The 57467-nt window shown below is 60.0% G+C and carries 54 protein-coding genes and 3 tRNA genes (1 of these 57 running past the window's edge); 22 read left to right on the top strand and 35 right to left on the bottom strand.

Features of this window, described 5'->3' with window-relative positions:
• Both H559_RS0108045 and H559_RS0108050 read left to right on the top strand, forming a co-directional pair.
• Positions 1-204: LexA family protein (locus H559_RS0108045; RefSeq protein ID WP_028452282.1), on the top strand; the 204-nt coding region annotated here is incomplete at its 5' end.
• Positions 201-1478, top strand: a complete 1278-nt coding sequence (locus H559_RS0108050) for a Y-family DNA polymerase (protein ID WP_028452283.1) — start codon at positions 201-203, stop codon at positions 1476-1478. The genes H559_RS0108045 and H559_RS0108050, both read left to right, overlap by 4 nt.
• A 169-nt stretch (positions 1479-1647) precedes the next feature.
• Here H559_RS0108050 and H559_RS0108055 read toward each other — a convergent pair.
• The 28 genes from H559_RS0108055 to tpiA form a co-directional block, all read right to left on the bottom strand.
• Positions 1648-1724: transfer RNA gene (locus H559_RS0108055), tRNA-Pro, on the bottom strand.
• A 166-nt stretch (positions 1725-1890) separates the two neighbouring features.
• Positions 1891-2271, bottom strand: coding sequence for a MerR family transcriptional regulator (locus tag H559_RS0108060; protein ID WP_028452284.1), 381 nt, complete (start codon positions 2269-2271; stop codon positions 1891-1893).
• On the bottom strand, positions 2237-2575 hold the full coding sequence (locus H559_RS0108065; protein ID WP_028452285.1) for an integration host factor subunit alpha: 339 nt from the start codon (positions 2573-2575) through the stop codon (positions 2237-2239). The genes H559_RS0108060 and H559_RS0108065 overlap by 35 nt, the downstream gene beginning before the upstream one ends.
• Before the next feature lie 9 nt (positions 2576-2584).
• Positions 2585-4939 (bottom strand): phenylalanine--tRNA ligase subunit beta, encoded by a 2355-nt coding sequence (gene pheT, locus H559_RS0108070; RefSeq protein WP_028452286.1) that lies wholly within the window; start codon positions 4937-4939, stop codon positions 2585-2587.
• Positions 4940-4959: 20 nt separating this feature from the next.
• A complete protein-coding gene (gene pheS, locus H559_RS0108075) occupies positions 4960-5955 on the bottom strand; it encodes a phenylalanine--tRNA ligase subunit alpha (RefSeq protein WP_028452287.1) in 996 nt (331 codons plus the stop codon).
• A 194-nt stretch (positions 5956-6149) separates the two neighbouring features.
• Positions 6150-6509: a 50S ribosomal protein L20 gene (gene rplT / locus H559_RS0108080; protein WP_028452288.1), complete on the bottom strand. Its 360-nt coding sequence runs from the start codon at positions 6507-6509 to the stop codon at positions 6150-6152.
• A gap of 16 nt (positions 6510-6525) precedes the next feature.
• On the bottom strand, positions 6526-6723 hold the full coding sequence (rpmI, locus tag H559_RS0108085; RefSeq protein WP_028452289.1) for a 50S ribosomal protein L35: 198 nt from the start codon (positions 6721-6723) through the stop codon (positions 6526-6528).
• A 175-nt stretch (positions 6724-6898) separates the two neighbouring features.
• A complete protein-coding gene (gene infC, locus H559_RS0108090; protein WP_081412947.1) occupies positions 6899-7441 on the bottom strand; it encodes a translation initiation factor IF-3 in 543 nt (180 codons plus the stop codon).
• A 29-nt stretch (positions 7442-7470) separates the two neighbouring features.
• Positions 7471-9375: a threonine--tRNA ligase gene (gene thrS, locus H559_RS0108095; protein ID WP_028452291.1), complete on the bottom strand. Its 1905-nt coding sequence runs from the start codon at positions 9373-9375 to the stop codon at positions 7471-7473.
• A 166-nt stretch (positions 9376-9541) separates the two neighbouring features.
• Positions 9542-9618, bottom strand: a tRNA-Val gene (locus H559_RS0108100).
• Positions 9619-9673: 55 nt separating this feature from the next.
• A complete protein-coding gene (locus H559_RS0108105) occupies positions 9674-9973 on the bottom strand; it encodes a DUF2818 family protein (RefSeq protein WP_028452292.1) in 300 nt (99 codons plus the stop codon).
• Complete coding sequence (gene nuoN, locus H559_RS0108110; RefSeq protein WP_051279118.1) at positions 9973-11478, bottom strand: NADH-quinone oxidoreductase subunit NuoN; 1506 nt, start codon at positions 11476-11478, stop codon at positions 9973-9975. The genes H559_RS0108105 and nuoN overlap by 1 nt, the downstream gene beginning before the upstream one ends.
• Before the next feature lie 33 nt (positions 11479-11511).
• Positions 11512-13005 (bottom strand): NADH-quinone oxidoreductase subunit M, encoded by a 1494-nt coding sequence (locus H559_RS0108115; protein ID WP_028452294.1) that lies wholly within the window; start codon positions 13003-13005, stop codon positions 11512-11514.
• Between the two features lie 45 nt (positions 13006-13050).
• Positions 13051-15123 carry an NADH-quinone oxidoreductase subunit L gene (gene nuoL / locus H559_RS0108120; protein WP_028452295.1) on the bottom strand — a complete coding sequence of 691 codons (2073 nt, stop codon included), beginning with the start codon at positions 15121-15123 and terminating at the stop codon, positions 13051-13053.
• A 40-nt stretch (positions 15124-15163) separates the two neighbouring features.
• Positions 15164-15469 (bottom strand): NADH-quinone oxidoreductase subunit NuoK, encoded by a 306-nt coding sequence (nuoK, locus tag H559_RS0108125; protein WP_245579348.1) that lies wholly within the window; start codon positions 15467-15469, stop codon positions 15164-15166.
• A gap of 22 nt (positions 15470-15491) precedes the next feature.
• Positions 15492-16130, bottom strand: coding sequence for an NADH-quinone oxidoreductase subunit J (locus H559_RS0108130; protein WP_028452297.1), 639 nt, complete (start codon positions 16128-16130; stop codon positions 15492-15494).
• A 19-nt stretch (positions 16131-16149) separates the two neighbouring features.
• Positions 16150-16638, bottom strand: coding sequence for an NADH-quinone oxidoreductase subunit NuoI (gene nuoI / locus H559_RS0108135; RefSeq protein ID WP_028452298.1), 489 nt, complete (start codon positions 16636-16638; stop codon positions 16150-16152).
• 21 nt (positions 16639-16659) lie between these two features.
• Positions 16660-17715, bottom strand: a complete 1056-nt coding sequence (nuoH, locus tag H559_RS0108140) for an NADH-quinone oxidoreductase subunit NuoH (protein ID WP_034640378.1) — start codon at positions 17713-17715, stop codon at positions 16660-16662.
• A gap of 10 nt (positions 17716-17725) precedes the next feature.
• Positions 17726-20035 carry an NADH-quinone oxidoreductase subunit NuoG gene (gene nuoG / locus H559_RS0108145; protein ID WP_028452300.1) on the bottom strand — a complete coding sequence of 770 codons (2310 nt, stop codon included), beginning with the start codon at positions 20033-20035 and terminating at the stop codon, positions 17726-17728.
• A 41-nt stretch (positions 20036-20076) separates the two neighbouring features.
• On the bottom strand, positions 20077-21369 hold the full coding sequence (gene nuoF / locus H559_RS0108150; protein ID WP_028452301.1) for an NADH-quinone oxidoreductase subunit NuoF: 1293 nt from the start codon (positions 21367-21369) through the stop codon (positions 20077-20079).
• Position 21370: 1 nt separating this feature from the next.
• Positions 21371-21844: an NADH-quinone oxidoreductase subunit NuoE gene (nuoE, locus tag H559_RS0108155; RefSeq protein WP_028452302.1), complete on the bottom strand. Its 474-nt coding sequence runs from the start codon at positions 21842-21844 to the stop codon at positions 21371-21373.
• Positions 21844-23100 (bottom strand): NADH-quinone oxidoreductase subunit D, encoded by a 1257-nt coding sequence (locus H559_RS0108160; RefSeq protein WP_034640382.1) that lies wholly within the window; start codon positions 23098-23100, stop codon positions 21844-21846. The genes nuoE and H559_RS0108160 overlap by 1 nt, the downstream gene beginning before the upstream one ends.
• Positions 23090-23689 carry an NADH-quinone oxidoreductase subunit C gene (locus tag H559_RS0108165; RefSeq protein WP_028452304.1) on the bottom strand — a complete coding sequence of 200 codons (600 nt, stop codon included), beginning with the start codon at positions 23687-23689 and terminating at the stop codon, positions 23090-23092. Before H559_RS0108165 ends, H559_RS0108160 begins: the two co-directional genes overlap by 11 nt.
• 8 nt (positions 23690-23697) lie before the next feature.
• The gene (locus tag H559_RS0108170; protein WP_028452305.1) at positions 23698-24189 is read right to left on the bottom strand and encodes a NuoB/complex I 20 kDa subunit family protein; all 492 of its coding nucleotides are present in this window, start codon (positions 24187-24189) and stop codon (positions 23698-23700) included.
• A gap of 5 nt (positions 24190-24194) precedes the next feature.
• Positions 24195-24563 (bottom strand): NADH-quinone oxidoreductase subunit A, encoded by a 369-nt coding sequence (gene ndhC, locus H559_RS0108175; protein ID WP_028452306.1) that lies wholly within the window; start codon positions 24561-24563, stop codon positions 24195-24197.
• A 145-nt stretch (positions 24564-24708) separates the two neighbouring features.
• Positions 24709-24794 (bottom strand) — tRNA-Leu (locus H559_RS0108180).
• 27 nt (positions 24795-24821) lie between these two features.
• Positions 24822-25163 (bottom strand): preprotein translocase subunit SecG, encoded by a 342-nt coding sequence (secG, locus tag H559_RS0108185; protein WP_034640385.1) that lies wholly within the window; start codon positions 25161-25163, stop codon positions 24822-24824.
• A gap of 37 nt (positions 25164-25200) precedes the next feature.
• The gene (gene tpiA / locus H559_RS0108190; RefSeq protein ID WP_028452308.1) at positions 25201-25911 is read right to left on the bottom strand and encodes a triose-phosphate isomerase; all 711 of its coding nucleotides are present in this window, start codon (positions 25909-25911) and stop codon (positions 25201-25203) included.
• A gap of 194 nt (positions 25912-26105) precedes the next feature.
• On the opposite strand from tpiA, the gene pstS reads away from it, so the two are divergent.
• The 6 genes from pstS to H559_RS19505 all read left to right on the top strand — a co-directional run bounded on the left by pstS (position 26106) and on the right by H559_RS19505 (position 32604).
• Positions 26106-27143 (top strand): phosphate ABC transporter substrate-binding protein PstS, encoded by a 1038-nt coding sequence (pstS, locus tag H559_RS0108195; RefSeq protein ID WP_028452309.1) that lies wholly within the window; start codon positions 26106-26108, stop codon positions 27141-27143.
• A 104-nt stretch (positions 27144-27247) separates the two neighbouring features.
• Entirely contained in the window at positions 27248-28204 is a 957-nt protein-coding gene (gene pstC, locus H559_RS0108200) for a phosphate ABC transporter permease subunit PstC (RefSeq protein WP_028452310.1), read from the top strand.
• Positions 28205-28223: 19 nt separating this feature from the next.
• Positions 28224-29063, top strand: a complete 840-nt coding sequence (gene pstA, locus H559_RS0108205; RefSeq protein ID WP_051279120.1) for a phosphate ABC transporter permease PstA — start codon at positions 28224-28226, stop codon at positions 29061-29063.
• Between the two features lie 30 nt (positions 29064-29093).
• Positions 29094-29861, top strand: a complete 768-nt coding sequence (pstB, locus tag H559_RS0108210; protein ID WP_028452312.1) for a phosphate ABC transporter ATP-binding protein PstB — start codon at positions 29094-29096, stop codon at positions 29859-29861.
• A gap of 138 nt (positions 29862-29999) precedes the next feature.
• On the top strand, positions 30000-31580 hold the full coding sequence (locus H559_RS0108215; RefSeq protein ID WP_028452313.1) for a methyl-accepting chemotaxis protein: 1581 nt from the start codon (positions 30000-30002) through the stop codon (positions 31578-31580).
• 184 nt (positions 31581-31764) lie between these two features.
• Positions 31765-32604: a Cof-type HAD-IIB family hydrolase gene (locus tag H559_RS19505; protein ID WP_034640389.1), complete on the top strand. Its 840-nt coding sequence runs from the start codon at positions 31765-31767 to the stop codon at positions 32602-32604.
• 119 nt (positions 32605-32723) lie between these two features.
• On the opposite strand, the gene H559_RS0108225 is transcribed toward H559_RS19505, so the two are convergent.
• Complete coding sequence (locus H559_RS0108225; protein ID WP_028452314.1) at positions 32724-33368, bottom strand: carbonic anhydrase; 645 nt, start codon at positions 33366-33368, stop codon at positions 32724-32726.
• Between the two features lie 270 nt (positions 33369-33638).
• On the opposite strand from H559_RS0108225, the gene H559_RS0108230 reads away from it, so the two are divergent.
• The 3 genes from H559_RS0108230 (at position 33639) to H559_RS0108240 (ending at position 35488) form a co-directional block, all read left to right on the top strand.
• Positions 33639-34187, top strand: a complete 549-nt coding sequence (locus H559_RS0108230) for a cytochrome b (protein ID WP_028452315.1) — start codon at positions 33639-33641, stop codon at positions 34185-34187.
• 84 nt (positions 34188-34271) lie between these two features.
• Positions 34272-34829 carry a YceI family protein gene (locus H559_RS0108235; protein ID WP_028452316.1) on the top strand — a complete coding sequence of 186 codons (558 nt, stop codon included), beginning with the start codon at positions 34272-34274 and terminating at the stop codon, positions 34827-34829.
• A gap of 89 nt (positions 34830-34918) precedes the next feature.
• Positions 34919-35488: a YceI family protein gene (locus tag H559_RS0108240; RefSeq protein WP_028452317.1), complete on the top strand. Its 570-nt coding sequence runs from the start codon at positions 34919-34921 to the stop codon at positions 35486-35488.
• 101 nt (positions 35489-35589) lie between these two features.
• Here the strand turns inward: H559_RS0108240 and H559_RS0108245 are convergent, their stop codons facing one another.
• A complete protein-coding gene (locus tag H559_RS0108245; protein WP_028452318.1) occupies positions 35590-36024 on the bottom strand; it encodes a hypothetical protein in 435 nt (144 codons plus the stop codon).
• Positions 36024-36932 (bottom strand): LysR substrate-binding domain-containing protein, encoded by a 909-nt coding sequence (locus tag H559_RS0108250; RefSeq protein WP_034640394.1) that lies wholly within the window; start codon positions 36930-36932, stop codon positions 36024-36026. Before H559_RS0108250 ends, H559_RS0108245 begins: the two co-directional genes overlap by 1 nt.
• 112 nt (positions 36933-37044) lie before the next feature.
• Between H559_RS0108250 and H559_RS0108255 the strand changes: the two genes are divergently transcribed.
• From H559_RS0108255 to H559_RS19510, 3 genes are all read left to right on the top strand, one after another.
• Positions 37045-37743, top strand: a complete 699-nt coding sequence (locus H559_RS0108255) for a pirin family protein (protein WP_028452320.1) — start codon at positions 37045-37047, stop codon at positions 37741-37743.
• 126 nt (positions 37744-37869) lie between these two features.
• Complete coding sequence (locus tag H559_RS0108260; protein WP_028452321.1) at positions 37870-38403, top strand: hypothetical protein; 534 nt, start codon at positions 37870-37872, stop codon at positions 38401-38403.
• Between the two features lie 179 nt (positions 38404-38582).
• Positions 38583-38807, top strand: a complete 225-nt coding sequence (locus H559_RS19510; RefSeq protein ID WP_034640396.1) for a hypothetical protein — start codon at positions 38583-38585, stop codon at positions 38805-38807.
• Between the two features lie 174 nt (positions 38808-38981).
• Here the strand turns inward: H559_RS19510 and H559_RS0108270 are convergent, their stop codons facing one another.
• A complete protein-coding gene (locus H559_RS0108270; protein WP_155845339.1) occupies positions 38982-39950 on the bottom strand; it encodes a GNAT family N-acetyltransferase in 969 nt (322 codons plus the stop codon).
• A 398-nt stretch (positions 39951-40348) separates the two neighbouring features.
• Here H559_RS0108270 and serS point away from each other — a divergent pair, with 398 nt between their 5' ends.
• A complete protein-coding gene (serS, locus tag H559_RS0108280; protein WP_028452324.1) occupies positions 40349-41623 on the top strand; it encodes a serine--tRNA ligase in 1275 nt (424 codons plus the stop codon).
• Positions 41624-41929: 306 nt separating this feature from the next.
• On the opposite strand, the gene katG is transcribed toward serS, so the two are convergent.
• Entirely contained in the window at positions 41930-44140 is a 2211-nt protein-coding gene (gene katG / locus H559_RS0108285) for a catalase/peroxidase HPI (protein WP_028452325.1), read from the bottom strand.
• Positions 44141-44524: 384 nt separating this feature from the next.
• Here katG and gntK point away from each other — a divergent pair, with 384 nt between their 5' ends.
• Both gntK and gntU read left to right on the top strand, forming a co-directional pair.
• On the top strand, positions 44525-45055 hold the full coding sequence (gene gntK / locus H559_RS0108290) for a gluconokinase (RefSeq protein WP_028452326.1): 531 nt from the start codon (positions 44525-44527) through the stop codon (positions 45053-45055).
• A gap of 11 nt (positions 45056-45066) precedes the next feature.
• On the top strand, positions 45067-46404 hold the full coding sequence (gene gntU, locus H559_RS0108295; protein ID WP_028452327.1) for a gluconate transporter: 1338 nt from the start codon (positions 45067-45069) through the stop codon (positions 46402-46404).
• A 76-nt stretch (positions 46405-46480) separates the two neighbouring features.
• Here the strand turns inward: gntU and H559_RS0108300 are convergent, their stop codons facing one another.
• Together H559_RS0108300 and H559_RS21620 are read right to left on the bottom strand one after the other, a co-directional pair.
• A complete protein-coding gene (locus tag H559_RS0108300; RefSeq protein WP_028452328.1) occupies positions 46481-49237 on the bottom strand; it encodes a M16 family metallopeptidase in 2757 nt (918 codons plus the stop codon).
• Positions 49238-49312: 75 nt separating this feature from the next.
• Positions 49313-50197, bottom strand: a complete 885-nt coding sequence (locus H559_RS21620) for a helix-turn-helix transcriptional regulator (protein ID WP_028452329.1) — start codon at positions 50195-50197, stop codon at positions 49313-49315.
• A 700-nt stretch (positions 50198-50897) separates the two neighbouring features.
• Here H559_RS21620 and H559_RS0108315 point away from each other — a divergent pair.
• The 5 genes from H559_RS0108315 to H559_RS21625 all read left to right on the top strand — a co-directional run.
• The gene (locus H559_RS0108315) at positions 50898-52841 is read left to right on the top strand and encodes a glycosyl hydrolase family 18 protein (RefSeq protein WP_245579349.1); all 1944 of its coding nucleotides are present in this window, start codon (positions 50898-50900) and stop codon (positions 52839-52841) included.
• 452 nt (positions 52842-53293) lie between these two features.
• Complete coding sequence (locus tag H559_RS19520; protein WP_051279122.1) at positions 53294-53947, top strand: 4'-phosphopantetheinyl transferase family protein; 654 nt, start codon at positions 53294-53296, stop codon at positions 53945-53947.
• A gap of 228 nt (positions 53948-54175) precedes the next feature.
• Positions 54176-56008 carry an adenylate/guanylate cyclase domain-containing protein gene (locus H559_RS0108330; protein WP_028452332.1) on the top strand — a complete coding sequence of 611 codons (1833 nt, stop codon included), beginning with the start codon at positions 54176-54178 and terminating at the stop codon, positions 56006-56008.
• Positions 56009-56021: 13 nt separating this feature from the next.
• Positions 56022-56684, top strand: coding sequence for a hypothetical protein (locus tag H559_RS0108335; protein ID WP_028452333.1), 663 nt, complete (start codon positions 56022-56024; stop codon positions 56682-56684).
• A protein-coding gene (locus H559_RS21625) for an SUMF1/EgtB/PvdO family nonheme iron enzyme (RefSeq protein ID WP_051279124.1) crosses the window boundary here: on the top strand, positions 56681-57467 show its 5' portion. The gene runs 905 nt beyond the window's last position; 787 of the gene's 1692 nt are visible here — the first part of the coding sequence; the start codon lies at positions 56681-56683; its stop codon lies off the right edge, out of view. Before H559_RS0108335 ends, H559_RS21625 begins: the two co-directional genes overlap by 4 nt.

Genomic DNA, 57467 nt, shown 5'->3' on the forward strand with positions numbered 1-57467 from the left:
GTGGATTGCCGCCGCGAGGCGCGGCATGACGATATTGTGGTGGCGGTCATCGATAACGATTTCACGGTGAAGCGCCTGTATGCACGCGGGCAGCGCCTGGCCTTGATTGCCGAGAATCCGGCGTTTCCGCCGATTGTGCTGTGCGAGGAGCAGGAGCTGAGCATCTGGGGGGTTGTTGTGGCCTGGTTCATGGAGCCACGATGATTGCCCTCATCGACGTCAACAACTTCTATGTGAGCTGCCAGCGGGTGTTCCAGCCGGTGCTGGAAGGCAAGCCGGTGGTGGTGCTGTCGAACAACGATGGCTGTGTGGTGGCGCGCTCCAATGAAGTGAAAGCGCTTGGCGTACGCATGGGCCATCCATGGCACCAGTTGCGCGAGCTGGCCCAGCAACAGGGCATTCTGGCGTTCAGCAGCAACTATGCGCTGTATGCCGACATGAGCAACCGTGTCATGCAGGTGCTGGCGGAATTCAGCCCCGATCAGGAGGTGTATTCGATTGACGAGTGCTTTCTCGGGCTGGGGGGATTGGCCAGCCTATATCCGGATTTCACCGAGCTCGGCCAGACCATCCGGCAGACCGTACGCCATGCGACCAGGTTACCAGTCTGTGTTGGCATCGCACCGACCAAGACGCTGGCCAAGTTTGCCAATCACCTTGCCAAGAAGCGCCCGGAGTTTGCCGGCGTCAGTGACTGGAACGCGCTCAGCCCAGATGCTCGTCAGCAGTATCTGCAGGACGTTGAAGTGGGCGAGGTCTGGGGTGTCGGTCCGCGCCTTTGCAAACGGCTGAATGCGGAAGGAATTCACTGCGTCGCCGATCTGGCCCGTGCGGACCCCGAACTGGTCCGGCAGCGCTACAACGTCGTGCTGCAACGCACGGTGCTGGAATTGAACGGCATCCCCTGCCTTGCCCTGGAAGATCATGCGCCGGACAAACAGCAGATTCTCTGCTCCCGTTCGTTTGGGCAACCGATTTGCCGTTATCGTGAACTGGCCGAGGCCGTGAGCACCTACGTGGCGCGCGCATCGGAAAAACTGCGCCGGCAGCAGTCGGTCGCCGGGGCACTGGCCGTCTACATCCGCACCAACCCATTCCGGCCGGATGACCCGCAATACAGCAAGCACGTCGCCGTGCCGCTCGCGCAAGCCAGTGATGACACACTGCTGCTCACCCGCGCGGCACTATGGGTGCTCAAGCGCATCTACCGACGCGGTTTCAGTTACGCCAAGGCTGGCGTCATGCTGCTGGATCTTCAACCCCGCAGCGGCATCCAGGGGCACCTGTTTGTCGAGCAAGCCGATCCGCTGAAACGGGCGCTACTCAATGACACCATGGATGCCATCAACCAGCGCTGGGGGCGCGGCACACTGCGGGTTGCCAGCGCCGGCTATGGCCACGGCTGGAAGATGCGGCAGAACAGCGTTTCACCGTGCTGGACAACCCGCTGGGATGAAATCCCTGTAGCCAAAGACTGAGCACCGGGACCTAATCAACTTTGCCGCAGATATCTCACAGCTAGACTCGCGATCAAATCGCCACGCCATGTTTAGAACTCTGTCGGGGCGTATGTCGGGGCGTAGCGGAAATAAAAACAGAAACGCAACAAGGGCCTACGACCGTGAAGTCGTAAGCCCTTGTTTTTATTGGTCGGAATGGCGGGATTCGAACTCGCGACCCCTTGCACCCCATGCAAGTGCGCTACCAGGCTGCGCTACATTCCGAAAGAGGACGCATTATAGCCAGATGAACATCGATGAGCAAGCGCCCTTCACAGGGTTACGCCAACCAAACCACCTGCATGGGGTGCAAGGGGGCGCCCGAAAGCAAAAACCCGCACAGCGGATGTACGGGTTTTGGGCTGATGATCTGAGGTGATCGGAGGGATTATCAGGCCTCGTTACCTTCGAGCCAGTCGAGCAGGTCCTCAAGCTCGTGACGGATTTCCTGCAGGCTGATATGGCCATCATCGTGTCCGGCACTGGCCTCGCCGGCTGCCGCTGCCAGCTGATTGCGGGCGCCGCTGATGGTGAAGCCCTGCTCGTAGAGCAGCGTCCGGATCCGGCGCACCAGCAGCACTTCGTGATGCTGGTAATAGCGGCGGTTGCCACGCCGCTTGACCGGCTTGAGCTGGGTGAACTCCTGCTCCCAGTACCGCAGTACATGGGGCTTCACCCCGCACAATTCACTCACTTCACCGATGGTGAAATAGCGTTTGGCGGGGATGGAAGGAAGCTCACTGCTGGGAATGACGTTGGCTGTGCTTTGCATAATGGTCTTCAACCATGCCCTTCAACTTCTGACTAGCATGGAAAGTTACCACACGGCGTGCGGAAATGGGAATTTCCTCGCCGGTTTTCGGGTTGCGGCCCGGGCGCTGTGGCTTGTCGCGCAACTGGAAGTTGCCAAAGCCCGACAGCTTGACGGCATCACCGTCGGCCAATGAGCTGCGGATTTCGTCAAAAAACGCTTCGACCATGTCCTTGGCTTCGCGCTTGTTGAGCCCGACCTTGTCGAACAGCAGGTCGGCAAGGTCGGCTTTGGTCAGGGTAAGGGTAGAGGTTCCGTACTGCATGGTGTTCTATCAGACTCGCAAATGGGCGCCGGATTTTTCGGCAATCTTGATCAAACCGGCAATCACAACTTCGACTTCTTCATCGGTCAGGGTTTTGGCAGTATCTTGCATTAACACTTTGAATGCAAGGCTCTTTTTCCCTTCCGGCAAGCCCTTTCCTCGATATACATCAAAGATTTCGACGGCAGTGACCAGCGGGTTTTTCAGCCCCGCGAACGCCGCCAGCAGATCAGCAACAGCAACTGATTCGTCCACCAGCAAGGCCAAGTCGCGGCGTACCGACTGGAACTTGGCATGCGGCTTTGCTTCGATACGCGGCACATTCAGCAGCGCGGCGACATCGATTTCGAACAGCACCGGCGCACTGCCCAGCTCGTACCCCTGCACCCAGCGCGGATGCAGTTCACCCAGCACACCTATGCAGCGGCCATCGAGCCACACCTCGGCAGAACGCCCCGGATGCAGCGCAGGATGGCTGGCGCGGCGGTATTCCGCCACGCGCGGCGCGAGCAACGCTTCGACATCGGCCTTGATGTCGAAGAAATCAACCGTGTCCTTGCCTGCGCCCCACTGCTCGGCATGCCGCCCGCCCCAAGCGAGGGCGGCCAGCTTTTCCGGCTGCGCATCGGCTGCCGTGCCATGGAACACACGCGCCAGTTCGAACAGGCGCACACGATCCTGGCGACGGTTCTGGTTGGCTTTCAGTGCATTGACCAGACCACCGATCAGGCTGGAGCGCATCACGTTCCACTGGCTGGCGATCGGGTTCACCAGACGCACCGGCGTTGCATTGCCGGCGAGCTCATTTTCCCAGCGCTCTTCAACGAAGGCGTAGTTGATCGCCTCGAAATAGTCGCGGGCCACAAGAATCTGCTTCAGTGCAAACTTGTTGCGCAGATCGCCCGGCTGTTTCAGCATCGCCAGGCGCGCTGCGGACGGCGCAACCGGGATATTGTCGTAACCATAAACGCGGGCAATTTCTTCGATCAGGTCTTCTTCGATTTCGATGTCGAAACGGAAGGATGGCGGGGTGACACTCAGCACATCACCATCCACGCTCACACCCAGGCCCAGACTTTCGAGAATGGCAACAATCCGCTCGGCAGGCAGCGACACGCCCAGCACACGGGCAACGCGCGACAGGCGCAGCGCCACCGCCGGACGCACCGGCAGCTCCGCGATCTGCTCGACGACCGGACCGGCCTCACCACCGCAGATCTCGAGCACCAGTTGCGTGGCGCGCTCCAGCGCGACGCGGGTGGCGGCAAAATCGACGCCACGCTCGAAGCGGTAGCTGGAATCCGAGCCGAAACCGATACGGCGGGACTTGCCGGCGATCACATTCGGGGTAAAGAAAGCGGATTCCAGGAAAATCTCGGTCGTGTCATCGCCAACCGCAGTCGCAGCGCCGCCCATGATGCCGGCCAGAGCGACCGGCTGCTTCGCATCAGCGATGACCAGCATGTCAGCGTCGAGCACCAGCTCCTTGTCATTCAGCAGCACGATCTTTTCGCCGGCGACGGCCATGCGCGCGGTGATTGCACCTTCTAGCTTGGCGTTGTCAAAGGCGTGCATCGGCTGGCCCTGTTCCAGCAGCACGTAGTTGGTCACGTCAACCAGCGCGGATATGCTGCGCACACCGGAGCGCTCCAGGCGCTGCTTCATCCATACTGGCGTCGGTGCCTTGGCATTCACGCCGCGAATCACCCGGCCGGCGTAGCGCGGGCAGGCAGCAGCATCGCCCAGCTGCACGGCCCGGGTCGCATCGATCGTTGCCGCAACTTCGGATACACTAACAGGTGTCTGCTCACAACCCAACAAAGCCGATACTTCGCGGGCAATACCCTTGATCGAAAGACAATCGGTACGGTTCGGCGTGAGCTTGAGTGTCAGCAGGCGATCATCCAGCTGCAGATAATCACGCAGCGACGCACCGACCGGCGCATCTGCCGGCAGAATCAGCAGGCCATCAACGCCATCCGGAATACCGAGTTCGTCACCCGAGCACAGCATGCCGAAAGACTCGACGCCACGCACCTTGGCGCGCTTGATCTTGAAATCGCCCGGCAAATTGGCGCCGATGCGCGCGCACGGCACTTTCAGCCCCGGCGCTACATTGGGCGCGCCGCAGACGATGGTCAGCGGTTCATTTTCACCCACGTTGACCGTGCAGACATTCAGGCGATCCGCATCCGGATGCTTGGTGATCGACAGCACTTCAGCCACAAACACATCGTTGAAAGCCGGTGCAGCCGGTTCGTTTTCTTCGACTTCCAGCCCGGCCATGGTCAGCAGATGGGCGAGTTCGTCGGATTGCAGCGCAGGGTTGACCCAGGTGCGCAGCCACTGTTCGGAGAATTGCATGGTTTGCCCCTTGTCCCTTCTTATTTGAATTGCTGCAGGAATGTCTGGTCGTTCTCGAAAAACAGACGCAGATCATTCACGCCGTAATACAGCATCGCAAAGCGGTCCAGACCGATACCGAAGGCAAAGCCGGTGTATTTTTCGGGATCGATGTTCACATTGCGCAGCACGTTCGGATGCACCATGCCGCAGCCGCCGACTTCCAGCCAACCGCGCGCGCCGAGGACGTCGATTTCGGCGGACGGCTCGGTGAACGGGAAGAAGGACGGACGGAAGCGCACCTGCAAGTCATCGCGCTCGAAGAAGCGGCGCAGAAAGTCGACGATCACGCTCTTCAGGTCGGCAAACGACACGCCCTCTTCCACCCACAGACCTTCCATCTGGTGGAACATCGGCGAGTGCGTGGCATCGGAATCGACGCGGAACACGCGGCCGGGGGCAACGATCTTGATCGGAGGCTCGTTGTCGAGCATGTAGCGCACCTGGATCGGACTGGTGTGCGTGCGCAGTACCAGCGGTTCGCCGTCGCTTTCGACGTAGAAGGTATCCTGCATCGCCCGCGCGGGGTGATTCTTCGGAATGTTCAGCGCTTCGAAGTTGTGGAAGTCGTTCTCTATTTCCGGTCCGTCGGCAACGGCAAAGCCGATCGAGCGGAACAGCGACTCGATGCGCTGCTGCACCAGTGTCACCGGATGCAGGCCGCCGCCGGCATGGCCACGCCCCGGCAGGGTGATGTCGAGCGCTTCAGCGGCCAGCTGCTTCGCCAGCTTTTCAGCGGCAAGCGCCTCACGCCGCGCATTCAGCGCGGCTTCGAAGGCCTGCTTGGCCTGATTGACCGTCGCGCCGTAGGTTTTCTTTTCTTCCGGCGGCAGACTGCCGAGCTGTTTCAGCAAGGCGGTGATGGCACCCTCCTTCCCGATATAGCGCGCCTTGGTGTTTTCCAGTTCCTGCGGATCTTGCGCCGCAGTCAAGGCGGCGAGGCCTTCTTCAAGCAAGGGGGTCACATTGGCTACCATGATGCATCTCTTCGCCAGCGAGGCATGGGTGAATGGGGAATTGTCTTTCCGGAACAGCCACAGCGCACATACTCACCCATGGATACGCCCATAGCCCTTCAAAAAAGACAATTTCAGAGGCATACCCCTATCATTACTCTGATAGAGGAATAAAAAAGGGAGGCTTCCGCCTCCCTTTCGAACAGCTATTCCGCTCAGGCAGCGAGACTTGCCTTGGCCTTTTCAACAAAGGCGGCAAAAGCCGGCTTGTCGAATACAGCCAGGTCTGCCAGTACCTTGCGATCCACTTCGATGCCAGCCTTCTTCAGGCCGTTCATGAAGCGGCTGTAGGCCAGACCCAGTTCACGCGCAGCGGCGTTGATACGGGCGATCCACAGTTGACGGAACTGACGCTTCCTTTGGCGACGGTCACGGTAGGCATATTGGCCTGCCTTCATAACCGCTTGCTTGGCGATACGGTAGACGTTTTTACGACGACCGCGATAGCCCTTGGCCAGAGCTAGAACTTTTTTGTGACGAGCACGGGCAGTTACACCACGTTTAACGCGAGGCATGTCTTATCTCCTTTGGTTACGCGTAGGGCAACATTGCACGTACGTGACCCATGTTGGTCGCATCGACCATGCATGTGCCGCGCAGTTGGCGCTTGTTCTTGGTGGTCTTCTTGGTCAGGATGTGGCGCTTGAACGCTTTGCTGCGCTTAACACCACCGCCACCAAGCACTTTCAGGCGCTTGGCTGCGCCGCTCTTGGTCTTCATCTTGGGCATTGAAATGCTCTCCAAGTTTGCTTTTGGATCCGGCAACAGGCGCCCGGTGTATCTGCATACGCCGGAACTTAAGCCCGCCACCACGTTTTTGGTGCAACCAGTGCAGGAAATCCTGCTACGGAGCCGGTTGCCCTCCGTTAAAGCATGCGTCGCGCCGCTTTCGCGGCGTTCACGCTCAAACCTTTTTCTTCGGCGCCAGCATCATCACCATCTGACGGCCTTCCAGCTTCGGGAATTGCTCCACGATGGCCAGTTCGCCCAGATCAGCTTCGATGCGCTTCAGCTGTGCCAGACCGATGTTCTGGTGCGCCATTTCACGGCCGCGGAAACGAAGGGTAACCTTGGCCTTGTCGCCATCTTCCAGAAAACGGATCAGATTGCGCAGCTTGATCTGGTAGTCGTTTTCGTCAGTACCAGGACGCAGTTTGACTTCCTTGACCTGGATCTGCTTTTGCTTGAGCTTGGCTGCATGCTCTTTTTTGGACTTCTGGTACTTGAACTTGCCATAGTCCATCAGGCGGCAAACCGGCGGCTGCGCATTGGGCGCAATCTCTACCAGGTCCACCTCGAGCTCTTCGGCCTTTTCCAGTGCTTCACGCAGGCTGACTACGCCCAGTTGTTCACCTTCTTCGCCCTGCAATCGAATTTCGCGCGCGGTAATCTCACCATTGATCCGCGGCTCTTTTTCTTGAGCAGCTATTGTCGTTCTCCAAGTCAGTCAAAAGAAAAACCGTGCGTTGCGTCGCATCAGATCTGCGGGAGTTCCGCTTTCAGGCGTTCGATCAGCGCTTCCACGCTGACTTGCCCCAGATCTTCACCACTGCGGCTGCGCACGGCTACCAAGCCCGCATCACGTTCCTTGTCGCCCACGATGAGCTGGTAAGGAACCTTCTGCAAGCTATGTTCGCGGATTTTATAGGTAATCTTCTCGTTTCTCAAGTCAGCATTTACACGGAAGCCCGCCGAGGTCAGTTCTGCAGCCACTTTTTCGACGTATTCACGCTGGCCATCGGAGATATTCGAGATCACCATCTGCACCGGCGCCAGCCACAGCGGGAAAGCACCGGCATGGTGCTCGATCAGAATGCCGATGAAGCGCTCCATCGAGCCCAGCACCGCGCGGTGCAGCATGATTGGACGATGCTTGCTGTTGTCCTCACCGATGTACTCGGCACCCAGACGCTCCGGCAGATTCGGATCGATCTGCAGGGTGCCGCACTGCCACACGCGCCCCAGGCAATCCTTCAGCGAGAATTCGATCTTGGGGCCATAGAAAGCCCCCTCGCCCGGCTGGTATTCGAAGACAAGCGACTTGGAATCAAGTGCGGCGGCCAGACTGCCTTCGGCCTTGTCCCAGCTTTCTTCGGTACCCACACGCTTTTCCGGACGGGTAGACAGCTTCACCTGGATGTCATCAAAACCGAAATCCTTGTAGACGGCCTGCAGCAGGTCGATGAACGCAGCCGCTTCACCCTGCACCTGGTCTTCGGTACAGAAAATGTGGGCGTCATCCTGGGTAAAGCCACGCACACGCATCATGCCGTGCAGCGAGCCGGACGGTTCGTTGCGGTGACAGGAGCCGAATTCGGCATAGCGCAGCGGCAGATCACGGTACGAACGCAGACCCTGGTTATAGACCTGGATATGCCCCGGGCAATTCATCGGCTTGACAGCGTAGTCACGCTTTTCTGACTGGGTCGTGAACATATTGTCATGGTAATTGTCCCAGTGGCCGGATTTTTCCCACAAACTACGGTCCATCACGGTCGGAGTGCGAATTTCCTGGTAGCCATGCTTGGCAAGCTGGCGACGCATGTACTGCTCGATGGTTTGCCAGATCGACCAGCCCTTCGGGTGCCAGAACACCATGCCCGGCGCCTCTTCCTGCATGTGGAACAGGTCGAGCTGCTTGCCGATCTTGCGGTGGTCACGCTTTTCGGCCTCTTCGAGCATATGGAGGTATTGCTCCATATCCTCCTTCTTGGCCCACGCAGTGCCATATACCCGGGTGAGCATCTCGTTATTGCTGTCACCGCGCCAGTAGGCACCGGCCACCTTCATCAGCTTGAATACTTTCAGTTTGCCGGTCGAGGGTACATGCGGCCCGCGACACAGGTCGGTGAATTCGCCTTCACGATACAGCGACAGCGGCTCATTGCTAGGGATGCTGGCAATGATTTCGGCCTTGTAGTGTTCGCCGATACCCTTGAAGTAGGCTACGGCCTCATCGCGCTCAAGCTCATAGCGCTCGACCGGAATATCGGCCTTGGCCAGCTCAGTCATTTTCTTTTCAATCTGCGCCAGATCTTCCGGCGTAAACGGCCGCTGGTAGCTGAAGTCGTAGTAGAAGCCGTTGTCGATTACCGGGCCGATTGTCACCTGCGCAGTAGGGAACAACTGCTTGACTGCATACGCCAGCAAGTGGGCGGTCGAGTGGCGGATTACCTCCAGCCCATCCGCATCCTTGTCGGTCACAATAGCCAACTGGACATCGCGGTCGATCAGATAACTGGTATCGACCAGCTTGCCATCCACCTTGCCGGCCAGCGCAGCCCGTGCAAGGCCTGCGCCGATACTGGCAGCAACACCCGCCACCGTTACCGCGGCATCAAATTGTCGTTGAGAACCATCCGGAAGGGTAATGACTGGCATGGTATGCGCCCTTTGCAATATTTGAATTCGATGACCCGGCTGCGCCGGACAAAAAAAAAGTGCGGCAATTGCCGCACTTTTTCTGATCAAGCCCAATGCACGGCTACCGGTTGCTTAACACCAGGTAGTTGTGCAAGTTCGAAACATGGGCTTGACTCCATTTGTTTGGTAGGCACGATTGGACTCGAACCAACGACCCCCACCATGTCAAGGTGGTGCTCTAACCAGCTGAGCTACGTGCCTGAAGAGCTGCGAATACTACCGACATCCTGCGCAGCTGACAAGACATTTCTGCGAATTACACGCCCGGCCTGCGCCAGAAATAGCGCCAGACAAAACCTGGCCATGAGAAAACCATGAAAAGACAAAGTGTTGTGGCATAGAACGGCCACTTTTGCGGATGAACCGGAGAATGCCGCCCTTCCAGCCACCATGCTATCGCCCCCAGCAACAGGTACAACAGCGACCACTCGAGCAGACGCCAGGAAAACCCCTTGCCCTGCGGGCGAACAACCACACCAAACAACTTGTCGCTGAGAAATGGCAAATTGGCAGCCAGAGCCGCCAATGTGCCAAACACGATTACTTCTAGAGTCATTACTGCAGCATCATCCCGGCAGAACCTGCCATGGTTAAATTCACAGCATGAGACAGACTGGTCAGCAATTGGTTCGGGAATACACCGAGAACCAGCAGCAGCAGGCAGTTCAGGGAGAGCAGCAGCTTGGCATCCAGCTCGCCAGCAGGTGCCAGCAGTTCCCCCTCCGGTTCGTCGAAGTACATGACCTTGACGACACGCAGATAGTAGAACGCGCCGATCAGCGAGAACACGATGGCAACAACAGCCAGCCAGGTCAAACCGGAATCGACCAAGGCACGCAGCACGGAGAGCTTGGCGAAAAAGCCTACGAACGCCGGAATACCGGCCATCGAGAACATCACCATCAGCATCATGCCGGCGAACCAGGGGCTGCGCTTGTTCAGCCCCTTGAAGTCGGCGATGTTTTCGCATTCGAAACCGTTACGGGACAGCAGCATGATCAGGCCGAAGGAAGCCGCTGCGGTGATCACATAAGTCATCGCATAGAAGAATGCGGCGGCGTAGCCGATTTCAGAATGCGTCATCACCCCCAGCAGCAGGAAACCCATGTGCGAAATGGTCGAGTACGCCAGCATCCGCTTGATATTGGTTTGTGCAATCGCAGCCAAATTACCAATGACGAGCGACAGAATGGCGATGTATTTCAGCATTTCGCCCCACAGCGGACCGAACTGCCCCATGGCCTCGCCCAGCAAACGCAGCACGAATACGAACGCAGCCAGTTTGGGAGCGGAGCCGATGAGTTGTGCCAGCAGCGTGGGAGAGCCCTCATAAACATCCGGCACCCACATGTGGAAAGGTACGGCTCCCAGCTTGAAACCAATACCGGTCACGACAAACACCATGCCGAAGGTCAACAGCATCGGATTGAACTGTGCCTGGGCGATGCGGGCAGAGACTTCGTAGACATCCAGCGAACCGGTCGCACCATACAGCATGGACAGACCGTAGAGCAGCATGCCGGATGCCAGCGCGCCAAGAACGAAATACTTCATGGCCGCTTCGCTGGCGCGAACATTGCCACGGGGCAGCGCAACCAGCGCATAGATCGCCAGCGAGAGCAACTCGAGGCCGACATACAGGGTCAGGAAGTTGGTGGCCGATGCCATCACCATCATGCCCAGCAGCGAAAACAGTGTCAGTGTAAACAGCTCGCCCTTGAAAATGCCGCGATCAATGGCGTAGCTGCGTCCATAGATCAGCACCAGCGCCACACCCAGCAGCATGCCGAGCTTGGCAAAGTCGGCAACCGGATCGGCCACATACATGTGGTTGAACGCGAAGCGGGCTGCCGACACACCGGATGCCGACAGAGCCAGCCCTTGCTGCAGACTCTGGATGGTGAGCACAGCGGTCAGTGCAAGAACCAGCAATGTCAGCAGGTAAGTCACCTGCTTGCGTGCATCGGAGACGAACAGATCAAACAGAAGAACGATACATGCCGAGCACAGCAGGAAAATTTCCGGCGTTGCCACCCATGCATTGAGACTGGTTGGAATCATGATTAAACCTATATCAAGTATTCGGTAGTGGTCTTACTGCAGCTTGGTCTGCGCTGCCAGCTCGATCAGATGATTCACGGATTGCAGCGTCACATCAGTGAACGGCTTCGGGTAAAGACCCATGCCAAGCACTGCAATCGCCAGAATGGCCAGAACCAGAAACTCGCGCTTGTTTACATCCTGCAACTCGGCCACATTGTCATTGGCCACTTCGCCGAAGATGACGCGCTTGTACATCCACAGGGTGTAGGCCGCACCGAAGATCAGTGTCGTTGCCGCCGCAAAGGCAACCCAGAAATTGACCTGTACCGCGCCCAGAACAACGAAGAACTCGCCGACAAAACCTGCAGTGCCCGGCAAGCCTGCGTTAGCCATGGCAAATAGCATGAAGAAGCTGGCGAAAATCGGCATCTTGTTGGCAACACCACCGTAGTCGGCAATCTTGCGGCTGTGCACGCGGTCATACATCACGCCGATGCAGAAGAACATCGCTGCGGAGACGAAACCGTGGCTGACCATCAGCGCAATCGCGCCGACGACCGCATATTGGTTCAGCATGCCATTGGCGAACATGAAGAAACCCAGGGTCACGAAGCCCATGTGCGAAATGGACGAGTAGGCTACCAGCTTCTTCATGTCGCTCTGCACCAGAGCAACCATACCGATGTATACGACTGCAACCAGCGACAGCGCTACAAATACCCACGCATACTCCCGGGAGGCATCCGGAGCAATCGGCAGCGCGAATCGCAGGAAACCGTACGCGCCCAGCTTCAGGGTAATGGCTGCCAGCACCATGGAACCGCCGGTCGGCGCCTCGACGTGAGCATCCGGCAACCAGGTATGCACCGGCCACATCGGCACCTTTACCGCAAAGGCAAAGAAGAATGCGATCAGCAGGAACACCTGCGCAGTCATACCCAGCGGCAGACGGTAATAATCGAGAATATCGAAACTGCCGGCTTGCGAATAGAGGTAGATGAAAGCAACCAGTGTCAGCAATGAGCCCATCAGGGTGTAGAGGAAGAACTTGATCGACGCATATACGCGACGCGGGCCACCCCAGACACCGATGATCAGGTACATCGGAATCAGCATTGCCTCGAAGAACACGTAGAACAGGATTGCATCCAGTGCGGCAAACGCACCATTGATCAGGCCGGACATGATCAGGAATGCCGCCATGTACTGCGCAACACGCTCCTTGATCACTTCCCAGCCAGCGATGACCACCAGCAGCGTCGTGAAACTGTTCAGGATCACGAACAACACGGACAAGCCATCAACCCCGATGTGGTAGTTGATGTTGTAACTCGCAATCCACGGTGCGACGAGCTCGAACTGCATGGCTGCATTGAGCGCATCGAACTGCGTATAAAGCGGAATGGTTACGATAAAACCAGCCAGCGCACCGGCCAGTGCCAACCAGCGCGCCACTCCGGCACGCTGGTCACCGCCGGTGGCCAGTACGATCAGGCCTGCCAGAATCGGCACCCAGATCGCAAGGTTCAGAAGATTACCCGTCATAGTCAACCTACTTGTAATGTATTGGATTCGGCTATCTGATGAACATCAGTTCGAGAACACACCGCTCACGCCCCAGACATAGAGCCAGAAGCTCAGCATCAGGATGGCGCCAAGAATCATGGCGAATGCGTAGTGATAGATGTAACCAGTCTGAAGCTTGCGAACCATGCCGGAAATGAATCCGACAACGCGGGCTGCTCCATTGACCACAAGACCGTCGATCAGCAGCGTGTCACCCACCTTCCACAGCACCGTACCCACAGCACGACCCGCCGCGGCAAACCCGTTGATGTAGAGATGGTCCATGTAGTACTTCTCTTCCATCAGCTTCTTGATGCCGATCGAGGTAAAGAAGCGGTCGCACATGGTGGCCAGATCCGGTTTGACCATATAGAACAGATAAGCTGCAGCAACACCCGCCACCGCCAGCCAGAACGGCAGAGTCATGAACGCATGCAGGCCCATCGCAAGGGCGTCATGCGCATGATGCTTCACCTGTTCCAGCGCCGGATGCGCTTCCAGATTGGTGTAAATGACGTTATTGAAGAAATCACCGGCAATCATCGGACCGATGGCCAGGAAGCCGATCACCACCGACGGAATCGCCAGCAACACCAGCGGCAGAGTCACGACCCACGGCGACTCGTGCGGCTTGTCATTCGGGCCAAGACCGTGGTGATGATCATGCGATTCCTCCTCATCATCATGATCCCCGTGATGATGGCTATGACCGGCTGACATCCAGCGCTCCTTGCCATGGAAGACCAGGAAATACATGCGGAAAGAATAGAACGCAGTCACGAATACACCGGCCAGCACGGCAAAGGTGGCAAAGCCAGAGCCCGCCAGATTGCTGTGCTCAACCGCCAGGATGATGGAATCCTTGGAGTAGAACCCGGCGAAGAACGGCGTACCAATCAGGGCCAAGGAACCGATCAGCGAGGTAATCCAGGTGATTGGCATGTATTTCTTCAGACCACCCATATTGCGGATGTCCTGATCATGGTGCATGCCGATGATGACCGAACCGGCAGCCAGGAACAGCAGGGCCTTGAAGAAGGCATGCGTCATCAGGTGGAACACGGCAACCGAATAGGCCGAAGCGCCGAGCGCCACGGTCATGTAGCCAAGCTGCGACAGCGTGGAATATGCCACCACGCGCTTGATGTCGTTCTGGATGATGCCGAGGAAACCCATGAAGAGCGCGGTAATCGCGCCGATCACCATGATGAAGCTGAGCGCGGTATCGGACAGCTCGAACAGCGGGCTCATGCGCGAAACCATGAAGATGCCGGCCGTTACCATCGTTGCCGCGTGAATCAGCGCGGAAATCGGCGTCGGGCCTTCCATCGAATCCGGCAGCCACACATGCAGCGGGAACTGCGCAGATTTGCCCATCGCGCCGATGAACAGCAGGATGCAGGTTACAGCCAGCAAATTCCATTCATGCCCGGCAAACAACGTGATGGTCTTGGCCTGCCAGCCAGCCGGATCAGCTGCTACTTGCTGGAATACGGTCGCGTAGTCGAGCGAGCCAAAATGATACAGCACCAGACCAATACCGAGCAGGAAACCGAAATCACCGACGCGATTGATCAGGAAAGCCTTCATGTTCGCGAACGTGGCCGTCGGGCGCTTGAACCAGAAGCCGATCAGCAGGTAGGAAACCAGACCCACCGCTTCCCATCCGAAGAACAGCTGCACGAAGTTGTTGCTCATCACGAGCATCAGCATCGAGAAGGTAAACAGCGAGATGTAGCTGAAGAAACGCTGGTAACCCGGATCTTCGCTCATGTAGCCGATGGTATAGATGTGCACCATCAGCGACACGAAGGTCACCACGCACATCATCATCGCGGTAAGCGTATCGACGAGGAAGCCGACGTTGAAGTCAACGCCAGCAATCACCGTCCAGGTATAGACGGTACCGTTAAATGCCTCGCCGCCTCCCAGCAGATACTTCAGCGTGTATGCCGAGAGCAGGAAGGAAACGGCCACACCGCCGATCGTGACGGTGTGCGCTGCCTTGCGGCCGATTGCCCAGCCGAAGAGGCCGGCCACCAGAGCCCCGAACAAGGGCGCCAGTGGAATCAGCAGGTAGATTGTTTTCATGTCCATTGCAAATATCCGTATCTCTGTCGATTCTTGTTATGGCCCGTTAGCCCTTCATGGTGCCGAGGTCTTCGACAGCAATCGAGCGCAGGTTACGGAACAGCACCACGAGGATCGCCAGACCAATCGCCGATTCGGCGGCCGCGACCGTCAGGATGAAGAACACGAAAATCTGCCCTGCCGTATCCCCGAGGAACTGCGAGAAGGCGATGAAATTCATGTTCACGGCAAGCAGCATCAGTTCGATCGCCATCAGCATCACGATGAGGTTCTTGCGGTTCATGAAGATGCCGAACACGCTGAGCGAGAACAGGATGGCGCCGAGCACCAGATAATGAGTCAGTGTTACCACGATTGCTTCTCTCCCCTGCCCTTTAAGCCTGCGGCTTCTGTTCACCGGCATCCGCTGCAGGTGCAGCAGGAGCCTCCAGCGGCGCATCGGCCGCCATCTTCAGAACACGCACGCGATCTGCTGCCTTGACAGCAATTTGCTCGCCGGGCGACTGATACTTGGTGTTCTTGCGCTTGCGGATGGTCAGGCCGATGGCGGCGATCATGCCCACCAGCAGCAGCACGGCAGACAGCTGGAACGGCAGGAAGTAGTCGATATAGATCAGACGACCCAGATCCTGCACGGTCGGCGCCTGCTCGACCAGTTCGGCCCCAGGAATCTGCGCGTAGCGATTGGTCAGCACCAGCACCATCTCGACCATCATGATGGCCGCTACAACGGCAGCGACCGGGAAGAACTTCCAGAAGCCCTTGCGCAGTTCTTCGAAGTTGATGTCGAGCATCATCACAACGAAGAGGAAGAGCACCATCACCGCGCCGACATAAATCACGACGAGCGAAACTGCCAGGAATTCGGCTTTCAGCAGAATCCACAGACAGGCACTGGTGAAGAAGGACAGAATCAGCCAGAGCACGGCATGCACCGGATTCTTGGCAGTAATGACTCGCAACGCGCCGAACACCAGCACCGCAGCGAAAATGTAGAACAAAGCTAAAGTCATGACTTAACCCGACCTCCCCTTAGCGATACTTGGCGTCAGCCGCTTTGCGCTTGGCAATTTCGGCTTCGTATTTGTCACCCACCGCCAGCAACATCGGCTTGGTGTAGTACAGATCGCCACGCTTTTCGCCGTGATACTCGAAAATGTGGGTTTCAACGATGGCATCGACTGGACAGGCTTCTTCGCAGAAACCGCAGAAAATGCACTTGGTCAGATCGATGTCGTAGCGCGTAGTACGGCGGGTGCCGTCATCACGCTGGTCCGACTCGATGGTAATGGCCATCGCCGGGCAAACCGCTTCGCACAATTTGCAGGCAATGCAGCGCTCTTCGCCATTGGCGTAGCGACGCTGTGCATGCAGGCCGCGGAAACGCGGGCTGAGCGGCGTCTTTTCTTCCGGAAACTGCACGGTAATCTTGCGCTGGAAGAAATGACGGCCAGTCAGCATCAAGCCCTTCACCAGCTCGATGAGCAGGAAGGTCTTGAAAAATTGATTGATTTTCTCCATGGTCTTTTATCCTTGTTGCTCTCAGTTCCAGATGGAGAACGGTGTCTGCATCCAGGCAGCCACCACGATGATCCACACCAGCGTAACCGGGATGAAGATCTTCCAGCCCAGACGCATCAGCTGGTCATAGCGATAACGCGGGAAGGTGGCACGGAACCACAGGAACATGAACAGCATGACTGCAACCTTCAGCACCCACCAGATGAAGGAAGGGGCGCCAAGTACCGGCCAGCTGGCGGGGAACGGCGACAGCCAGCCGCCCAGGAACATGATCGAGGTCATTGCCGAAATCAGGATCATGTTGGCGTATTCGGCCAGGAAGAAGAGCGCGAAGCTCATGCCTGAATACTCGACCATGTGACCGGCCACGATTTCCGACTCGCCTTCCACCACATCGAACGGCGCACGGTTGGTTTCCGCAACACCGGAGATGAAATAGACCACGAACAACGGCAACAGCGGAATCAGGTTCCACGACACCAGACCGAATGCGCCGGCCTGCTTGTTGACGATTTCGGTCATGTTGAGGCTGGAAGACACCATCATCACGCCAACGAGCGCGAAGCCCATCGCCAGTTCGTACGACACGACCTGGGCTGCGGCACGCATGGCACCAAGGAAGGCATACTTCGAGTTGGATGCCCAGCCGGCCAGAATCACGCCGTAGACGCCCATTGACGTAATGGCCATCACATAGAGCAAGCCCACATTGATGTCGGACAGCACAAAGCCGGGGTAGAACGGCACCACTGCCCACGCGGCCAGTGCCGGCACCAGCACCCAGATCGGCGCCAGGAAATACAGGCCCTTGCTGGCAGCGCTGGGTGCAATGATTTCCTTCAGCAGCAGCTTGATACCGTCAGCGACCGGCTGCAGCAGGCCGAACGGGCCAACGCGGTTGGGGCCGATACGGATCTGCATGTAGCCGATCACCTTGCGCTCAGCGAGCGTGGTGTAGGCCACGGCCCCCATGATGGGAGCCACGATGCAGACGATCTTGAGCAGGGTCCAGACGACAAAACCCAGCTCGGCACCCAGCAGGCCATTCAGGAAGTTTGGAATGAGTTGAATATCCATGTTTTCCCCCTTAAGCCTTGGCGACGGTGATGGCAGCCACATGGCCGGCCAGTGCACGGGTCAGCGGATGGTTGGCAGAAACGCGGATGACGTCATCAGCCAGGCCGGCATCGACAGCCACAGCCAGCTCGGCGACACCACCAGCCTGTTCGGCACGGGCGCGGTCTCCCGCAGCCAGGCCCAGTTTAGCCAGCGTTGCCGCATTGGCACGCAGTTGCGCAGCCACTGCCGCATCGGCAGTCTTTTGCAGGCTCGGGGCACGGCGGCTGAGCATGTCAGCCTGGTAGATCGATACCTCACCCAGACGAACCAGACCGCTCGCAGCCTGCGCCTTGACGGCAACCGGAGCCGCAAGGGCGTTCGACAGGCGCGGACCAATTTCGCCAGCCAGCGCTTCGTCGCGGATTTCCTCAGAGGTGGTGTAGTCGAAACCGGCAAAACCCAGCACATTGCCGAGTACGCGCAGCACCTTCCAGGCCGGACGGGTTTCGCCCAGTGGACGCACGACGCCGTTGAAGCTCTGCGCGCGGCCTTCCATATTCACGAAGGTGCCGGAGGTTTCGCTGAACGGCGACACCGGCAGGATGACATCGGCGTGCTCCAGCGCGCAGGACGAGAAGCTTGACAGAGCCACCACCAGCTTGGCCTTTTGTACCGCAGCCAGCGCTTGGGCACCGTTCTGTACGTCGAACTCGGCTTCCGCATTCAGCATGAAGTAGGCCTGACGCGGCTTGGCGAACACGTCACCACCGGTTTCCGCGCCGACGAGTTGCGCGCCAACGCTGTTGGCCGCCTCGCTCATCACACCCAGTTTTGCACCGGTCGCTTCGGCAATCGCAGCGGCTGCGGCGTAAATTTCGGCGTAACGCGGATGCTGCTGCGCGATATTGCCCAGCAGAACCGCAGCCTTTTCCTTGCCGGCCAGCACAGCGGCAACGGCACGAGCCTCGGCAGGTATATCGCCAGAGCCATTTTCAATATTGGGCTGCAGGGCAATACCCTTGACCTCAGCCAGAGCACGCAAAACCTGAACCACGCCCTCGACCAGTTGATCCGGACGTACGACCAGCTCGGCGGCCTTGGCAGTCAGCAGATCATCGCCATGCGGGTTGATGACTGCCAGCTGCATGCCCTTCTTGACGCTCTGGCGCAGACGTTGCGCAAGCAGAGGCTGTTCCTTGCGCAGCGTCGAGCCGATCACGAGCACGGCATCACTGGCAGCCAGATCGGCAATCGACTGGCCCAGCCAGGTCGCACCCGCGGTCTTCAGCGAGAAATCAGCAGCACGCAGGCGGGTTTCTACCGCATCCACGCCCAGCCCGGACATCAGCTTGCGCAGCAGGAACAGTTCTTCGACGGTGCTGTGCGGGGTAGCAACGGCGGCAACCGCATCGCGGCCATGCTCGGCGATCACGCCCTTCAGGCCGTTGGCGACGAATTCCAGTGCAGTCTGCCAATCGGCTTCCTGCCAGACGCCACCCTGCTTGATCATGGGCTTGGTAATGCGCTCTTCGCTGTTCAGCGCTTCGTAGGAGAAGCGATCGCGGTCAGCCAGCCAGCATTCGTTGATGGCTTCGTTTTCCAGCGGCAGCACGCGCATGACCTTGTGGTTCTTGACCTGCACGACCAGATTGGCGCCCAGACCATCGTGCGGGCTCACGCTCTTGCGGCGGGACAGCTCCCAGGTACGGGCGCTGTAACGGAACGGCTTTGACGTCAGCGCGCCGACCGGACACAGGTCGATCACGTTACCGGAGATTTCCGAATTCACGGTCTTGCCGATGAAGGGCAGCACTTCGGTGAATTCGCCGCGGTTGGCCATCCCCAGTTCCTGGTAGCCGGCGATTTCTTCGGTAAAGCGCACGCAGCGGCTGCAGTGAATGCAGCGTGTCATGTCGGTGGAGATCAGCGGGCCCAGATCCTTGTTGGCCACCACGCGCTTTTCTTCCTGATAGCGCGAACCGGACTGGCCATAACCGACAGCCAGATCCTGCAGCTGGCATTCGCCACCCTGATCGCAGATCGGGCAGTCCAGCGGGTGGTTGATCAACAGGAATTCCATGACGCCCTTCTGGGCAGTCACGGCCTGATCGGAGTGGGTAAATACCTTCATCCCGTCAGTAACGGGCGTGGCACAGGCCGGCAGCGGCTTGGGAGCCTTTTCGACCTGAACGAGGCACATACGGCAGTTTGCGGCAATCGATAGTTTCTTGTGATAGCAGAAGTGCGGGATGTGCACACCAATGGAATTGGCTGCGTCCATCACGGTGCTACCCGAGGGAACCGTCAGTTTTTTGCCGTCGATTTCGATTTCCAGCATGATCGACTCGATTCAATGTATTAATTCTTGGGATCCAACACTCAGGACAGCGCAGCGAACTGGCTCTGTCCGTGTTCGATCATGTATTCGAATTCGCTACGGAAATGCTTGAGCATTCCGCGCACCGGGAAAACAGCTGCATCGCCAAGCGCGCAGATGGTGCGGCCGGCAATGTTGTCACCAATACTGGCCAGCAGGTCCAGATCTTCCGGACGCCCTTCGCCATGTGCGATACGGTGAACAATGCGATACAGCCAGCCGGTGCCTTCACGACACGGCGTACATTGACCGCAGGATTCTTCGTGGTAGAAATAGGACAGACGCTCGAGCGCACTGACCATGCAGACGGTTTCATCCATCACGATCACGGCACCGGAACCCAGCATCGACCCCGCCTTGGCGATCGAATCGTAATCCATCGTGCACTGCATCATGATGTCAGCCGGCAATACCGGAGCGGACGATCCCCCCGGGATCACGGCCTTGAGCTTCTTGCCACCGCGCATGCCACCGCACATTTCCAGCAGGTCCGCGAATGGGGTGCCCAGCGGAATTTCGTAGTTGCCCGGACGGTTCACATGGCCGGAAACCGAAAACAGTTTGGTGCCACCGTTGTTGGGTTTACCCAGCTCAAGGAATTTCTGGCCGCCTTCACGGATGATGTAGGGTACGGAGGCGAACGTCTCGGTGTTGTTGATGGTGGTCGGCTTGCCATACAGGCCGTACGATGCCGGGAACGGCGGCTTGAAGCGCGGCTGGCCTTTCTTGCCTTCCAGCGACTCGAGCAACGCGGTTTCCTCGCCACAGATGTAGGCGCCATAGCCATGATGCGCGTGCAGCTGGAAGCAGAAATCGGTACCGAGAATATTGTCGCCAAGGAAGCCAGCGGCGCGCGCTTCTTCCAGAGCCTCTTCGAAACGCTGGTAGGCTTCAAACACTTCGCCGTGGATGTAGTTGTAGCCAACAGTAATGCCCATGGCGTAACCGCCGATGATCATGCCCTCGATCAGCGCATGCGGATTGGACACGATGATGTCCAGATCCTTGAAGGTACCCGGTTCGCCCTCGTCGGTGTTGCAGACAAGGTACTTCTGCCCCGGGAAGTTGCGCGGCATGAAAGACCACTTCAACCCGGTCGGGAAGCCCGCGCCACCGCGACCACGCAGCGACGAGGTTTTCATCTCGGCAATCACTTCATCCTGGGTGATCTTTTCATTCAGGATTTTCTTCAGCGCGGCATAGCCACCACGCTTTACGTACTCTTCGAGCCGCCAGTGGTTCGGATTGTCAAAATCGACACCCTCGAACACGACGCCTTTTGCATAAACCGTCATTTTATTCGAGCTCCGCCAGTTTCTTCTCGATCGCTTCCGGGGTCATGTGGCTGCACATGCTGTGGTTATTCACCAGCATCACCGGGGCATAGCCACAGGCGCCCATGCACTCCCCTTCCGCCAGCGTGTACTTGCCATCCGCGGTGGTTTCACCAAAACCGATACCGAGTTTCTGCTTCAGGTATTCGGCAGTGGAGTAACCACCCGACAGCGCACAGGGCAGATTGGTGCAGACGGTGAGCTTGTATTTGCCTACCGGCTTGCGATCGTACATGTTGTAGAACGTCGCCACTTCATAAGCGGCAACAGGCGGAATGCGCACGTAGCCAGCCACGAACTCGATCAGCTCGTTGGTGAGGTAGCGCTTCTCGGTTTGCGCGATGCGCAATGCGCCCATGATGGCCGAACGGCGCTGGTCAGCGGGGTACTTGGCCAGTTCGCGGTCAATTTGCGCGAGGGATTCTTGCGACAACATCAGCGGTCAATCTCCCCAAAAACGATGTCCTGTGTACCGATAATGGCCACAACGTCGGAAATCATGTGGCCGCGGGACATTTCATCCAGCGACGACAGGTGGGCATAACCCGGAGCACGGATCTTCAGGCGGTACGGCTTGTTGGCACCGTCGCTCACCAGATAGATGCCGAATTCGCCCTTCGGATGCTCGACCGCGGCATACGCTTCGCTGGCCGGTACGTGCATGCCCTCGGTAAAGAGCTTGAAGTGGTGAATCAGCTCTTCCATGTTCGACTTCATCGCGTCGCGTGACGGCGGAGCAACCTTGTGGTTGTCAACGATCACCGGCCCCTTGTTGGCCTTCAGCCAGGCCACGCATTGCTTGATGATGCGGTTGGACTGGCGCATTTCTTCCACGCGCACCAGATAGCGGTCATAGCAGTCGCCATTCACACCCACCGGAATATCGAAATCCATCTTGTCATAGACTTCGTAAGGCTGCTTCTTGCGCAGATCCCAGGCAATGCCCGAGCCACGCAGCATGGCGCCAGTCATGCCAAGCTGCAGCGCACGCTCCGGCGAAACAACGCCGATACCGACGGTTCGCTGCTTCCAGACACGGTTGTCGGTCAGCAGGGTTTCATATTCGTCGACATAGGTCGGGAAACGGTTGGTGAAGTCTTCGATGAAGTCGAGCAGCGAACCTTCGCGGTTGTAGTTCAGCTTCTTGATCGCCTCGGCGTTGCGAATCTTGGAGGCTTCGTACTTCGGCATTTCATCCGGCAGATCGCGATAGACACCACCCGGGCGGTAATACGCCGCGTGCAGACGAGCACCGGAAACGGCCTCGTAACAGTCCATCAGGTCTTCACGCTCGCGGAAGCAGTACAGGAACATCGTCATCGCACCGCAATCCAGCGCGTGCGCGCCCAGCCACAGCAGGTGGTTCAGGATACGGGTGATTTCATCGAACATGACGCGAATGTACTGGGCGCGCAGCGGCACCTCCAGCCCCAGCATCTTTTCGATCGCCATGCAGTAGGCGTGCTCGTTGGCCATCATGGACATGTAGTCCAGACGATCCATGTACGGCAGGTTCTGGATGAAGGTTTTGCTTTCAGCCAGTTTTTCGGTACCGCGGTGCAGCAGGCCAATGTGCGGATCGGCACGCTCGACCACTTCACCATCCAGCTCCAGCACCAAACGAAGTACGCCGTGTGCGGCCGGGTGTTGCGGACCGAAGTTCAGAGTGTAGTTGCGAATTTCAGCAGCCACCGTAATTCTCCTCGCGGATGATGCGCGGAGTAATTTCGCGCGGCTCGATGGTTACAGGTTGGTAGATCACACGCTGCTGCTCCGGGTCATAACGCATTTCGACATAACCGGAGAGCGGGAAATCCTTGCGGAAGGGGTGACCAACAAAACCATAATCGGTCAGGATGCGGCGCAGGTCCGGGTGCCCCTGGAAGAGAATGCCGTAGAGGTCGAACGCTTCGCGCTCGAACCAGTTCACACCATTCCAGACATCGACAACCGAATCCAGCACGGGGAAATCGTCATCCGTGCAGAACACGCGCACGCGCAGACGGATATTGTACTTGTAGGAAGTCAGGTGATATACCGATGCAAAACGCGGCCCATCCCAGATACCATCGCCATACGTGCTGTAGTCCATGCCACAGACATCGATACAGGATTCAAAATGGAGAGCAGGTGCATCACGCAGCAGCAGCGCGGTTTCATGCCACTTGCCAGCCGGCACCTCGATGGTGACTTCGTTCAGCTCGCACTTGAGCGTAGCGATACGCTCTTCGCCCAAGACGGTGTGCAGGCTGTCAATCAGTGTTTCAAGCTTATTTGCCATGCCTCACCTCAACCGCGCGCAATCGTATTGGTGCGCTTGATCTTGTTCTGCAACTGGATGATGCCGTAGAGCAGCGCCTCAGCAGTCGGAGGACAGCCCGGCACATAGACATCAACAGGAACAATGCGATCACAGCCGCGCACCACGGAATAGGAATAGTGGTAGTAACCACCTCCGTTGGCACAGGAACCCATGGAAATCACCCAGCGCGGCTCGGGCATCTGGTCGTAGACCTTGCGCAGCGCCGGCGCCATCTTGTTGCACAGCGTGCCGGCAACAATCATCAGATCGGACTGGCGAGGGCTGGGACGGAATACGATACCGAAACGGTCCAGATCGTAGCGGGCCGCCCCCGCCTGCATCATTTCAACCGCGCAACAGGCCAGACCGAACGTCATCGGCCACAGGGAGCCAGTGCGGGTCCAGTTCACCACAGTATCAAGTGAAGTGGTGATGAAACCTTTTTCAAGGGATTGCGCCTCAAGGGATTGATTGCTCATTTGACTTACTCCCACTCCAGCGCGCCCTTCATCCACTCATAGATGAAACCCACTACCAGAATGGCGAGGAAAATCATCATGGAGATGAAGCCAAAGAGACCGATTTCCTTGAGCACGACAGCCCAGGGAACAAGGAAGGCGACTTCCAGGTCGAACAGAATGAACAGAATGGCAACGAGATAGTAACGGACGTCAAACTGGATGCGCGCATCGGCAGATGGCTCAAAGCCACATTCGTATGGCGACAGTTTTTCCGGATCAGGACGGACGGTTCCCAGTACTTTCCCCACCCCCCAGCCAAGCACCAGGGGAGCTACGCCCACCAGGAGACCGACCACAAGGAAAAGAAGTACGGGGAAATAGCTTTCCAACATGCGATTCCCCAGTTCAGTGTGTTATCAAAAAGTCAAAACAGAAAACTGTAAGCTTTTATTTATTATTATTTTTTAATTATGCAATGCTTGATAGCACACAAAGCGGCATTGCCGCTTTGTGTCATAAAATCTGTCCTAGGACAGTTGGTGCCGACAGTGAGACTCGAACTCACACAGCCTAAGGCCACTACCCCCTCAAGATAGCGTGTCTACCAATTTCACCATGTCGGCACTGTGAAGCGGAATAGTTACGGAGGATTAGTTCGAAATTTCCTGCTTGGGCGCACTGGCAGGGACAACGGTCTGCTTCAGGGCATCCTGCTTGAGATCTTTCATCACACCCACATCATTTTTTCCCGGCGCGGTCAGCAAAACCAAAGCCAGCGCGGAAGCAAAGAAAACCGTTGCGGCAGCCGCAGTCATGTGACTGAGGAAGTTGGACGAACCGGCAGAGCCGAACAGGCTGCCAGCCGAACCGCTACCGAACGCAGCACCCATGTCAGCACCCTTGCCGTGCTGCAGCAGAACGAGCACGATCACAGCCACTGCAGCAATGACATTCACCACCAGGGCGATTACAGCAATTACGGAGAGTTCCATTAAATTTTCCATCCAAACAGCGGCCAGCATTCTAGCATCAGCGGGCTGCTTTGCATATCTCGATAAATTCAAAACTGGACAGTGCCGCCCCACCTACGAGCACACCATCCACATGTTCCACCGCCATGATTGATGCGGCGTTATTGGCCTTGACGCTTCCGCCATACAGGACCCGAACCCGCTCATCGAGCTCGCGCTTGATCAGCGCATGAATCGGGGCAATCTGCTCACCGGATGCCACCATGCCACTCCCCACCGCCCATGACGGCTCGTAGGCAACGGCAAACAGCCCCAGCGGCAAACCCTTGAGCACCTGCAGCTGCTCGACCACCACCTCGTCAGCACGACCTTCGCGGCGCTCCTCGGCCGATTCTCCGACGCAGTAAATCCCCATCAACCCGGCATCCAGCGCAGCACGCATCTTGATCCCGGCACTCTCCGTTGTCTCACCAAACAGGCGGCGGCGCTCGGAATGCCCGATGATGACCAGTTCGCACCCGACATCAGCCAGCATCCCCGCCGAAACCTCGCCGGTATAAGCGCCGATGTGATACTGGCTCACATTCTGTGCCCCACACTGGATACGGGTGGGGTGTAACAGCTGTTTGGCCAGCATCAGATAAGGGAAAGGGACGCATACCCCCACATTGGCATCCAGATCCGCCTTGGCAACCTCGCCCAGTACCGACTTCACCTGGCCGATACTGCCGTGCAGTTTCCAGTTAGCAATCACCAGTTGTCTTGGCATGCCCACGTTCGATGGCTCTCAAAGGGGAAACGGCGATACTAGCAACCCAGCCGGACAGGGTCAAACCCGCCGTCCGGTTCAAATCATTGTCGCCACGGATTTGTAATATTTCGGAAATACTCGCCCGTTAAGATGCGTCCAGATCGAAAAACCGCGCCGCCCCGGCCGGCAACATTTCACAAACGGAGAAAACCATGACCCTGGGTCACAAACTGCTCGTAACCGTAGGCCTGTCGGCCGGCCTGTTCACCCACGCCATCGCTGGCGACATCACCGGTGCCGGTGCGACCTTCCCTTTCCCGCTGTACGCCAAGTGGGCTGAACAGTACAAGGCTGCAACCAAGACCGGCCTGAACTACCAGTCGATCGGCTCCGGCGGCGGCATCAAGCAGATCCAGGCCAAGACCGTTGATTTCGGCGCTTCCGACAAGCCGCTGAAAAAGGAAGAACTCGACAAGGCCGGCCTGATTCAATTCCCGACCGTCATGGGCGGCGTGGTTCCGGTTGTCAACCTGGACGTAGTCAAGGGTGGCGAGCTGAAGCTGAATCCGGCTGTTCTGGCTGACATCTACCTCGGCAAGATCAAGAACTGGAACGACAAGGCCATCGCGGCACTGAACCCCAACGTCAAGCTGCCGGATCAGGCCATCACCGTCGTATACCGCGCCGATGGCTCGGGCACGACCTGGATTTTCACCAACTACCTGTCCAAGGTTTCGACCGAGTGGAAAGAAAAAGTTGGCAACGAAGCTTCCGTACAATGGCCGACCGGTGTGGGCGGCAAGGGTAACGAAGGTGTTTCCCAATACGTAGGCCGCATCAAGGGCTCCATCGGCTACGTGGAATACGCCTACGCCAAGCAAAACAAGATGGATTTCACCCAGATGCAGAACAAGGCCGGCAACTTCGTTCAGCCGGATGACACCACCTTCAAGGCCGCCGCTGCTTCGGCCGACTGGAAGGGCACCCCGGGCTTTGGCGCAATCCTGACCGACCAGGCTGGCAAGGATGCCTGGCCGATCACCGGCGCCACCTTCATCCTGATGCATGCCAAACAGGACAAGCCGGAACAGGGTACCGAAGTGCTGAAGTTCTTCGACTGGGCTTACAAGAACGGTGACAAGACTGCTCTGGAAATGGACTACGTTCCGATGCCGGACAACGTAAAGAACGAAATCCGCAGCAACTGGAAGCAGATCGTCGGCGCCAACAACGCGCCGGTCTGGAAGTAATTTCCTGCACCGGATGAGCGGCGACCATTACAATCCGCCGCTAGCCATGCCACAGCAACAGGAGCTCGCGCTCCTGTTGCTGCTCTTTTTCCCTGGATACAACGATGACTGCGCAAGAACTTCGCCTTAAACAGCAGAAAAGACAGGATGCTGCCTTTCGCATCTCCACGCGCCTGTTTGCCATTCTGGTGCTGGTGCTGCTGGCCGCCATTATCGGCTCCCTTGTTTACGGTGCATGGCCAGCCATCACCACCTACGGCCTGCCCTTCATTACCACCGTGGAATGGAACCCGGTCACGTCTGCCTATGGCGGCTGGGATTCGATCTACGGCACACTGCTTACCTCCTTTATCGCCCTGCTGATCGCCGTGCCCGTCAGTTTCGGGATTGCCGTTTTCCTGACGGAACTCTCTCCGATCTGGCTGCGCCGCCCGCTGGGTATTGCCATCGAACTGCTGGCCGGCGTGCCGTCGATCATTTTCGGCATGTGGGGTCTGTTCGTTTTCGCTCCGTGGTTTGCCGACAACATCCAGCCCTGGCTGATGGAGCACGTGGGCACACTGCCCTACGTCGGCTGGCTGTTCCAGGGGGCGCCGATGGGTATTGGCCTCTTTACCGCAAGCCTGATTCTCTCGGTCATGGTCATTCCCTACATTACCTCGGTCATGCGCGATGTGTTCGAAGTAACCCCGGCCATGCTGAAAGAATCCGCCTACGGCCTTGGCGCCACCACCTGGGAAGTCGTGTGGAATGTCGTCATTCCCTACACCAAGAACGGGATCATCGGCGGCATCATGCTGGGCCTGGGCCGTGCACTGGGCGAAACCATGGCAGTTACTTTCGTGATCGGCAATGCCCACCGCATCCCCGGCAACCTGTTTGATCCGACTACTTCGATCGCCGCGACACTCGCCAATGAATTTGCCGAAGCTGCCAGCGAAATCCACATTGCCTCGCTGATCTACCTGGGCCTGCTGCTGTTCCTCATCACGTTCGTCGTGCTGGTTGCATCCAAGATCATGCTGATGCGCCTGCAACGCAACGAAGGCGCTCATTCCTAAGCCCGAGGACACCAAGACCATGCTTACCCTTTACACTCGCCGCCGCATCACCAATTTCGCAACGCTGAGCCTGTCCATGGCGGCCATGGCCTTTGGCCTGTTCTGGCTGCTGTGGATCATGTACACACTGATCAGCAGTGGTGCCAGCGCGATTTCCATCGACCTGTTTACCAAAACGACACCGGCCCCCGGCAGCGAAGGCGGTCTGGCCAACGCCATTCTCGGCAGCCTGCAGATGACCATTGGCGGCACGCTGCTGGGCACGCCGATCGGCATCCTGGCCGGCATTTATCTGGCCGAATTCGGCAGCAAGGGCTGGGTTGCACCCACCACCCGCTTCATCAACGACATCCTGCTGTCCGCACCTTCCATCGTGATCGGCCTGTTCGTCTACGGTGCCATGGTGGCGCAGATGGGGCACTTCTCTGGCTGGGCAGGTATCGTTGCACTGGCCATCCTGGTCATTCCGGTCGTGCTGCGCACTACTGAAAACATGCTGAAGCTGATTCCGACCGCGATGCGCGAAGCCGCCTACGCACTGGGTTGCCCGCAATGGAAGATGACGCTGTTCATCACCCTGCGCGCCGCCAAGTCCGGCGTGATTACCGGCATTCTGCTGGCTGTGGCGCGCATTTCCGGTGAAACCGCTCCGCTGCTGTTTACCGCACTGAACAACCAGTTCTACTCGAACCTGAACCAGCCGATGGCCAACCTGCCGATGGTGATCTTCCAGTTCGCGATGAGCCCCTTTGAAGACTGGCATGCGCTGGCCTGGGCCGGCTCGCTGCTGATCGGCCTGTTCGTGCTTGGCCTGAACGTGCTGGCGCGCATCCTGACCCGCCAGCAAGGCTCGCACTGATACCCCTGACGAATTCACGAGACCACGACCATGACCACCGAACTGAAGCCCAAGATTGCCGTCAAGAACCTCAACTTCTACTACGGCAACTTCCACGCCCTGAAGAACATCAACCTCGACATCCTTGAAGGCCACGTCACCGCCTTCATCGGCCCGTCGGGCTGCGGCAAGTCCACTCTGCTGCGCACCTTCAACCGCATGTATGACCTGTACCCGAAGCTGCGCGCCGAAGGCGAAATCCTGCTGAACGGCCAGAACACCCTGTCGAGCAATATCGACCTGAACATGCTGCGCGCCAAGGTCGGCATGGTGTTCCAGAAGCCGACACCGTTCCCGATGTCGATTTACGACAATATCGCCTTTGGCGTGAAGCTCTACGAATCACTGTCCAAGTCCGACATGGACGACCGCGTCGAGTGGGCCCTGAAAAAAGCCGCACTGTGGAATGAAGTCAAGGACAAGCTGCGCCAGTCCGGCCTTGGCCTGTCCGGCGGTCAGCAGCAGCGTCTGTGCATCGCGCGCGCCGTATCAGTCAAACCCGAAGTACTGCTGCTCGACGAGCCGACTTCGGCGCTGGACCCGATCTCCACCGCGCACGTGGAAGAACTGGTGCACGAACTCAAGCAGGACTACACCATCGCCATTGTGACCCACAACATGCAGCAGGCCGCGCGCGTATCCGACTACACCGCCTACATGTATCTGGGCGAGCTGGTCGAAGTGGGCGAAACCGACGCCATCTTCACTACGCCCAAGCAGAAGGCAACGGAAGACTACATCACCGGCAAGTTCGGCTGACCCCCTCCCCTGCCCGCAAAAAGACGGCTACGGCCGTCTTTTTGCATTTTTCATATCAGCGACTGCTGATGAAACATCATTGTCATACCGGCTGCGTATCGTAACGGTGCATATATCCACCTCCGAGTACCCCGTCGCATGCGCATTGCCCGCCAGCTCAAGCTAGTCACCCTCATCACCGTCACCGCACTGAGCGCCGCCCTGCTGCTGGGTGGCTGGAATCTTTACCGCCTCGATACCGAATTCGGTGCCTACCGCAACAGCCAGCAGAGCACCCGCCTGCTGCTGGCCATGAAAGCCGACATGCTCGGCATCTCGCGTGCCGACCCCATCCTGCCCGACACGGCGGGCCGGCTGGACAGCGCCGACGCCAGCGTCCGGCGCAATGCCGCTGAACTGGGCGCCCTGCTCGACAGCACCCGGGCCGGCGAGCTGAACACGCTGCTCGGCACAAACTGGCAGAATTATCTGAAGCAGTTCCGCAGTGCCGTGCAGATTGCCGAGAGCAGCCCGCAGGATGCACTGAGCATTCCCGAACAGATCTACCACACCGAGCTTGAGCCCCTGCTGGGGCAGTTCGATACCATCGTGCAAAGCGAAAGCCGTCACGCCAGCCAGCTGGATGCCGAGATCACCCGGCGCATCCGCCAAGTTGTGCTGGGCGTACTGATACCGCTCAGCGCCGCCGCGCTGCTGATCGTCCTCTCGCAGCTTGGCTTTGCGCGCCGCCTGCAGCGGCAGTTGCGCGACATGGCCACCGTGGTCGATGGACTGCGCAACGGCAATCTCACCCGCCGCATGCCGACACCGGCGGACGAGCTGGGTGAACTCGGCAGCGCCATCAACACGTTCATCGACAATCTGGTGCGCATCCTGGGCGACACGCAGAAAGCCAGCACCGACATGCGCGAAGACGCCCGCAGTGTCAGCAAGCTCGCCAGCGAAGTCTCGGGTTACGCCAGCCAGCAACAGCAGCAGATCGTCGAAATTCGCAGCGCCTGCAGCACGATGAGCGAAGCCATCGCACATGTCAGCATCCAGGCCGAACACACCGCCGAATCCTCCGGCCAGGCGCACCATGCCGCGCAATCCGCCCTGGCAGCCGGCACAGCCACGACCGCCAATCTGGCCAGCCTCTCGCAGGAATTTCATGCTGTCGAGCAGAGCATGCAGCAGCTCACGGCCGCTTTTGGCCGCATTGTTGCTGTCAGCGACACCATCAAGGACATTACCGAGCAGACCAATCTGCTGGCGCTCAACGCGGCCATCGAGGCGGCGCGCGCCGGCGAGGCCGGGCGCGGCTTTGCCGTCGTTGCCGACGAGGTGCGCAAGCTCTCGCAGACCACCGCCGAATCCACGCTCAATATCCAGCGCATTCTCAGCGAAACCCGCCAGGTCACCGAAAACACGCAGCAACGCATCGCCACGGCAGGCTCCCTGCTGGCTACCTGCAACCGTGATGGCGCCACGGTGAGCGGCGCCATCACGCACATCCATGAGCTGGTGAGCCAAGTCTCCGGCAAGATGGAAGCGATTGCCAGCGCCGTCGAAGAACAGACCGCTGCCGCCGGCGCCATCGCCGACCGCGTATCCGGCATGGTGGAAGGCATCCAGGCCACCGCCAGCGACAGCGAAGCCATGCGCGCCGAAATGGGCGGGCTACTCGGCCTGGCGGACACCCTCGAACAGGGCATGCAGGCCTTCCAGCTATCCCGCTAGAATCCGGGGTATTGCCCTATGGCCATTTTCTGAAAAGGGCCATGGGGCAATACGGCCAGATGTATCGGCATGCTCCCGCCGGGCGGGCCCATACGGTGTTCTGACAATGGCATTAATTGCGCAGGCAGCCGACACTGATGCCGCTACAATTCTGCCTCATCCTCTCGCGCCGGAGCTCCCCGCCATGCTGCACGTCATCGCCACCGATCTGGATGGCACCCTGCTGGATTCCGAACACAAGATTGCCGACTTCACCGCCCTGACCCTGCGCGAACTCAGCGCCCGCGGCGTGCAGCTCGTCATCGCCACCGGCCGCCATTTTCTCGACGTACGCGGTATCCGCGAGGTAATCGGCGTCGATGCCTACCTGATCACCTCCAATGGCGCACGCGTGCATGACGCGCACGACAATGAAATCTTTGCCGAAAACGTCGACCCGGCGATTGTCCGTACACTCCTGCAACCCGAATTCACCGCCGGCACGCTGGCCAACCTGTATGTCGACGAAGGCTGGCTGGTGGACCGCGAATGCCCGGAGCTCATCGGCACCTACTATCAGGACTCCGGCTTCGGCTATCAGGTCACCGATTTCAGCCGGCACAGCGGCGACGGCGTTGCCAAGGTGCTCTACATTGCCGACCACGCCACACTGGAGCGCATCGAAGCGCTGATCCTGGAGCGTTTTGGCGACGAGCTCTATATCACGTTTTCCGCGCATGACTGCCTGGAAATCATGGCGCCGACCGTTTCGAAAGGTCACGCGCTGACCGCCGTGCTCGCCCGTCTGGGCGTTGACGCCGAACACTGCGCAGCCTTCGGCGACGGCCAGAATGACATTGAACTGCTGGCAGTTGCCGGGCACGGGCACATCATGGCCAACGCCAGCCCCAAACTGAAGGCCGCCCATCCCGCATTGCCGGTGATCGGCAGCAACCACGAACACGGCGTCGCCACCCGCCTGCGCGAACTCTTTGCCCTGCCGGCACTGACTGATAACGGCGTACTGCGCGACAGTCATACCTGATCCCGCACCATTCATGGGTATGGACCTGCAGCCCAATATTTAAAATGACTACAAGCCTATACCCCAAAAAAAACAGCCCGCATCATGCGGGCTGTTTTTTTTGGGGGGTATGTGGCGCTCTAGAGCGCGGTCACCAGCGGCTGGAACACATTGTTCTCCTGGCTGAAGTCGTACAGCGAGCCCTTCTCGATATCGAAATACCAGCCGATCAGGCTCAGCTTGCCCGCTTCGACGCGCTCGGCGATGAAGGGGAAGGACATCAGATTGTCGAGCGAGACGATGATGGCGGCCATTTCGCAGGCACGCAGCTGTTGGGCCTCGGTCTTGTGGGCCAGCTCGGCCAGCACCTGCTCGCGCGCACTCTGCGCGATCTGTACCCAGCGACCGACAAAGTTGGCCTCGGTCTTGGCCGCATAGCCCTTCATCAGCGCCGAAATGCCGCCGCAGGCCGAATGTCCGAGCACGACGATGTGGCGCACTTCCAGCTCGCACACCGCGTATTCGATGGCGGACGACACACCGTGGTAGGCGCCATCCTTTTCATAGGGCGGCACCAGATTGGCGACGTTGCGCACGACGAACAGATCGCCCGGGTCGGAGTCGGTCAGCAGCGCCGGGTCAACGCGCGAATCAGAGCAGCCGATCACCAGTGTCTTCGGGTGCTGGCCACGCTTGAGATCATCGAACAGATCGGACGAATGTTCGCCAAAATACTTGTGCTGGAATCGGCGGAAGCCGCCGATAAACTTGCCAATTTCTTCCATTCACACTCCCTGCCTGTCATTTCACACCGCCAGCGGATGCCGGGCGGCGCAACCTGTGCGGTTTTTCACCGTCTGATGCGAAGCGAATTCTACCGTTTTTCATGGTACAGCGGTCCGGTTTGGGCAAGAATGAGGCAGGTGCTGACAAGACACGTCAACACCATCATTCATATTTTTTGAATTTAACACGCAAATAATTCCGATTTCTCGGGCACGGAACATCTTCTAGAATGCCCTCATCATTCAATTTATTTGGATAAGGAGCACACCATGAGTCGTCCAGCACCGCAAGGCTACGACAAACTGCAGATTCTGCTGCACTGGGGCGTTGCCCTGCTGATCGCCGGGGTATTCAGCCTCGCGCTGATTTTCGACGACATGCCGCTCTCCCCCGCCAAATTCGGGCTGATCGGCTGGCACAAATGGCTGGGCATCATCGTGCTGCTGCTGGCCTGTGCGCGACTGGCCTGGCGCATCATCCGCGGCGCACCGAAAGCCGACGCGGCGCTACCGGCCTGGCAGCGCGGTCTGGCCACCGGCGTGCATCACCTGCTCTATCTGCTGATGATCGCCCTGCCGCTCGCCGGCTGGCTGATGAGCTCGGCCAAGGGCTACAGCGTCATCCTGTTCGGCAAGATTCCGCTGCCCGATCTGGTGGGCAAGGATGAAGCGCTGGGACATTTCTTCAAGGAAGCGCACGAGCTGATGGCGTGGACGCTGCTGGTACTGGTGCTGCTGCACGCGGCAGCGGCAATCAAGCACCACGTGATCGACAAGGATACGACACTGGCACGCATGCTGCCCTTCCTGCGACGCTGAACCAGACCTGCAATGCAACACAGACGGGGCGGCATCCCGAACGGCCATGCCAGCCCTGCATCCCAAACCACTGGAGTACACATCATGTTCAAACCCCTGTTGCTCGCCGGCGCACTGGCGCTGGCAAGTTCCCCGCTGTTTGCCGCACAGACCGTCGTGCCCGGCAAGAGCTTCATCGACTTCACCTTCACCCAGATGGGCGGCAAGGTGGATGGTGGCTTCAAGGCTTTCACCGGCAAGGTGAATTTCGACCCGGCCAAGCCGGAAAAAACCCAAGCCGAAATCGTCGTCGACCTCAACACCATCGACGTCGGCGGCCCGGACGGCAACGCGGAGGCCAAGAAAAAGGCCTGGTTCAATGTGCCGGCCTTCCCGAAAGGCACCTTCACCGCCACCAGCGTGAAGGCGCTCGGCGGTGGCAAGTTCGACGTGAAAGGCAAACTGACCATCAAGGGCATCACCCGTGATGTGGCTGGCCCGATGACGGCCACGCAAGTCGGCGACCAGCTTGAACTCAAGGGCTCGGTGGCACTCAAACGCCTGGGCTTCCAGCTTGGCGAAGGCGCCTGGGCCGACACCGAAACCGTCGCCGACGAGGTCGTCGTGAAATACAAGCTGCTGCTCTCCGGCAAGCCGGACTGATCGCAGAACGCAAAACCAATCCAGCAGCGTGATTACTGCGCAGCACGCTGCACCTGACTCGCGCAGATGAAACCCCTGGAGAACACACCATGAAAAAACTGCTGATTACCGCCCTGCTGGCCACTGCGGGCTTTGCCACTGCCGCCCCGATGAACTACAGCATCGATCAGTCGCACACCTACCCGCAGTTCGAAGTCGATCATCTGGGCTTTTCCACCCAGCATGGCCGCTTCAACAAGACCACCGGCACCATCGTGCTGGACCAGGCCGCCAAGACCGGTTCGGTTGACATCAGCATTGACGCTGCCAGCATCGACACCGGCTGGGCCAAGCGTGACGAGCATCTGAAATCGGAAGACTTCTTCAACGTCGCCAAATTCCCGGCCATGACCTTCAAGAGCAAGAGCCTGAAGTTCGAAGGCGAAAAGCTGGTTGCCGTTTCGGGTGATTTCACCCTGCTGGGCGTGACCAAGCCGCTGACACTGAAAGTGGAAAACTTCAAGTGTGTGGAATCCCACCCGATGGCCAAAAAGCCGTGGTGCGGCGCAGATGCCACCGCCACCATCAAGCGCAGCGAATTCGGCATGAAGACCTATGTGCCGGCCGTGGGCGACGACGTGAAGCTGACCATCCAGATCGAAGCGATGGGCGGCAAGTAAGCGCCACCACCCCAGCAAAAAGCCGGCATAAGCCGGCTTTTTGCTGGGTATTACTCTGCAGCCATTGCGGATAAATGGCTAAAGCCACATACCCTGCAGCATTAATTCGCCAGTTGCGGGCATTCGGTCGGCTTTGCACAGCGGCGCGGCATAGCCGGACGCACACCGGGTTCGATGTCGTAATTCAGTGTCAGTTGCCACTCGTGGCCGGGCTGCCAGGCATCCAGCTGCGTGGTACGCAGGCACGCCACTGGCTCGCCGTAGCGCAAGAGCCGCACCGCGGCGGCGGCGGCACGCTCAGAACATTCAGCCACGCCCTCGGCACGCCAGCCATGAAACATCCCCTGCGCATCCGTCCAGCCCAGCGCCAGCGAGACAACTCGCGCTGTGCCGCCCAGCGGTGCCACATCAATGCGTGCTCCATCCTGCTCCGCCAGCCAGGCCAGTTCGATCCCGGCAGGCTCAGGCTCTGCGGGCGGCGACGCGGGCTGGCAAGCGGCCAGCGCCAGCAGCAGACAACACAGTACCGCGCGCATCAGCGCTGCATCCAGCAGGCAAAGCCCTGATCGGCTTCGAGCCTCCGCACCCACCATTGCAGCGCCTGCCCCTGCCCGTCATTGCGCCAGGCCATGCAGCAGCGCGCCGCGCTCAGCGGGGATTCCAGCTGGCGGATCACCAGCTGCCCGGCGTCTACTGCCGGGCGCACCAGCGGTAACGGCAGATTGCCGCAACCCAGTCCGGCGATCTGGGCGGCGAGCTTGGCCTCCATGTCCGGGACATTCAGCTTTTCCTGTCCGGCCAGGAGGCCCACCGTGCGCGGCAACAGGCTGCGCGAGCTGTCGCTGACCACCACGGCGCGGTGCTGCTGCACCACGGCCGCCGGAATCGGCTCAGGGTGGCTGGCCAGCGGATGACGCGGCGACACGGCAAACACCATCGGCACCTCGCCCATCGGCCGGCTGAGATAACCACCGCTGGCCGCCCCATCCTGCGTCGCGCCCACCAGCAGATCCGCACGGCGCTCGTGCAGCGCATCCCAGCTGCCGCCGAGCGATTCACGGCTGATGCGCAGCCTCGTGCCACTGCCGAGCGCATCGAATTCGGCAATCAGCGGCAGCAGTGGCGTCAGCGGCAGAATCACGTCCACCGCGATCAGCAGCTCGGTTTCCCAGCCGGTGGCGACCCGCTTCACCCGGCATTCCAGCTCGCCCGCCGCGCGCAGCAGATTGCGGCCGTCTTCCAGCAGCGCGCTGCCTGCGGGCGTGAGCTTCGCGCGGTGACCACTGCGGTCAAACAGCTGCACGCCAAGGTCGTCTTCCAGCTTGCGCACCATATATGTCACCGCAGAAGGCACGCGGTGCACTTCTTCGGCGGCGGCGGCAAAACTGCCGCGCCGCGCGATGGCGTCGATCACTTCCAGCGATTCCAGGTTCAGCCGCAGCATCGACCACTCCATGCAAAAAATTTGACCATGAGGGTCAATATATTTCGGCCTATGCCCGCAAGGCAAGTCTTATCATGACCTCATCAATTCAAAATACATGAAGGAGATCGCCATGCTGACCCGCCGCCCCGCCCATGAACGTGGCCATGCCAATCACGGCTGGCTCGACAGCCGCTTCAGCTTTTCCTTTGCTGAATACTACGACCCGGCACACATGCATTTCGGCGCGCTGCGCGTGATCAACGACGACCGCATCGCCGCTGGTGGCGGCTTCCCGATGCACCCGCACCGCGACATGGAAATCATCACCTATGTGCTCGACGGCGCAATTGCGCACAAGGACAGCATGGGCAACGGCTCGACCATCCGCCCCGGCAACGTACAAAGAATGAGCGCCGGCACCGGCATCCTGCACAGCGAGTTCAACCCGCAGAACGATGCGGCTACGCACCTGCTGCAGATCTGGATCATGCCGAACGTGAAAAACGTCACGCCAAGCTACGAGGAAGCCGAGTTTCCGGAAAGCGAAAAGCGCGGCCGCCTGCGAATCGCCGCCAGCCCCGATGGCCGGGATGGCAGCGTAACCATTCACCAGGATGCGAAGCTGTATCTGGGCCTCTTCGACGGCACGGAATGCAGCGTGTTTCCGATTGAAGACGGCCGCCGCGTGTATGTGCATCTGGCACGCGGCGAACTCACGGTCAATGGCGAACGCCTGACTGCCGGTGATGCGCTGATGCTGACTGGCGAGCCGCTGCTGACACTGGGTGACGGCGTGAATGCCGAGGTGCTGGTGTTTGATCTGGCGTGACGTCTGGAAAACACGGGACAGCCCATGGCTTTGCGCCATAAAACCGTGGCTGTCCCCTGTTTGTTTGCAGCCGCGCATCACGCCTGCGTGATAGCCTTGGCAGCAAATCGACGAACAGGAGTCACGATGCAGGCCGATCCGCAAGCGCTGAGTGCACGCTTTCGCGAGCTGGACGAGGCCAGCCTCCTGCGTATCGCCCATGCGTCACCAGAAGAATATACGCAACTGGCCATCGGCCTCGCCCGCGAGGAGCTGGCACGACGCGGCTTTGATTACCAACTGCACCACGGCACCGCCGCAGCCCGCAGTGAAGCACACGAACGGCAGGCCGCCCGGCAAGCGCAGGGGGCAACGCGCAGCGAACGCCGCAAGCGCCAGCAGGCTTACTGGCTGTATTACGCCTTTACTTGGCTGGGCGCATTACTGCTGCTACGCAGCAGCGTAGGTCGTCTGGATGGCGCGGAAGCCTTTCTGGCGCGGGTTAGCGCCACGTTCGCACCGCATTTGTGGGTTACGAATCATCATGTCGATTTTGCCTTTGGCCTGCCCGTATTTGCCGTGCACGCCGCCTGCGGCTTCTGGCTGATCGACCGCAGCCCGCGCTGGGCAAGCTGCTGGCTGGTGACACTGATGCTGCTGCTGGCCATCAACATCTGGTGAGCCAGGCTGAATGTTTGCAGACCGCCGCGCTCCCGTGACTGCGGTGACGCACCACTCGGAACGAGACGCCTTATCAGCATACATGCCAATGTATGCACTCCAAACCAATTTTGATAAATAGCCACAGCCAGATACCCATCAGTAAAACTGCCCCCCCACGTCAGGCCGTCGTCATCTGGGTGCTTCTGGATGCTGAAGCAGAGGCATTTAATGAAGGCAAGCATGGTCTTGTTGCTCGAGAGCACTTCACCTTTGATGACGGTGAGGCGCATGTTGCGCGCAGCGAACTCACGATAAATCGCGGGCGCCAGGCTGCCGGTGATGCGCTAATGTTCACCAGCGAACCGCTGCTGACACCGGGTGACCGCGTGAATGCCGAGGAGCTGGTGTTTGATCTGGCGTGACCGTGAATACCCTCCATCCCATCAGACAAAACACCTTTGCCCTATTCGCCTAGAAGCCTATACACAACAAGGCCGCCATGTCCTGACGACCTTGTTGTTTCAGCAGCAGGCCAGATGCCTACACCAGCCCCCCGTTACGCCCACACTCTTATCCGGACCCGGGGCGTAAACAGCTCAGATGCGGCGCTCATAGCTCCAGTTCACCGGTTCGAAAAACCGGGACCAGAAACCCAATGCCTCCAGGTTTGTGGTTTCGCAATCTACCGCCATGAAGCTGCGACCCTGCTGCAGCCCATAATCGACCAGAGCGGCCAATAATTGCCGGGCAATCTGCTGGCCCCGCAGTTCCGGGGCAACAAATAGCCCGCTGATCGAGAGATTGGCCGGGTCTTCCAGGCTATAGCTGACATCAAACTGCGAACCTTCCGCCTTGATATAGCCGCATATCTCGCCCTGCTGCACGGCAACCAGAGCCACATTCCCATCTTCATGCAACCAGTCATGCCACTCCTGCGCGCCCCAGGCGCGAGGGGCAGGAAGAAAAACCGGCGATGCCCCGAGGTGTTGAGCGAGCTGCCCGTTGAACTGGCACAAGGCAGCACTATCATTGCCCGATGCCAGCCGGATCGTAGCGGCGCTTTCCTGTCGTGTGGCGGCCGACAGCATGTTTTGCAAGTCAGCCATCGTCTGAACCCGGTCGGTGACGATGCGCCCGAACCCGCTCAGGCTCAAGGCCTCCATGACTGCCTCATCGTACGCGTAAACGCTGATGGCATGCACCGGCGTGCCTTGCGACACCGCTCGCGCGGCCATTTCCCGGTACAGCAGCCGATAGCAGCGGATACGGGTCGTGACATCAAGATCTACACGGGCGCCGTTGGCCCAGTCCGGGCAATATTCGCCCGGGCCTAGATTGCGAAAGTTATCGATGCGAAAGCTGGCCCAGTAGGCCAGCACATCTTCACTCTCGCAAAGCGCCAGAACGCGACCATGCTCCAGCATCCAGCCAAGGCGGGCAGCAAAATCACTGGCACTACGGCGAGGCAAACACGGGTGGCTCTCGCGCAATACGCGATGCCGGGCAAGTGCGATGGCGACAGGCTGGGAAAGTTGTTGCTGATTGAGTAACTGAATCGTTTTCACGCAAGTTTCCGTATGTGGATGCGCGCACCATTACCTGAATGTAATGAATACGCGAGCCACTTCCGGAAAGCGCTCTACCGGTGCGCTTGGAGCAGAACGCAGGAAGTGGCACGCAACAGCGGGAATATTTGGTTAGTGGTACCCATACGACCTCCTTACGAATTTACCGACGAGATTCATCACAATAGAGTGGCAATGGATGCGAGTCTATGCCTTGACATGATTTCCGCAAGATTTGTTAAATCCTACGCTTTCACTAAAAGCGAATGATTGGTTCAGTGCTGATCATGCCTATGCTCTATGGAAAAACGATAGAGGCAATGCGCAAACACCCCATCTCCAGCCCTCTGCCGGCATGGTGTAGAATCTGCCTTTTGCTTATTCGACCCGAGCCCGCCATGCTGGACATCAATCTGCTGCGCAACGATCTGGACGGCGCTGCCGCCCGCCTGAAAACCCGCAAATTCGACCTCGACACCGCCGCCTTCTCGCTGCTTGAAGCCGAGCGCAAAACCCTGCAGACCAAGACCCAGGAACTGCAGGCGCAACGCAACAGCGTGTCCAAGTCCATCGGCCAGGCCAAGGCCAAGGGCGAAGATGTGGCCCCCATCATGGCGCAGGTGGAAAACCTGAAAAGTGAACTCGCCGCCAGCGAAACCGCACTTTCTGATCTGCAGGGCAAGATGGAAGCGCTGCTGGCCGCCATCCCGAATGTTCCGATGGATTCGGTGCCGGTCGGCAAGGATGAAACCGAGAACCGGGAAATCCTCCGCTGGGGTACGCCGCGTTCGTTTGATTTCGAGGTGAAGGATCACGTCGATCTGGGCGCACCGCTGGGGCTGGATTTCGAAACCGGCGCAAAACTCTCCGGTGCACGCTTTACCGTACTGAAAAGCCATATTGCCAAGCTGCACCGTGCACTGGCTCAGTTCATGCTGAACACGCACAGCAATGAACACGGTTACGAAGAGGTCTACACCCCGTATCTCGTCAACGCGGCCAGCATGCATGGCACCGGCCAGCTGCCAAAGTTCGAAGAAGATCTCTTCAAGGTGCCGCACAACGACAGCTCGCTGTACCTGATCCCGACCGCCGAAGTGTCGGTGACCAATTTCGTGCGCGACACCATCCTGAAGATGGATGAGCTGCCGCTGAAGTTCACTGCCCACACCCCGTGTTTCCGCTCCGAGGCCGGCGCCTATGGCCGCGACGTACGCGGCATGATCCGCCAGCACCAGTTCGACAAGGTGGAGCTGGTGCAGATCGTTCATCCGGAACAATCAGAAGCTGCGCTGGAAGAACTCACCGGCCACGCCGAACGCATCCTGCAGCTGCTGGAGCTGCCGTACCGCAAGGTGCTGCTGTGCACCGGCGACATGGGTTTCTCCAGCCAGATGACTTACGACCTGGAAGTGTGGCTGCCGGCGCAGAACACCTATCGCGAGATTTCCAGCTGCTCCAACATGGGCGCCTTCCAGGCCCGCCGCATGCAGGCGCGCTTCAAGAACGAAGCGGGCAAGAATGAACTGGTGCACACGCTGAACGGCTCCGGCCTGGCCGTCGGCCGCACCTTGGTCGCCGTACTGGAAAACTACCAGAACGCCGACGGCTCGATCACCGTTCCAGCAGTGCTGCGCCCCTACCTGGGCGGCATTGAGACGCTGCGCGCATAAGCGACTGTCATTGCATCACCCGAAAAAGCGCACCAGCCGGTGCGCTTTTTTCTTGCCTCCCCTCTTCCTGCATGCAGCCCGGATCAAGCAGGCCCAATCCTATATACATAACAATGTATAAACATAAAGCCATTCATTGATAAAGGCCAAACGCATATACCTGCTAAATTCTTACATCCCAGTCGGCTATGACTGGACCAGCAAGGCTCCGATCATGCCGTCCAGACAACGAAAAAGGCTGCTTCAGGGTTGAAGCAGCCAGCAGGTGGCAAGAAGCCAGCATTCCGGCCGGAATGCCCTTGTGATTTATTGCAGATCGAAGCGGTCGAGGTTCATCACCTTGCTCCACGCGGCGACAAAGTCACGCACGAACTTGGCTTCAGCATCGCCTTGCGCATATACCTCGGCCAGCGCGCGCAGCTGCGAATTCGAGCCGAACACCAGATCGACGCGCGTTCCGGTCCATTTCACTACGCCAGTTTTGCGGTCACGCCCTTCAAAGGTATCACCGGCTTCCGTCAGTGGCTGCCAGGTCGTTCCCATGTCGAGCAGGTTGACGAAGAAGTCGTTGCTCAGGGTTTGCGGCCGCGCGGTGAATACGCCATGCGGCGTATTGCCGGCGTTCGCACCCAGTACGCGCAGACCGCCGACGAGCACCGTCATTTCCGGCGCCGACAGCGCCAGCAATTGGGCGCGATCAACCAGTAATTCTTCGGCAGCCACCCGGTAGCTCTGCTTCTGGTAGTTGCGGAAGCCATCGGCCTGCGGCTCGAGCGGCGCAAACGAAGCAGCGTCGGTCTGGGCCTGGGAAGCGTCAGTCCGTCCCGGTGTAAACGGAACAACAACGTCGTGCCCGGCCTTTTTCGCCGCAAACTCGACTGCCGCGCCGCCAGCCAGCACGATCAGGTCAGCCAGCGAGACCTTCTTGCCCCCACTCTGCGCGCCATTGAATGCACTCTGGATCCCTTCCAGTACGCCAAGCACGCGGGTGAGCTGCGCGGGCTGGTTCACTTCCCAGTCTTTCTGCGGCGCAAGGCGGATGCGTGCGCCGTTGGCGCCGCCACGCTTGTCCGAACCACGGAAAGTCGACGCCGATGCCCACGCGGTCGAGACGAGTTCGGCCACCGACAGGCCGGACGCCAGCACCTTTCCCTTGAGGGCAGAAATGTCGGCGGCGTCGATCAGCGGGTGATCGACGGCCGGGACCGGGTCCTGCCAGATCAGGTCTTCCGCGGGCACTTCCGGGCCGAGGTAGAGTGCCTTCGGGCCCATGTCGCGGTGCGTGAGCTTGAACCAGGCACGGGCAAAGGCGTCGGCAAAGGCCGCCGGATCCTGGTGGAAGCGCCGTGCAATCGGCTCGTAAATCGGGTCGAAGCGCAGGCTCAGGTCGGCAGTAGTCATCATCGGCGGGTGTTTTTTCGCCGGGTCGTGTGCATCCGGAATCAGGTGCTCGGGTTTGCAGTTCTTGGCCACCCACTGCTTCGCACCGGCAGGGCTGCGGGTCAGCTCCCATTCATAGCCGAACAGCATGTCGAAATAGCCGTTATCCCAGGTCGTCGGGTTGGGTTTCCATGCACCTTCGATGCCGCTGGTGGTGGTATCGCCCCCCTTGCCTGTGCCAAAGCGGTTGATCCAGCCCAGGCCCTGGGCTTCGAGCGGGGCAGCTTCCGGCTCGGGGCCGACGAGTGCCGGATCCCCCGCGCCGTGCGCCTTGCCAAACGTATGCCCGCCGGCGACCAGCGCTACCGTTTCCTCGTCATTCATCGCCATGCGGGCGAACGTCTCGCGCACATCGCGGCCGGAGGCTACCGGGTCCGGATTGCCGTCCGGGCCTTCCGGGTTCACATAGATCAGCCCCATCTGCACGGCGGCGAGCGGGTTTTCGAGCTGACGCTCACCGCTGTAGCGGCTGTTTTCCTTGTCGCTGGTCGCGAGCCATTCCTTTTCCGCACCCCAATAGATGTCTTCTTCCGGTTGCCAGATGTCGGCCCGGCCGCCACCGAAGCCGAAGGTCTTGAATCCCATCGACTCGAGCGCGACATTGCCGGCCAGAATCATCAGATCGGCCCAGGAAATCGCGTTGCCGTATTTCTGCTTGATCGGCCACAACAGGCGCCGCGCCTTGTCGAGGTTGCCGTTGTCCGGCCAGCTGTTCACCGGAGCGAAGCGCTGGTTGCCGGTGCCGGCGCCACCACGGCCGTCCGCAGTGCGGTAGGTGCCGGCACTGTGCCACGCCATGCGGATGAAGAGACCACCGTAGTGGCCCCAGTCGGCCGGCCACCAGTCCTGCGAATCGGTCATCAGCGCTTTCAGGTCGGCCTTCAGCGCGGCGTAGTCGAGCTTCCTGAAGGCTTCGGCATAGTTGAAATCCGCATCCATCGGGCTGGATGCCGGTGCATGCTGGTGCAGGATGCCAAGGTTCAGCAGCTTGGGCCACCAGTCGCGGTTGGAGCGGGTGCCAATGGTGCTGCGGGCACCATGCTGGCCGCTGAACGGACATTTGCTTTCATTGCTCATCGGGAACTCCTTTCAGTGCACGTCGTGCAGGTTTGGAACATGCACCAGCTTAGACAGAGCCTCCGGTCAGAGCCATGTGAATAATTCAATCACGACAATCCATTAAAGCTATTGCTTAAATAATTTCAAATGTTTTTGACTATCGAAATTAGCTAAGACATATTGCCAACCCCGCCGGCAACCACCCCGACTTTCGTAACGCCACTCACATCGACTACAGGAAAACCTGTATCCAGCAGCGACAAACGGACATAAAAGTGACAAAGCCGCCGTTTTTTCGATGAAATGCGGTAAGGGGACTTGCCAGACTCCGTAGTCTCGTCGCATTATGTTACCCGTAACAAGTTACCGGTAACATCAAACCAATAACCCGGAGTCGATACCATGAACCCTTCCAGCACCCACAAGGTGTATGTCCTGATGGGCGTATCCGGCAGCGGCAAATCCGCTGTCGCCAGCGCCGTCGCCCAGGCCACCGGCTGCGCCTTTCTCGATGGCGATTTCCTGCATCCTCGCGCCAACATCGAAAAAATGGCCAGTGGCACGCCGCTTGACGACGCCGACCGCGCGCCCTGGCTCGCTGCGCTCAATGACGCCGCCTTTGCCATGCAGCGGACCAATGCCGTCTCGGTCATCGTCTGTTCCGCACTGAAAAAGCGCTATCGTGACCGCCTGCGCGAAGGCAATCCGGGCCTGTCCTTCATCTATCTGCGCGGCGATTACGCCACCATCGAGGCGCGCCTGCTGGCTCGGCAGGGGCATTTCCAGAAAGCCGGCATGCTGACCTCGCAGTTTGCCGCGCTGGAAGAGCCGCAAGCCGACGAGGCTGGCGTGTTTGTCGTCGACATCAGTCAGCCACTGGATGGCGTGGTTGCCGATGCCCTCAGCCATATCCGGCTGCAAGCCAGCAAATAAGGAGGTTAGCCATGGATACCCTAACTCTCGTACTCACGGCACTGGGATCGGTGCTGCTCTTGCTGTTTCTGGTGATGAAGGCGCGCATGCACGCCTTTATTGCGCTGATGCTGGTGTCGATCGGCGCCGGTGTGTTTTCCGGCATGCCGCTGGACAAGATCGCCGAGACCATGCAGAAAGGCATGGGCGGCACGCTGGGCTTTCTGGCCATCGTGGTCGCGCTCGGCGCGATGTTCGGCAAAATCCTGCACGAGACGGGCGCCCTCGACCAGATCGCGGTAAAGCTCCTGCACAAGTTCGGTGAAAACCGCGCGCACTTTGCGCTCGGCATCGCGGGCCTGGTGTGTGCGCTGCCGCTGTTCTTCGATGTGGCGATCGTGCTGCTGATCGGCGTGGTGTTCGCCGTGGCGCGCCGCACCGGCGGCAATGTCGTGAAGCTGGCGATTCCGCTCTTTGCCGGTGTTGCTGCAGCGGCAGCGTTCCTGCTGCCGGGCCCGACGCCGATGCTGCTCGCTTCGCAGATGAATGCCGATTTTGGCTGGATGATCCTGATCGGCCTCGCGGCAGCCATCCCCGGCATGCTGCTGGCCGGCCCGCTGTTCGGCAACTTCATCAGCAAGCACGTGACGCTTAGCCTGCCGGAAGACGTGAGCGAGCCCAGCCTCGGCCAGCACCAGATGCCCTCCTTCGGCTTCTCGCTGGCGCTGGTGCTCTTCCCGCTGCTGCTGGTCGGCTGCAAAACCATCGGTGCGCGTTTTGTCGAGCCGGGCACCTCGCTCTATCACTGGCTGCAGTTCATCGGCCACCCCTTCACCGCGATTCTGGCGGCGTGTCTGGTTGCCATCTATGGCCTGGCCATCCGCCGTGGCATGAGCAGCGACAAGGTCATGAACGTGTGCAGCGCCGCGCTGCAGCCGGCAGGCATCATCCTGCTGGTGACCGGTGCCGGTGGCGTATTCAAGCAGGTGCTGGTCGATTCCGGTGTTGGCCCGGCGCTCGGCAACGCACTGATCGGTGCCGGCCTGCCGATTGCGCTGGCGTGCTTCGTACTGGCTGCAGCGGTGCGCGTGATCCAGGGCTCGGCCACCGTTGCCTGCCTGACGACCGTCGGACTGGTACTGCCGGTGGTGGAAACACTGGGTTTCTCCGGCGCGCAACTGGCGGCCTTGTCAGTCTGCATTGCCGGCGGCTCGATCGTGCTCAGCCATGTGAATGATTCGGGCTTCTGGCTGTTCGGCAAATTCACCGGCGCCACGGAAATCCAGACGCTCAAAACCTGGACCATCATGGAAACGATTCTGGGCACGACCGGTGCAGTCGTCGGCATGGTGGCCTTCACGCTGCTGTGATTGCCATTCAATAAATCAAAGGGTATTGCCCTGCAGCCATTACTATAAAATGGCTGCAGAGCAATACCCATGGGCTTTACTTCGCCACCTTCCACATCCGCGCAAGATCCTCGTCGCCGAAGGCCGTACTGCAGCCCTGGGTGACCAGGTAGGCGCTCTGCGGGGTGAGCCAGCGCCGTGCCGCTGCATTGATGCTGTCCACCGTGAGCACCTTTTGCAGATCGGGCGCGAGCCAGCTGCGGTCTTCCCCGTAGCGCAGGTGGAAACTCATGGCGCTGGCGTAATCGGAGGGCTTCTGCGGCCGGTCCGCCAGCATTTTCTGTTCGCGCTCGAGGACGGCAGTGAGCTCCTGCGCGCTGATGCCTTCGCGCTTGAGCTGTGCCAGCTCCCGGAGTGTCAGCTCGACCATTTTGCTGCACTGGTCAGAAGGGCCGACATTCCTGAGCTGCAAGATCGCCCCCTGCCCCGCTCCCAGATCGTACTCACTATGCACGGCATAGCTCAGCGCACCATCGAAGCGCAGTACAGGGAGCAGCCGCTGCCGCAGGATGTCCGACAGCGCTTCCAGCAGCCAGGCATCGCGGGCCGTCACCGCCTGCGGTGTCGCAAAGCGCCAGTTCAGCCAGGCCTCATGCCGTGCCGGCCCGGCCAGCACGTGAACCGGGCTCAGCGGCATCAGGCTGATCGACCGCAGCTCCGGACGCTGTTGCGCCAGCCTGAGCGATCCCAGGTAGCGCTGCACCAGCGGCTTGATGGCCTCCGGATCGGCAACACCGGTGATGCTCAGGCGCAGTAGCGCCGGGTTGGCGAACAAGGCCTGGTGCGCAGAGCGGATTTCGCTGGTGATCAGCAGTTTCACATCCTGCTCCGACCACGGCTGCCAGGGCCAGGCCCGGCCATGGGCCAACAGCGACACCTGATCGCGGCGATCACCATTGAGCCATTTGTTGATCTGCTCAACCGTGAAATTGCGTGCGCCCTGATCGTGCGGCGGCTCTTGCAGCATCAGATAGAGCACCTGCAGCGTCGTTTCCAGCTCGGCCGGTGCAGCTTCCCCGCGAATGCCATGTTCTTCGACGCCCACCCAGGGCTGCAGCATGAAATCGTGGCCGGTCAATGCGTCCAGCCACTGCTGGCGGGTAAAGCCATCCAGTCCCGTGCTGGTCATGTAGGTCGGCAGAGCGGCGCCGGCCAGGCGCAGGGGTTCGGGCAAGCCCAGCATGCCGCCATCGCCGCGCAGCGCAATGCCGATGCGCTCGTCCGGCTGCAGACGGCGCTGCCACAGTACCTCGACCCCATTGGCCAGCTGCCAGATCCCGCCGCCTGCCACACTCTTCTCTGTCCTGATCCCGCCCGGTTCTGGCAGCGAAGCCAGCAGCTTGCGGTTTTCCACCTTGCGCTGCCCGCCGGAAAGCTCGCTCTTGACTACCCTGTCGCGAATGGCCGTGACATCGGCAAGATCAACCACACCAAATTTGCCAGCGTCATCATTGGGCGCGCGGAACACGCCGGCCACCAGACCGGGGCTTTGCAGCAGTGCATCCAGCGCCGCCTGCAGCGCGGCGGGCGTACTGGCGGCTTCAAACGCCGGCAGGCGGGCCAGCCAGTCGGCTGCCGTTTCGGGCAGGTAACCCTGCGCGACATGCAGGCGCAGAATGTTCGCCCAGCCTTCGTTCGTCAGCGGCTGGCGAGCATTCGCTTCGGCAGTGGCACGGTACAGGCGCTGCGCTTCGGCAACCTCGTCGGCGGAAAAACCGTTGCGCCGCGCACGCTCGGCTTCGCGCAGCACGGCTTCCAGCGCCGGCAGCACCTGGCCGCTTTGCGGCTGGACGACGAGCGACCATGCCAGCAGATGCGGAACACTGTCCTCACGGTAGAAGTCCGTAGTCTCGAAGACCGGGCCTGTCTGTGCCTGCAGCCGGCGCTGCAGGAGCGAAAGCAGCAGGAAACGCTGGTAATCACGCAGCAGCCCGGTGTCGGTCGGCACGCCGCCCCACACTTCGATCCAGCCCCAGCCCACGCGCGAGCTGGCAAGGCCGCTGGCCTGATAATTGGTGAACAGGCCCAGCTCGCGCAGCGGCTCGGCCCTGGGCCGGGCGGGTGGCTGCGGACCCGCCGGAACAGTGGCAAAGGCCTGTTGCACCTGTTTTTCCACGACTGGCGCATCAATATCGCCGGCCACGATCAGTGTGATGCGCGGTCCGACATAATTGCGGCGATAAAAGGCTTTGATGCGTGCAAGCGGCAGACCTTCGATGACCTCGGTCTGCCCGATCGGCATGCGGTTGCTGTATTCGCGCCCCGGATAGAAGGTATCCAGGAAATCCAGCCAGGGGCGCATGTCGTTGCTGCGCATGCGCAGTTCGTCAACCACGATGCTGCGCTCGGTGGCCAGCTCGCCGGCATCGAATTCGATACCGCCCGCCCAGTCGGCCGTCAGCTGTACCGCGCGCGCAACGCTATTGCTGTTGACGCTGAAGTGGTACACGGTTTCCTCGAAACCGGTCCAGGCATTGCTCTCATTGCCCCAGCGCATGCCCTGGCTATTGAGGAAGTCGACCACTTCACCCTTGCCGAAATGCGTCGTGCGGCGAAAGGCCATATGCTCGACCAGATGGGCAATACCCTGCTCGTCATCCAGCTCGTCACGCGAGCCGGTATCGACCTGCAGGCGGAAATCAACCTTGCCCGGCGGATTGGCGTGCGGCTGGATCAGATAACGCACGCCATTCTGCAGACGCCCTTCCAGACGCCCTTCCTGCCGCGCCGCGCTTGTGGCGGCCAGCGCCAGGCTGGACAGCAGCAAGAAAGCCAGCCCTGCAATCAATCGCATAATGCTTACTCCGTAATTTCAACGCGCCAGCATAGTACGTGAAGCCGGCGGGCCGACTTGACGAAAATCGCCTTTTTACGCGCGCCGCACCGGAATTCGCAGCTCCCCGTCCAGCATTTCGCCCTGCTCACGCCACAGCCCCAGGTGCGGGCGACGGGCGTCGACCGTCCACAGCGACTGCTGCTCCAGCCATTCGGCGTACAGCCAGCGAAATTGCGCACCGGGGCCGCGATAACGCAGGCACAGGTAGTAGCCCCCCGGCAGCCTGTCGGCCAGCCAGCCAGGTGGCGGCGGCGCATCACTGATGATTGCCCAGTCCTGTACGCCTTCATCACCGGCAATGAAGGCCGGGTCTTCCCGGGTAATGCCGCAGCAGAGCGGCGACGCGGCCGCAACCGGCAGGCTGGCGGCCAGCTGCAGCCAGTGCGTACCGGCGCGATTGCCCCAGAGGCCGAAAGCGCGTGCCAGCCACACCGGCTGGGGCCGGCAATACCGCACGCGCGCCTGACGGGGTATATCGGGCTTGTGTACTTCGAGTGCAGCCAGCAGCGCCTCGTCGCCGATGTCGTCGGGGTCTGATTCGTGCAGCCTGCGCCAGCGTGCCTGGATGGCCAGATGGAAATCGCGCCAGCCTTCCGCCCGCCAATCGCGTGGGCTGCAGCCGAAGGCCTGGCGGAAATTGCGGGAAAACACGCTGTCGGACGAAAAACCGCTCTCATGGGCAATCTGCAATAGACCAGTCTGCTCGTGGCGGACGCGCAACGCGGCCTGCAGCAGACGGCGGCGGCGCAGATAGTCGATGGGGGTATGTCCGGTCAGATCGCCGAACATCCGCTCGAAATGATCACGCGAATAGCAGGCCAGCCGCGCCAGATCATCCAGCCGCCAGGGCTCGGCCAGCCGGAAATCGAGCTGGCGGCACACGGCAAGCAGGCGCAACTGGCGGGGGTCAAACTCCACGACAAGGCAATCCGGTTCCAGACAGACGGGCAGTGTAACGGATTACACCAGCCATGGCCCTGTCCTTGCCGCCCCCTCCCTGTCGCCCGGATGTGTGTTCACCGTGTGACAATCACCTGCCGTTCATCGGAAATAAAAGTGAAAATAAACCGCCAGCGTCTATCCGCTACCCCCAACCATGGCAACAAGCCTACTGGCATTAGGCTGTACGAAGAAATGAACCAGCAATTTCAGAACGGGGACATAACACCTGTCATTCCGACTGAAACCAGCACGCTCCAGCAACACCATCTATTCCTCGTACACATGGCAATGGCATATTGCCTAACCACTTTCCTTTAATAAAACGAAAGCATTAAGACAACACGAGAACGGCAGGCAGCAATCGGCCCCTCCTGCCAATACCACTCGTCCAGAGCAAGAATTCCGACAGCAAAGCCGCATTGACAGCGATCCGTGCAAATGAAAAATTGGCTGCGTCATGAATGAACAGAAGTCGGACGAAACGGCCAATTTGCAGCCCGAACACATAACTAACGCGCAATTACCCATTGCTCACCTGGCCAATAAAAACAAGGCAAGACATCCCTTCGTTCCGTTTCATTCATCGGCAATGCATCCGGCCATTCCGGACTGCAGGATGCGCAAAAGGCACCTCCGCAACGGTGCCTGATTCCAATCAGGAAGTGAGGATTTTCAAATGATGAAGCTGTTCCGTCTGGCTGCACTGCCGGCTGCCATGCTTGTTTCCTATGCACACGCCTATCCGCAATGGGTGGAAGGCAATACTTACAACGCTGGCTCCTATGTGAGCTATCAGGGTAGCGACTATCAGGCACTGGTAACGCACACCGCCTATGTCGGCACCAACTGGAATCCGAAAGACTCTCCGACGCTGTGGAAGTCGGCCGGAGTCTCCACTGTCACTCCGACCCCCACTGCAACACCGACGGCCACTCCGACACCGGTTCCGACCGCGACGGCAACGCCGACACCGACTCCGACCACAACCCCGACTCCGGCGGCCGGCTGCTATGACGCCTGGAAGTCCGGTACCGCCTATGTCTCGCCGAACCGTGTGACCTATAACGGCCGCAACTACGAAGCGAAGTGGTGGACCACCGACACCCCGAGCAGCTCCGAATGGGGTCCGTGGAAAGATCTGGGCGCCTGCACGGGCGGTACCGTAACCGCAACACCGACAGCCACCCCGACTGCAACTCCGACACCGACGGCCACCCCGACAGTCACACCGACACCGACGGCTACAGCAACACCGACTGCCACTCCGACGCCGACTGCCACTCCGACACCGACCGCGACGCCGACAGCTACCCCGACCGTCATTCCGACGCCGACTGTCACCCCGACTCCGGTTACTGACGGCGCTGCGGCTCCAACCAGCAAGCAGGTTGGCTCCTACTTTGCCCAGTGGGGTGTTTACGGCCGTGACTACCAGGTTGCCGACATCGTCAGCAGCGGCTCCGCCGACAAGCTCACCTTCATCAACTACGCCTTCGGCAACATCTACGCCAAAAACGGTGGTTATGAATGCGGCATCGTGAACAAGGCCGAAAGCGGTGATGGCACCGGCGGCGACGCCTGGGCTGACTTCGGTCGCACCCCGAACCGCCGCGTCGACCCGTCCGACACCATCAAGTGGGACGACAAGCTGGCCGGCAACTTCCGCGAACTGAAGGCGCTGAAGGCCAAGTATCCGAACATCAAGGTCTTCATCTCGCTGGGCGGCTGGTCGTGGTCCAAGTACTTCTCGGCCGCATCGAAGACCGACGCGCTGCGCAAGCAACTGGTGGCTTCGTGCATCGACACCTACATCAAGGGCAACCTGCCGGTGATCGATGGCCGTGGCGGCGAAGCAGCAGCTGCCGGCGTATTTGACGGTATCGACATCGACTGGGAATTCGTCGGCGTTCAGGGTATCGGCTACAACACCGTTGATCCGGTCAATGACAAGGCCAACCACGTCGCACTGATGCAGGAGTTCCGCAAGCAGCTCGACGCGCTCTCCGCCTCGACCGGCAAGCCGTACCTGCTGACCGAAGCCATCGGCGTCGGCTACGACAAGATTGCTGCAACCGATCCGGCCGCGTACATCAAGTCGCTGAACTGGCTGAACCTGATGTCCTATGACTACCAGGGTGGCTGGGATGCGCAAGGCCCGACCGATCATCAGGCCAATCTGTATGACGATCCGGCCAGCCCGCGCTACGGCAAGGCAGGCTATGTCAGCACCGATGGCGCGGTGAAGGCACTGGCCGCAGCAGGCGTTCCGAAGAACAAGATGGTGGTCGGCATTCCGTTCTACGGCCGCGGCTGGACCGGCGTGACCAACGCCAACAACGGCCTGTACCAGAAGTCTTCCGACGCTGCCACCGGCACCTACGAGAAGGGCATCGAGGACTACAAGGTGATCAAGAACCGCGCCGGCACCGTTCACTATCAGGGCGGTCAGTCCTACAAGTATGACGGCAGCACCTTCTGGACTTACGACACCCCGCAAACCATCGCGACCAAGGTGAAGTATGTGAAGGACAACGGCATGGCCGGTGTGATGAGCTGGGAACTCAGCGGCGACACCAGCACTGGCGAGCTGATGACCGAAATGGGCAAGGTCAAGCAGTAAGTCCTGCTCGCAGAAGACAGACCCCTCCCGGCAACGGGAGGGGTTTTTACATTCTGGCTCTGGCAAAGCGGGTCATCAGGCCGCCGGCGCCCAGCATCATGCTCGAGAAAACTTGGGTATATATCCATATCCTTTTAAAAAAAATGGACATGGCCACATACCCCAATGGATATCCATTGATCAGGCACCAGGAACGCGCGTGATCTCACAGCGAGCTTTCCCCCGCAGGGAGTTTCCCCTTGCACTCGCGAAACGGCGTCCATTGCAAGCAAGCTTGCCCGACCGATCACATCACACAACTTGATCAATAGCCCGGGCTGGGCTGGCTGCGTAACACCCCTGCTCGTTCTGCGACAGCTTTGCCAACGGTATCACTATGCCGCCAGGCTGCTGCATAATCATGCCGCTGCGCATGAATGCGCCCGCCCTTCCCGCAAGCGAGATCCTGCCGCATGGCCACGACCGACATTCCCGTTTTCTGGCTGCACATGCCAGCCGCCATGCCGCTGCCCGCCGATCTGGCGCTGCGGCTCAGCGCCAGCAGCCAGGGCCGGCTGGCAGGGATGACGCATGCGTCGCGCGCGCTGCAGTTCGTGCTCGGCCGCCTGCTGCTGCTGCATGCCGCTCGCGCCCTGCTGGCCCCGGACCTGCGGCTGGCCGACCTTGCCGAGCACGCCGATGGCTACCCCGTGCTGCCGGATTACCCGGTGTGCCGTGCGAGCATCAGCCACAGCGGCACGGTACTCGCCGTAGCTCTGAATCCCGCTGGAGCCTGCGGGCTCGATATTGAAGCCGAGCAGCCCCGCAACTATGCGCGCCTAGCGCGAAAATTCTGCCCGGCGGACGAGCGCTGGCTGGCTGAGGCCGACGACGAACCGGATGCCAGGACTCGCTTCTATACCCTGTGGACCTTGCGCGAGGCGGCCTACAAGGGCGGCTGGCGCGCGCATGTGGTGGGCGAACCGCCCGCCCTGTCCGGCGATGCCGGCCCGCTGCCGGCCTGGGATACGACGCAGCTGGCACCGGATCTCCGCGCCACGCTGGTATGGCCGCAGCCCTGCCGCATCGCGCCCTGCGCAGTGACCGCAGCCGCGCTGGCTGTGTGATTGGCGTCACGGCCAGGCGGCAAATCTCCGCAAGCTGGCAGACATCCGCCTGAAAGACCGTTACATTGCCATGCCGGTGTCCTGTGGCTGGAGCAAACTTGCGGCTGCGCAAACTGCCAGCCCGCTGTTCCCGCCAGCGAACCGGATGCCAGATGGAACTGCCTGACTGCAACGCGGTGCCCTGATCCAGTCAGGTCAGGCACCGCAGAGACCGGATCATCGCCCGTCATGCCCTTAGCCTCGCCCAAGCTGCTGCGTGCTTTCAATGCGCTGGCCATCACCCTTGCGGTGCTGGCCGGCCTGCTGCTGCCCCGCCTTTTCCCCGGGCTGGACAATCTCTGGCAGGATCAGTTCGTGCGTCATGCCGGCCAGCAGGCACCGGTCAGCGATGTGGTGATCGTCGCGGTGGACGATGCCACGCTGGCGCGTTACCCCGACACGCCGCTGGCCTTCTGGTCGCCGCTGTTTGCCCAGGCCAGCAATACGGCACTGGCGGCCGGGGCAAAGGTTGTGGCGCTCGATTTCATGCTCGGCATTTCGGCCGAACAGTGGCTGGCCGACCAGAACAGCCCGGCCGCCCGCGATTACGATCAGCCGCTGCGTACCGCCATTGCCTCCGGTCGAGTGCTGCTACCCGCATTGCAGCAATCTGAACACCTGCAGCTGCCGGCCGCCGCCTACACCATCGCCGCCCCCGATTTCGACCTCACGCGCACGCTGGGCCGGGTCGACCTGCCACCTGACGCCGACGGCGTGATCCGTCACCTGCATGCCAGCTGGCCGGAAGCCGATCCGGAAACGCCGCACCTGGCAATGCCGCTGCTGCTGGCGCGCCACCTGCTCCCCTCACTCCAGGTGCCGGAAATCCAGCGCATCGCCTGGAGCGGCCCGCCCGGCACCGTGCAACGCATTCCGATGCACATGCTGCTCGCCCCCGATGCCCTGCAGAATCCCGCCGTGCAGCAGCTTGCCGGCAAGATCATCATCATCGGCGGCGCCTACACCGGCCTGCAGGATTGGCACCTCACGCCCTACGGCAGCGGGCCTGCGGCAACCTTCATGAGCGGGCCGGAAGTGCTGGCGCAAAGCACGCAGATGCTGCTGGACGGCCGCCGCGTGACCACGCTGCCGCAGTGGGCGCTGTTGCTCTACCTGCTGCTGCAATCCATCCTGCTGCTGTGGCTGCTGCAGCAGCTGCGCACGCGCTGGCTGCTGCCGCTGGCGCTCGGCATGCTGGCCCTGCTGGCGGGTGCCGGCTGGATCGCCTGCAGCAATGATGCACAATTTCCGGTGCTCGCCGCGCAAGTCAGCGTGCTGGTCTGCCTGCTGGCTGCGCTCGCGCTGCGGCTGAATCTGGCAAACTCGCGCCAGCGTCGTGCCACCGAGCTTTTTGGCAGGTATGTCTCCCCGGCCATTGTAAATCAGCTCGTGCAGAGCAATACCCCGCTTGAATTGGGCGGCGAGCGCGTCGAAGCCACCGTGATGTTCTGCGATCTGCGCGACTTTACCGCGATTGCCGAGCAGCTGCCACCGGAAGAGGTCGTCGAATTGCTCAATGGCTGGTTCGAGCTGGCCTGCACGGTTGTGCTCGAGGCCGGCGGCACCGTCGACAAGCTGATCGGCGACGCGCTGATGGCCGAATTCGGTGCCCCGCTGCACCAGCCCGACCACGCCCGCCGTGCGATGACCGCGGCCATCCGCCTGCAGGATGCCGCGCGCGACTACGCCGGGCATGTGGCCAAGCGCTTTGCCGGTGCGGGCCTGCCGGATTTCCGTATCGGCGTGGGCCTGCACAGCGGCTCGCTGGTCATCGGCCATATCGGCTCGACACTGAAAACCGATTACACCGCCATCGGCGACACGGTGAATGTCGCTGCGCGCCTTGAAACGCTCAGCCGCGAGCACGATGGTGGCATCATCGCCAGCGAAGCCTGCGTCAGCCAGGTCAGCGGCCTGCACCTGGGGCGCTGTACCGAGCTGGCACTGAAAGGCCGCAGCCAGCCAATCCGCGCCTATGCCGTGCTCGGCTGGCAGCCCCCATCCATGCCCCACACGTCCTGACCGGAGGCCCGACATGAAGCGCCCCCCGCTCGTCCGATCCCTGGCCCAGCTCCTTGCTGTGACTGTCGCACTGCTCTGCGCCCAGCTGCTCGCCGCACCGCACATCGTCGCCCTGCAAAGCGAGCACAGCCAGCTCGTCATCAGTCCGGAGCGCCACGAAGCCATCAAGCCCTACAGCCGGCTCAATGCCGGTGATGTGCTCGACATTGCCGCAGACGGCAGCCTGCAGATTGTGTGGATCAGCGAAGGCCGCCAGGAAAGCTGGCGCGGTCCCGCACGCCTGACACTCGGCGCGACGCAGGCAACGGAGGCCAGCGGCCGCCAGCCCGCAGCCACCCGTACGCTGCCACCGGCGATGCGTGATGCGCTCGCACAAACCCGCAGCGATCTGCGCCAGATCCGCCAGCTGGGCGCCGTGAGCAATGTGCGCAGCAGCAGGCTGCCGGAGCGCGTCAGCACGAATTACGCCAGCTGGCGTGCAGGCAGCGCCGCCAGCGACCCTGCCGCCGACCTGTACCTGCTGCACGAGCAATTGCAGATCAGCGACTGGGCCGGCGCACAGCAGACACTCGCCCGCCTGCAGCAACTCGACCCGAACAATGCCGAACTTCAGGCCGCCAGCCAGGCGCTTGCCGCTGCTCTGGCCCCATCCACCCCGGAGACCTCTGCACCATGACCCGCCTCATCGTACCGCTGCTGACCCTGACGCTGACCCTGCTGCTGCCCGCCGCGCACGCCGGCAAACGCGTCGCGCTCCTGATCGGCAACAGCCAGTACGCACAGGAAGCGGCACTGAAAAACCCTGGCAACGACGCGCGCCTGCTGGCCAGCGTGTTGCGCAACGAGCAGAAATTCGACACCGTCATCGTGCGCGAAAACCTCGGCCGGCGCGAACTCGTCCAGCAACTGCAGGAGCTCGCCACGCTGGCAAAAGATGCCGACACCGTGCTGGTCTATTACAGCGGCCACGGCATGCAGAACGCACAGAAGCGCAACTACCTGCTGCCAGTCGATGCGGCCGTCAGCGCACAGGCCAGCGTCGAGAGCGAAGGCGTTCCCGCCGATCTGCTGCTGGAAACGCTGGAAAGCGCCAATGCCAAGCTCAATATCGTGATTCTGGATGCCTGCCGCAACAACCCGCTGGCCGCCAAAACGCGTTCCGGCAACAAGGGGCTGGCGCGCATGGAAAGCGAGCGCAGCGGCTTCCTTATTGCCTACTCGACGCGGGACGGCCAGGTCGCACTCGACGGCGACGGCCAGAACAGCCCCTACGCCAGCGCGCTCGCCCAATGGCTCGGGCGCAAGGATCTGCCGGTACGCAGCCAGTTCGACGAAGTGTACGAGAGCGTAAAGCAAGCGACGGCTGGCAAGCAGTTACCGGTGCAGTACGGCGACATCACCGGCAAGGTCTACCTCGACCCGGCGCGCAGCGCACCGGCCACCACACAAACTGCCAGCA

The sequence above is a fragment of the Chitinilyticum aquatile DSM 21506 genome (genome assembly GCF_000430805.1).
Classification (GTDB): Bacteria; Pseudomonadota; Gammaproteobacteria; order Burkholderiales; family Chitinibacteraceae; genus Chitinilyticum; species Chitinilyticum aquatile.

What these genes read in the sequence shown, in the direction of transcription:
- H559_RS0108335 (WP_028452333.1), top strand. Translation starts at nt 56,022, where the DNA reads ATGAAGCGCCCCCCGCTCGTCCGATCCCTGGCCCAGCTCCTTGCTGTG.
- H559_RS0108230 (WP_028452315.1), top strand. Translation starts at nt 33,639, where the DNA reads ATGAGTCGTCCAGCACCGCAAGGCTACGACAAACTGCAGATTCTGCTG.
- gntK (WP_028452326.1), top strand. Translation starts at nt 44,525, where the DNA reads ATGAACCCTTCCAGCACCCACAAGGTGTATGTCCTGATGGGCGTATCC.
- nuoN (WP_051279118.1), bottom strand. Translation starts at nt 11,478, where the DNA reads ATGATTCCAACCAGTCTCAATGCATGGGTGGCAACGCCGGAAATTTTC.
- H559_RS0108300 (WP_028452328.1), bottom strand. Translation starts at nt 49,237, where the DNA reads ATGCGATTGATTGCAGGGCTGGCTTTCTTGCTGCTGTCCAGCCTGGCG.
- pstA (WP_051279120.1), top strand. Translation starts at nt 28,224, where the DNA reads ATGCTTACCCTTTACACTCGCCGCCGCATCACCAATTTCGCAACGCTG.
- H559_RS0108130 (WP_028452297.1), bottom strand. Translation starts at nt 16,130, where the DNA reads ATGACTTTAGCTTTGTTCTACATTTTCGCTGCGGTGCTGGTGTTCGGC.
- nuoE (WP_028452302.1), bottom strand. Translation starts at nt 21,844, where the DNA reads ATGTTGTCGCAAGAATCCCTCGCGCAAATTGACCGCGAACTGGCCAAG.
- H559_RS19505 (WP_034640389.1), top strand. Translation starts at nt 31,765, where the DNA reads ATGCTGCACGTCATCGCCACCGATCTGGATGGCACCCTGCTGGATTCC.
- H559_RS19520 (WP_051279122.1), top strand. Translation starts at nt 53,294, where the DNA reads ATGGCCACGACCGACATTCCCGTTTTCTGGCTGCACATGCCAGCCGCC.
- serS (WP_028452324.1), top strand. Translation starts at nt 40,349, where the DNA reads ATGCTGGACATCAATCTGCTGCGCAACGATCTGGACGGCGCTGCCGCC.
- secG (WP_034640385.1), bottom strand. Translation starts at nt 25,163, where the DNA reads ATGGAACTCTCCGTAATTGCTGTAATCGCCCTGGTGGTGAATGTCATT.
- H559_RS0108170 (WP_028452305.1), bottom strand. Translation starts at nt 24,189, where the DNA reads ATGAGCAATCAATCCCTTGAGGCGCAATCCCTTGAAAAAGGTTTCATC.
- H559_RS0108105 (WP_028452292.1), bottom strand. Translation starts at nt 9,973, where the DNA reads ATGACTCTAGAAGTAATCGTGTTTGGCACATTGGCGGCTCTGGCTGCC.
- gntU (WP_028452327.1), top strand. Translation starts at nt 45,067, where the DNA reads ATGGATACCCTAACTCTCGTACTCACGGCACTGGGATCGGTGCTGCTC.
- tpiA (WP_028452308.1), bottom strand. Translation starts at nt 25,911, where the DNA reads ATGCCAAGACAACTGGTGATTGCTAACTGGAAACTGCACGGCAGTATC.
- H559_RS0108245 (WP_028452318.1), bottom strand. Translation starts at nt 36,024, where the DNA reads ATGCGCGCGGTACTGTGTTGTCTGCTGCTGGCGCTGGCCGCTTGCCAG.
- nuoL (WP_028452295.1), bottom strand. Translation starts at nt 15,123, where the DNA reads ATGGACATGAAAACAATCTACCTGCTGATTCCACTGGCGCCCTTGTTC.
- H559_RS0108060 (WP_028452284.1), bottom strand. Translation starts at nt 2,271, where the DNA reads ATGCAAAGCACAGCCAACGTCATTCCCAGCAGTGAGCTTCCTTCCATC.
- H559_RS0108215 (WP_028452313.1), top strand. Translation starts at nt 30,000, where the DNA reads ATGCGCATTGCCCGCCAGCTCAAGCTAGTCACCCTCATCACCGTCACC.
- H559_RS0108235 (WP_028452316.1), top strand. Translation starts at nt 34,272, where the DNA reads ATGTTCAAACCCCTGTTGCTCGCCGGCGCACTGGCGCTGGCAAGTTCC.
- nuoG (WP_028452300.1), bottom strand. Translation starts at nt 20,035, where the DNA reads ATGCTGGAAATCGAAATCGACGGCAAAAAACTGACGGTTCCCTCGGGT.
- nuoF (WP_028452301.1), bottom strand. Translation starts at nt 21,369, where the DNA reads ATGACGGTTTATGCAAAAGGCGTCGTGTTCGAGGGTGTCGATTTTGAC.
- H559_RS0108165 (WP_028452304.1), bottom strand. Translation starts at nt 23,689, where the DNA reads ATGGCAAATAAGCTTGAAACACTGATTGACAGCCTGCACACCGTCTTG.
- pstS (WP_028452309.1), top strand. Translation starts at nt 26,106, where the DNA reads ATGACCCTGGGTCACAAACTGCTCGTAACCGTAGGCCTGTCGGCCGGC.
- nuoH (WP_034640378.1), bottom strand. Translation starts at nt 17,715, where the DNA reads ATGGATATTCAACTCATTCCAAACTTCCTGAATGGCCTGCTGGGTGCC.
- ndhC (WP_028452306.1), bottom strand. Translation starts at nt 24,563, where the DNA reads ATGTTGGAAAGCTATTTCCCCGTACTTCTTTTCCTTGTGGTCGGTCTC.
- pheS (WP_028452287.1), bottom strand. Translation starts at nt 5,955, where the DNA reads ATGGTAGCCAATGTGACCCCCTTGCTTGAAGAAGGCCTCGCCGCCTTG.
- H559_RS0108330 (WP_028452332.1), top strand. Translation starts at nt 54,176, where the DNA reads ATGCCCTTAGCCTCGCCCAAGCTGCTGCGTGCTTTCAATGCGCTGGCC.
- H559_RS0108255 (WP_028452320.1), top strand. Translation starts at nt 37,045, where the DNA reads ATGCTGACCCGCCGCCCCGCCCATGAACGTGGCCATGCCAATCACGGC.
- H559_RS0108065 (WP_028452285.1), bottom strand. Translation starts at nt 2,575, where the DNA reads ATGCAGTACGGAACCTCTACCCTTACCCTGACCAAAGCCGACCTTGCC.
- H559_RS0108240 (WP_028452317.1), top strand. Translation starts at nt 34,919, where the DNA reads ATGAAAAAACTGCTGATTACCGCCCTGCTGGCCACTGCGGGCTTTGCC.
- H559_RS0108260 (WP_028452321.1), top strand. Translation starts at nt 37,870, where the DNA reads ATGCAGGCCGATCCGCAAGCGCTGAGTGCACGCTTTCGCGAGCTGGAC.
- H559_RS0108315 (WP_245579349.1), top strand. Translation starts at nt 50,898, where the DNA reads ATGATGAAGCTGTTCCGTCTGGCTGCACTGCCGGCTGCCATGCTTGTT.
- pheT (WP_028452286.1), bottom strand. Translation starts at nt 4,939, where the DNA reads ATGCAATTCTCCGAACAGTGGCTGCGCACCTGGGTCAACCCTGCGCTG.
- pstB (WP_028452312.1), top strand. Translation starts at nt 29,094, where the DNA reads ATGACCACCGAACTGAAGCCCAAGATTGCCGTCAAGAACCTCAACTTC.
- katG (WP_028452325.1), bottom strand. Translation starts at nt 44,140, where the DNA reads ATGAGCAATGAAAGCAAATGTCCGTTCAGCGGCCAGCATGGTGCCCGC.
- nuoI (WP_028452298.1), bottom strand. Translation starts at nt 16,638, where the DNA reads ATGGAGAAAATCAATCAATTTTTCAAGACCTTCCTGCTCATCGAGCTG.
- thrS (WP_028452291.1), bottom strand. Translation starts at nt 9,375, where the DNA reads ATGCCAGTCATTACCCTTCCGGATGGTTCTCAACGACAATTTGATGCC.
- H559_RS0108225 (WP_028452314.1), bottom strand. Translation starts at nt 33,368, where the DNA reads ATGGAAGAAATTGGCAAGTTTATCGGCGGCTTCCGCCGATTCCAGCAC.
- H559_RS0108250 (WP_034640394.1), bottom strand. Translation starts at nt 36,932, where the DNA reads ATGCTGCGGCTGAACCTGGAATCGCTGGAAGTGATCGACGCCATCGCG.
- H559_RS0108050 (WP_028452283.1), top strand. Translation starts at nt 201, where the DNA reads ATGATTGCCCTCATCGACGTCAACAACTTCTATGTGAGCTGCCAGCGG.
- H559_RS0108115 (WP_028452294.1), bottom strand. Translation starts at nt 13,005, where the DNA reads ATGACGGGTAATCTTCTGAACCTTGCGATCTGGGTGCCGATTCTGGCA.
- rplT (WP_028452288.1), bottom strand. Translation starts at nt 6,509, where the DNA reads ATGCCTCGCGTTAAACGTGGTGTAACTGCCCGTGCTCGTCACAAAAAA.
- pstC (WP_028452310.1), top strand. Translation starts at nt 27,248, where the DNA reads ATGACTGCGCAAGAACTTCGCCTTAAACAGCAGAAAAGACAGGATGCT.
- rpmI (WP_028452289.1), bottom strand. Translation starts at nt 6,723, where the DNA reads ATGCCCAAGATGAAGACCAAGAGCGGCGCAGCCAAGCGCCTGAAAGTG.